At 71.9% G+C, this 56,704-nt stretch carries 50 protein-coding genes, 6 pseudogenes and 1 other annotated feature (1 of these 57 cut by a window edge); of the genes and pseudogenes, 30 read left to right on the top strand and 26 right to left on the bottom strand.

Annotated features, from left to right (window positions below):
* Positions 1–613, bottom strand: the 5' portion of a protein-coding gene (locus tag ABQ292_RS08500) for a GntR family transcriptional regulator (protein WP_369205216.1). The gene continues 257 nt to the left of window position 1, outside the view; the window shows 613 of its 870 coding nt (coding positions 1–613); the start codon lies at positions 611–613; its stop codon lies off the left edge, out of view.
* Positions 614–704: 91 nt separating this feature from the next.
* Between ABQ292_RS08500 and ABQ292_RS08495 the strand changes: the two genes are divergently transcribed.
* Genes ABQ292_RS08495 through ABQ292_RS08480 form a run of 4 tightly spaced genes read left to right on the top strand, consistent with a single transcriptional unit; the run spans position 705 to position 5,474 of the window.
* Positions 705–1,799, top strand: a complete 1,095-nt coding sequence (locus ABQ292_RS08495; RefSeq protein WP_369205214.1) for a 2-keto-3-deoxygluconate permease — start codon at positions 705–707, stop codon at positions 1,797–1,799.
* Between the two features lie 38 nt (positions 1,800–1,837).
* Positions 1,838–3,100 (top strand): RuBisCO large subunit C-terminal-like domain-containing protein, encoded by a 1,263-nt coding sequence (locus ABQ292_RS08490; RefSeq protein ID WP_369205212.1) that lies wholly within the window; start codon positions 1,838–1,840, stop codon positions 3,098–3,100.
* Positions 3,100–4,386 (top strand): four-carbon acid sugar kinase family protein, encoded by a 1,287-nt coding sequence (locus ABQ292_RS08485; RefSeq protein WP_369205210.1) that lies wholly within the window; start codon positions 3,100–3,102, stop codon positions 4,384–4,386. Before ABQ292_RS08490 ends, ABQ292_RS08485 begins: the two co-directional genes overlap by 1 nt.
* A gap of 38 nt (positions 4,387–4,424) precedes the next feature.
* Positions 4,425–5,474 (top strand): alcohol dehydrogenase catalytic domain-containing protein, encoded by a 1,050-nt coding sequence (locus ABQ292_RS08480; protein ID WP_369205208.1) that lies wholly within the window; start codon positions 4,425–4,427, stop codon positions 5,472–5,474.
* 867 nt (positions 5,475–6,341) lie between these two features.
* Here the strand turns inward: ABQ292_RS08480 and ABQ292_RS08475 are convergent.
* Both ABQ292_RS08475 and ABQ292_RS08470 read right to left on the bottom strand, forming a co-directional pair.
* On the bottom strand, positions 6,342–7,847 hold the full coding sequence (locus tag ABQ292_RS08475; protein WP_369205206.1) for a PP2C family protein-serine/threonine phosphatase: 1,506 nt from the start codon (positions 7,845–7,847) through the stop codon (positions 6,342–6,344).
* A 494-nt stretch (positions 7,848–8,341) separates the two neighbouring features.
* Positions 8,342–8,506: a hypothetical protein gene (locus ABQ292_RS08470; RefSeq protein WP_369205204.1), complete on the bottom strand. Its 165-nt coding sequence runs from the start codon at positions 8,504–8,506 to the stop codon at positions 8,342–8,344.
* Positions 8,507–8,747: 241 nt separating this feature from the next.
* On the opposite strand from ABQ292_RS08470, the gene ABQ292_RS08465 reads away from it, so the two are divergent.
* The 3 genes and pseudogenes from ABQ292_RS08465 to ABQ292_RS08455 all read left to right on the top strand — a co-directional run.
* On the top strand, positions 8,748–8,891 hold the full coding sequence (locus tag ABQ292_RS08465) for a hypothetical protein (protein WP_369205202.1): 144 nt from the start codon (positions 8,748–8,750) through the stop codon (positions 8,889–8,891).
* Between the two features lie 17 nt (positions 8,892–8,908).
* Positions 8,909–8,953: pseudogene (locus tag ABQ292_RS08460) on the top strand (hypothetical protein); the annotation flags it as partial.
* 79 nt (positions 8,954–9,032) lie between these two features.
* A pseudogene (locus tag ABQ292_RS08455) lies at positions 9,033–9,347 on the top strand (potassium-transporting ATPase subunit C); the annotation flags it as partial.
* 1,034 nt (positions 9,348–10,381) lie between these two features.
* Here ABQ292_RS08455 and ABQ292_RS08450 read toward each other — a convergent pair.
* Complete coding sequence (locus ABQ292_RS08450) at positions 10,382–10,558, bottom strand: hypothetical protein (protein WP_369205200.1); 177 nt, start codon at positions 10,556–10,558, stop codon at positions 10,382–10,384.
* Between the two features lie 634 nt (positions 10,559–11,192).
* Between ABQ292_RS08450 and ABQ292_RS08445 the strand changes: the two genes are divergently transcribed.
* Complete coding sequence (locus tag ABQ292_RS08445) at positions 11,193–11,804, top strand: hypothetical protein (protein ID WP_369205197.1); 612 nt, start codon at positions 11,193–11,195, stop codon at positions 11,802–11,804.
* A gap of 62 nt (positions 11,805–11,866) precedes the next feature.
* A pseudogene (locus ABQ292_RS08440) lies at positions 11,867–12,118 on the top strand (transposase); the annotation flags it as partial.
* A 48-nt stretch (positions 12,119–12,166) separates the two neighbouring features.
* On the opposite strand, the gene ABQ292_RS08435 reads toward ABQ292_RS08440, so the two are convergent.
* Both ABQ292_RS08435 and ABQ292_RS08430 read right to left on the bottom strand, forming a co-directional pair.
* Positions 12,167–13,924, bottom strand: a complete 1,758-nt coding sequence (locus ABQ292_RS08435) for an alpha-keto acid decarboxylase family protein (RefSeq protein ID WP_369205195.1) — start codon at positions 13,922–13,924, stop codon at positions 12,167–12,169.
* Positions 13,921–15,123 (bottom strand): alpha/beta hydrolase family protein, encoded by a 1,203-nt coding sequence (locus ABQ292_RS08430; RefSeq protein ID WP_369205193.1) that lies wholly within the window; start codon positions 15,121–15,123, stop codon positions 13,921–13,923. The genes ABQ292_RS08435 and ABQ292_RS08430 overlap by 4 nt, the downstream gene beginning before the upstream one ends.
* Positions 15,124–15,302: 179 nt before the next feature.
* Between ABQ292_RS08430 and ABQ292_RS08425 the strand changes: the two genes are divergently transcribed.
* The gene (locus ABQ292_RS08425) at positions 15,303–16,787 is read left to right on the top strand and encodes a class I adenylate-forming enzyme family protein (RefSeq protein WP_369205191.1); all 1,485 of its coding nucleotides are present in this window, start codon (positions 15,303–15,305) and stop codon (positions 16,785–16,787) included.
* An 8-nt stretch (positions 16,788–16,795) separates the two neighbouring features.
* On the opposite strand, the gene ABQ292_RS08420 is transcribed toward ABQ292_RS08425, so the two are convergent.
* Positions 16,796–19,717 carry an AfsR/SARP family transcriptional regulator gene (locus ABQ292_RS08420; RefSeq protein WP_369205189.1) on the bottom strand — a complete coding sequence of 974 codons (2,922 nt, stop codon included), beginning with the start codon at positions 19,715–19,717 and terminating at the stop codon, positions 16,796–16,798.
* Between the two features lie 357 nt (positions 19,718–20,074).
* Between ABQ292_RS08420 and ABQ292_RS08415 the strand changes: the two genes are divergently transcribed.
* The 3 genes from ABQ292_RS08415 to ABQ292_RS08405 are packed head-to-tail and all read left to right on the top strand — an operon-like array spanning position 20,075 to position 21,042.
* Complete coding sequence (locus tag ABQ292_RS08415; RefSeq protein WP_369205187.1) at positions 20,075–20,647, top strand: hypothetical protein; 573 nt, start codon at positions 20,075–20,077, stop codon at positions 20,645–20,647.
* Positions 20,596–20,832 carry a hypothetical protein gene (locus ABQ292_RS08410; protein WP_369205185.1) on the top strand — a complete coding sequence of 79 codons (237 nt, stop codon included), beginning with the start codon at positions 20,596–20,598 and terminating at the stop codon, positions 20,830–20,832. Before ABQ292_RS08415 ends, ABQ292_RS08410 begins: the two co-directional genes overlap by 52 nt.
* Before the next feature lie 9 nt (positions 20,833–20,841).
* The gene (locus ABQ292_RS08405; protein ID WP_369205183.1) at positions 20,842–21,042 is read left to right on the top strand and encodes a BBE domain-containing protein; all 201 of its coding nucleotides are present in this window, start codon (positions 20,842–20,844) and stop codon (positions 21,040–21,042) included.
* Between the two features lie 12 nt (positions 21,043–21,054).
* Here ABQ292_RS08405 and ABQ292_RS08400 read toward each other — a convergent pair whose 3' ends face one another.
* Positions 21,055–21,789 (bottom strand): hypothetical protein, encoded by a 735-nt coding sequence (locus ABQ292_RS08400; protein ID WP_369205181.1) that lies wholly within the window; start codon positions 21,787–21,789, stop codon positions 21,055–21,057.
* A 138-nt stretch (positions 21,790–21,927) separates the two neighbouring features.
* Between ABQ292_RS08400 and ABQ292_RS08395 the strand changes: the two genes are divergently transcribed.
* Entirely contained in the window at positions 21,928–23,130 is a 1,203-nt protein-coding gene (locus ABQ292_RS08395) for a cation:proton antiporter (RefSeq protein ID WP_369205179.1), read from the top strand.
* Positions 23,131–23,148: 18 nt separating this feature from the next.
* The gene (locus ABQ292_RS08390; protein ID WP_369205177.1) at positions 23,149–24,027 is read left to right on the top strand and encodes a DMT family transporter; all 879 of its coding nucleotides are present in this window, start codon (positions 23,149–23,151) and stop codon (positions 24,025–24,027) included.
* Between the two features lie 6 nt (positions 24,028–24,033).
* On the opposite strand, the gene ABQ292_RS08385 is transcribed toward ABQ292_RS08390, so the two are convergent.
* From ABQ292_RS08385 to lysS, 4 genes are read right to left on the bottom strand one after another with little or no spacing between them, the layout of a single operon-like run.
* Positions 24,034–25,449, bottom strand: a complete 1,416-nt coding sequence (locus tag ABQ292_RS08385) for an APC family permease (RefSeq protein ID WP_369205175.1) — start codon at positions 25,447–25,449, stop codon at positions 24,034–24,036.
* Positions 25,446–25,916, bottom strand: a complete 471-nt coding sequence (locus tag ABQ292_RS08380; RefSeq protein ID WP_369205173.1) for a hypothetical protein — start codon at positions 25,914–25,916, stop codon at positions 25,446–25,448. The genes ABQ292_RS08385 and ABQ292_RS08380 overlap by 4 nt, the downstream gene beginning before the upstream one ends.
* Positions 25,913–26,968 carry an LLM class flavin-dependent oxidoreductase gene (locus ABQ292_RS08375; RefSeq protein ID WP_369205171.1) on the bottom strand — a complete coding sequence of 352 codons (1,056 nt, stop codon included), beginning with the start codon at positions 26,966–26,968 and terminating at the stop codon, positions 25,913–25,915. The genes ABQ292_RS08380 and ABQ292_RS08375 overlap by 4 nt, the downstream gene beginning before the upstream one ends.
* Positions 26,965–30,342 (bottom strand): lysine--tRNA ligase, encoded by a 3,378-nt coding sequence (lysS, locus tag ABQ292_RS08370; RefSeq protein ID WP_369205169.1) that lies wholly within the window; start codon positions 30,340–30,342, stop codon positions 26,965–26,967. The genes ABQ292_RS08375 and lysS overlap by 4 nt, the downstream gene beginning before the upstream one ends.
* 936 nt (positions 30,343–31,278) lie before the next feature.
* On the opposite strand from lysS, the pseudogene ABQ292_RS08365 reads away from it, so the two are divergent.
* From ABQ292_RS08365 to ABQ292_RS08340, 6 genes and pseudogenes are all read left to right on the top strand, one after another.
* Positions 31,279–32,172: pseudogene (locus ABQ292_RS08365) on the top strand (IS256 family transposase); the annotation flags it as partial.
* Positions 32,173–32,485: 313 nt separating this feature from the next.
* On the top strand, positions 32,486–32,731 hold the full coding sequence (locus ABQ292_RS08360) for a hypothetical protein (RefSeq protein WP_369205167.1): 246 nt from the start codon (positions 32,486–32,488) through the stop codon (positions 32,729–32,731).
* Between the two features lie 741 nt (positions 32,732–33,472).
* Positions 33,473–34,705 carry a glycosyltransferase 87 family protein gene (locus ABQ292_RS08355; protein WP_369205165.1) on the top strand — a complete coding sequence of 411 codons (1,233 nt, stop codon included), beginning with the start codon at positions 33,473–33,475 and terminating at the stop codon, positions 34,703–34,705.
* An 89-nt stretch (positions 34,706–34,794) separates the two neighbouring features.
* Positions 34,795–35,070, top strand: coding sequence for a helix-turn-helix domain-containing protein (locus ABQ292_RS08350; protein ID WP_369205163.1), 276 nt, complete (start codon positions 34,795–34,797; stop codon positions 35,068–35,070).
* 452 nt (positions 35,071–35,522) lie between these two features.
* A complete protein-coding gene (locus tag ABQ292_RS08345; RefSeq protein ID WP_369205161.1) occupies positions 35,523–36,797 on the top strand; it encodes a CapA family protein in 1,275 nt (424 codons plus the stop codon).
* Positions 36,798–37,116: 319 nt separating this feature from the next.
* Positions 37,117–38,372: pseudogene (locus tag ABQ292_RS08340) on the top strand (IS3 family transposase).
* Positions 37,401–37,529, top strand: a sequence feature (AL1L pseudoknot). (Overlaps the previous pseudogene by 129 nt.)
* A 36-nt stretch (positions 38,373–38,408) precedes the next feature.
* Here ABQ292_RS08340 and ABQ292_RS08335 read toward each other — a convergent pair.
* A pseudogene (locus ABQ292_RS08335) lies at positions 38,409–38,726 on the bottom strand (transposase); the annotation flags it as partial.
* Between the two features lie 383 nt (positions 38,727–39,109).
* Complete coding sequence (locus ABQ292_RS08330; RefSeq protein WP_369205159.1) at positions 39,110–39,430, bottom strand: GYD domain-containing protein; 321 nt, start codon at positions 39,428–39,430, stop codon at positions 39,110–39,112.
* 950 nt (positions 39,431–40,380) lie between these two features.
* On the opposite strand from ABQ292_RS08330, the gene ABQ292_RS08325 reads away from it, so the two are divergent.
* Positions 40,381–40,644, top strand: a complete 264-nt coding sequence (locus ABQ292_RS08325; RefSeq protein WP_369205226.1) for a histone-like nucleoid-structuring protein Lsr2 — start codon at positions 40,381–40,383, stop codon at positions 40,642–40,644.
* An 802-nt stretch (positions 40,645–41,446) separates the two neighbouring features.
* Positions 41,447–42,343, top strand: a complete 897-nt coding sequence (locus tag ABQ292_RS08320) for a polysaccharide deacetylase family protein (protein ID WP_369205157.1) — start codon at positions 41,447–41,449, stop codon at positions 42,341–42,343.
* Between the two features lie 7 nt (positions 42,344–42,350).
* Here ABQ292_RS08320 and ABQ292_RS08315 read toward each other — a convergent pair whose 3' ends face one another.
* From ABQ292_RS08315 to ABQ292_RS08300, 4 genes are all read right to left on the bottom strand, one after another.
* Positions 42,351–43,409 (bottom strand): heparan-alpha-glucosaminide N-acetyltransferase domain-containing protein, encoded by a 1,059-nt coding sequence (locus ABQ292_RS08315; protein ID WP_369205155.1) that lies wholly within the window; start codon positions 43,407–43,409, stop codon positions 42,351–42,353.
* A 484-nt stretch (positions 43,410–43,893) separates the two neighbouring features.
* Positions 43,894–44,115 carry a hypothetical protein gene (locus ABQ292_RS08310; protein WP_369205153.1) on the bottom strand — a complete coding sequence of 74 codons (222 nt, stop codon included), beginning with the start codon at positions 44,113–44,115 and terminating at the stop codon, positions 43,894–43,896.
* A 136-nt stretch (positions 44,116–44,251) separates the two neighbouring features.
* The gene (locus tag ABQ292_RS08305) at positions 44,252–44,434 is read right to left on the bottom strand and encodes a hypothetical protein (RefSeq protein ID WP_369205151.1); all 183 of its coding nucleotides are present in this window, start codon (positions 44,432–44,434) and stop codon (positions 44,252–44,254) included.
* A gap of 150 nt (positions 44,435–44,584) precedes the next feature.
* Positions 44,585–44,746, bottom strand: a complete 162-nt coding sequence (locus ABQ292_RS08300; protein WP_369205149.1) for a hypothetical protein — start codon at positions 44,744–44,746, stop codon at positions 44,585–44,587.
* A gap of 668 nt (positions 44,747–45,414) precedes the next feature.
* On the opposite strand from ABQ292_RS08300, the gene ABQ292_RS08295 reads away from it, so the two are divergent.
* Complete coding sequence (locus ABQ292_RS08295) at positions 45,415–45,744, top strand: hypothetical protein (protein ID WP_369205147.1); 330 nt, start codon at positions 45,415–45,417, stop codon at positions 45,742–45,744.
* Between the two features lie 89 nt (positions 45,745–45,833).
* A complete protein-coding gene (locus ABQ292_RS08290) occupies positions 45,834–46,007 on the top strand; it encodes a hypothetical protein (RefSeq protein WP_369205145.1) in 174 nt (57 codons plus the stop codon).
* Positions 46,008–46,104: 97 nt separating this feature from the next.
* On the opposite strand, the gene ABQ292_RS08285 is transcribed toward ABQ292_RS08290, so the two are convergent.
* The 3 genes from ABQ292_RS08285 to ABQ292_RS08275 form a co-directional block, all read right to left on the bottom strand.
* Positions 46,105–46,536, bottom strand: a complete 432-nt coding sequence (locus ABQ292_RS08285; protein WP_369205224.1) for an IS3 family transposase — start codon at positions 46,534–46,536, stop codon at positions 46,105–46,107.
* Positions 46,536–46,802: a transposase gene (locus ABQ292_RS08280; RefSeq protein ID WP_369205143.1), complete on the bottom strand. Its 267-nt coding sequence runs from the start codon at positions 46,800–46,802 to the stop codon at positions 46,536–46,538. The genes ABQ292_RS08285 and ABQ292_RS08280 overlap by 1 nt, the downstream gene beginning before the upstream one ends.
* Positions 46,803–47,167: 365 nt before the next feature.
* On the bottom strand, positions 47,168–47,554 hold the full coding sequence (locus ABQ292_RS08275; RefSeq protein WP_369205141.1) for a hypothetical protein: 387 nt from the start codon (positions 47,552–47,554) through the stop codon (positions 47,168–47,170).
* A gap of 301 nt (positions 47,555–47,855) precedes the next feature.
* On the opposite strand from ABQ292_RS08275, the gene ABQ292_RS08270 reads away from it, so the two are divergent.
* Positions 47,856–48,137 carry a hypothetical protein gene (locus tag ABQ292_RS08270; RefSeq protein ID WP_369205139.1) on the top strand — a complete coding sequence of 94 codons (282 nt, stop codon included), beginning with the start codon at positions 47,856–47,858 and terminating at the stop codon, positions 48,135–48,137.
* A gap of 634 nt (positions 48,138–48,771) precedes the next feature.
* The gene (locus ABQ292_RS08265; protein ID WP_369205137.1) at positions 48,772–48,930 is read left to right on the top strand and encodes a hypothetical protein; all 159 of its coding nucleotides are present in this window, start codon (positions 48,772–48,774) and stop codon (positions 48,928–48,930) included.
* Positions 48,931–49,075: 145 nt separating this feature from the next.
* Here the strand turns inward: ABQ292_RS08265 and ABQ292_RS08260 are convergent, their stop codons facing one another.
* Positions 49,076–50,497, bottom strand: coding sequence for a DUF2252 domain-containing protein (locus tag ABQ292_RS08260; RefSeq protein WP_369205135.1), 1,422 nt, complete (start codon positions 50,495–50,497; stop codon positions 49,076–49,078).
* 411 nt (positions 50,498–50,908) lie between these two features.
* On the opposite strand from ABQ292_RS08260, the gene ABQ292_RS08255 reads away from it, so the two are divergent.
* On the top strand, positions 50,909–51,106 hold the full coding sequence (locus tag ABQ292_RS08255; protein WP_369205133.1) for a hypothetical protein: 198 nt from the start codon (positions 50,909–50,911) through the stop codon (positions 51,104–51,106).
* 120 nt (positions 51,107–51,226) lie between these two features.
* Here the strand turns inward: ABQ292_RS08255 and ABQ292_RS08250 are convergent, their stop codons facing one another.
* Positions 51,227–52,315, bottom strand: coding sequence for a serine hydrolase domain-containing protein (locus tag ABQ292_RS08250; RefSeq protein WP_369205131.1), 1,089 nt, complete (start codon positions 52,313–52,315; stop codon positions 51,227–51,229).
* A 794-nt stretch (positions 52,316–53,109) separates the two neighbouring features.
* Here ABQ292_RS08250 and ABQ292_RS08245 point away from each other — a divergent pair.
* Positions 53,110–53,919 (top strand): transposase family protein, encoded by an 810-nt coding sequence (locus ABQ292_RS08245; protein WP_369205129.1) that lies wholly within the window; start codon positions 53,110–53,112, stop codon positions 53,917–53,919.
* A gap of 7 nt (positions 53,920–53,926) precedes the next feature.
* On the opposite strand, the gene ABQ292_RS08240 is transcribed toward ABQ292_RS08245, so the two are convergent.
* The 3 genes from ABQ292_RS08240 to ABQ292_RS08230 are packed head-to-tail and all read right to left on the bottom strand — an operon-like array spanning position 53,927 to position 55,001.
* On the bottom strand, positions 53,927–54,067 hold the full coding sequence (locus tag ABQ292_RS08240; protein ID WP_369205127.1) for a hypothetical protein: 141 nt from the start codon (positions 54,065–54,067) through the stop codon (positions 53,927–53,929).
* Complete coding sequence (locus ABQ292_RS08235; protein ID WP_369205125.1) at positions 54,064–54,696, bottom strand: nitroreductase family protein; 633 nt, start codon at positions 54,694–54,696, stop codon at positions 54,064–54,066. The genes ABQ292_RS08240 and ABQ292_RS08235 overlap by 4 nt, the downstream gene beginning before the upstream one ends.
* Entirely contained in the window at positions 54,666–55,001 is a 336-nt protein-coding gene (locus ABQ292_RS08230) for a DUF6092 family protein (protein ID WP_369205123.1), read from the bottom strand. The genes ABQ292_RS08235 and ABQ292_RS08230 overlap by 31 nt, the downstream gene beginning before the upstream one ends.
* A 660-nt stretch (positions 55,002–55,661) precedes the next feature.
* On the opposite strand from ABQ292_RS08230, the gene ABQ292_RS08225 reads away from it, so the two are divergent.
* Complete coding sequence (locus tag ABQ292_RS08225) at positions 55,662–56,549, top strand: diguanylate cyclase domain-containing protein (RefSeq protein WP_369205121.1); 888 nt, start codon at positions 55,662–55,664, stop codon at positions 56,547–56,549.
* Positions 56,550–56,704: the final 155 nt, after the last annotated feature.

The raw sequence follows: 56,704 nt of genomic DNA, 5'->3' as shown, positions 1-56,704 counted from the left end.
CGGGCACCGCCTGCAACTGCCGCGGGCCGCCCTGCGGCTCGACGCCCCGCGCCCGCATCCAGTCGTGCAGTGAGCCGCCGTCGAGGTCCTCGGCCGACAGGTGCGGGAAGAGCTCCCTCGGCAACCACGTGCGCATGAAGACCAGCGGCTCCTCCTCCACCCGCCGGAGCCGCTCGAGGCGCCAGGTGTCGGTCACTCCGAGCGCGGTGGCGGCAGCGGACGGCGCCTCGTCGACCGCCAGCTCGACGATGTCGGTGCGGAGGTGGCGGCCACTGGCCTCGACCTGCTGGCGGAGGCCGCCGGCCTGGTCCGCGCGCCGCCGGTGCTCGGCGCGTGGTGCCACGACGCTGCCGCGGCCGCGTTGACGGACGATCAGTCCGAGGTCGGCGAGGTCCCCCAGTGCCTGCCGGACCACGCCCCGCGAGACGCCGTAGCGCGCCTGCAGCGCCTCCTCGGTCGGCAGCGGCGCTCCGGGCGGCAGGGAGTGGCTGTCGATCTGCTGCCGGAGCGCATCGCGGATCTGCGCGTACAGCGGCACACCGGCGACGCGGCCGAGCTCCAGCGGCGGAACGTCGTCCGTGGCCTCGGACGCCATGGACCTCTCGACGGACATCCCGCACTCCTCTCCCGTTGAGCGCCGCGGCGACGCAGCGGCCGCCACCTGTCCCAGCATCGTGCCCTGTCTGACGCAGGGGCTTGACGACGTGGCGCATGTCACCTTAGTTTTGTATAGACGAATTGTACGGACAACATTGTCCGTCCTGATGGAGGTCACCGTGAGCGATGTCCTGCGGACGAGCCCGTCCAAGTTCCCCATGTTCGAGGCGATGCGCCGGGTCCCGGGCGGCCTGATGCTCATCCCGCTGACGCTCGGCGTTCTCATGAACACCTTCGCGCCGGACGCACTCGGGATCGGAGGCTTCACCACCGCCCTGTTCAAGGACGGCGCCCTCGCCCTCATCGCCTTGCTGGTCCTGGCCACCGGGGCGTCCATCACCGGCACGCACAACGGCAAGGGCGCCGCCGGGACGACGCTGGTCGTCCTCCTCGCCAAGACCCTGATCCCCATCACGCTGTGCGTGGTCCTCGGACTCACGGTCGGCGTCGACGGGATCGTCGGCGTCTCGATCCTCGGGCTGATCGCCATCTTCGGGAACAGCAACGGCGCCATGTGGCTCGCCTTCGCCGGCGAGTACGGGGACGAACGGGACCGCGGCGCCTACGTCGCCAGCGCCTTCGACGACGGCCCCTTCCTCGCGCTGGTGTTCCTGGGCGCCTCGGGCCTGGCCGACATCCCCCTCCTGGCGCTGGTCGCCGCGCTGGTGCCCTTCCTCATCGGCCTGTTCATCGGCGCGGTGGACCGCGAGTGGACCAAGGTCCTGGACGCCGTGCCGAACGTCGTCATCCCGTTCATGTCCTTCGCGGTGGGCACCGGCATCGACCTGCGGACCGTCGTCACCGGGGGTGCCGCCGGTGCCGTCCTGGGTGTCGGCGTCGTCGTCCTCACCGGCGGGCTCACCTACCTCGGCTACCGGTTCCTGCTCCGCCGGGGCCGCGAGAGCGGCATTGGCTTCGCGGCCGGCACCACGGCCGGCAACGCGGTGGCTGTTCCTGCCGCCGTCGCCGCCGCGGACCCCAACTTCGCGCCCTTCGTCGCCTCCGCGTCCGCCCAGGCCGCCACAGCTGTCCTCGTCACGGCCCTGCTGGCCCCCACCGTCGCGGCCTGGGTCATGAAGCGGGCGGGAGCTCTCGAACCCGTCCCCCTGCCCGTGGTCCCGCCGAAACCCCATCACGCGTGACCGCGCCATCCCGCCCACACCGACCGGAGGACCCCGACATGCGTGACCCCCGCCGCATCCGCTGCACCTACTACATCGAGGCCGTCGACGTCGCACGGGCCGCGGCCGCTCTCGCCGGCGAGCAGTCGAGCGGGACCTTCATCGCCGTCCCCGGAGAGTCCGACCGGATCCGCGAGCGCCATGCGGCCGAGGTCGTGGAGATCCGCGAGCTCGGCGCGTGCGCGCCCTCCCTGCCGTCGAGGCGCCGGCCGGAGCGGGTGACCGCGGCCGAGGTCGTCGTCGAGTTCCCGATGGTGAACATCGGTACCGACATCGCAACCCTGCTCACCGCGGTCGCCGGCAACCTCTTCGAGCTCGTCGAGCTGTACGCCTGCCGGCTGCAGTCGCTCGAGCTGCCCGACGAGTTCGTCGCGGCCCACCCCGGCCCCGCCTTCGGCGTGGCGGGCACCCGCAAGCTCATGGGCGTGCCGGACGGCGTGCTGATCGGCACGATCGTCAAGCCGAACGTCGGCCTGGTGGAGGACGAGTTCCGCGGCGTGGTGCGCGAGCTGGCCCGCGCCTCGATCAACCTGATCAAGGACGACGAGCTGATGACCGATCCGGCGTACCTCCCCCTGGAGACCCGCGTCCGTGTCGCGCTCGAGGAGATCGCCGACGCCGAGCAGGTCACCGGGCACCGGACGATGTACGCCTTCAACATCACCGGGGACCTCGCCGGCCTCCAGCGCCGTCATGACCTGGTGGTCGAGGCGGGCGGGAACTGCGTGATGCTCAACGTCCCGGTCATGGGCCTGCCGGCGCTCGCGTGGCTACGGGGCTTCGCCCAGGTCCCCGTCCACGGCCACCGGGCCGGACTGGCCGCCTCGATGCGCTGCCCCGCCCTGGGGGTGGACTTCACGGTCTGGCAGCAGCTGGCCCGGCTGGCCGGCGCCGACCACGTCCACGCCAGCGGGCTGGGTAGCAAGTTCTACGAGCGGGACGAGCAGGTCGCGGCCAACATCCGCAGCCTGCAGGCGCCGCTGGGGACCACGATCGCCCCGCTCCCGACGCTGTCGTCCGGGCAGAACGTGCACACGCCGGGTCCGACGTTCGCGGCGGTGGAGTCCACTGACCTGCTCATGCTGGCCGGCGGTGGGATCGCCGGCCATCCGGACGGGCCGGCCGCCGGTGTCCGCAGCCTGCGCCAGGCGTGGACTGCGGCGGTGAGTGGGAACCCGTTGGCGGACGCGGCCGCGGCGCACGCGGCTCGTGGCGACTCCGCCCTCGCCCACGCGCTGCAGATGTTCCCGGCGGGTGCCTGATGGCCGACATCGGGTTCCTCGCCGACGACCTGACCGGCGCCAGCGACGTCCTCGCGCAGGCGCACGCCCAGGGGCTCGACGCCATGCTGGTCCTCGACCCCGGACGGTCGATGCCGGACGACGCCGACGTCGTGGGCATCGCCGGACCGGCCCGCTCGCTGGCCGGTGACGCGCTCGACGAGGCGGTGCGGTCCGGCCTCGCCCCGCTGGCGTCCCTGGACCTGTCCGTGCTGCTCTACAAGGTCTGCTCCACGTTCGACTCCTCGCCCACCGTGGGCAGCATCGGGCGGGGGATCGAGCTCCTGCACGAGCGGTTCCCCGGACACGGACCGGTGCCCGTCGTCCCCGCGCAGCCCGGCTTCGGTCGCTACACCGCCTTCAGCCAGCACTTCGGCGCCTACGCAGGCGAGGTGTACCGGCTCGACCGGCACCCCGTGATGTCCCGCCACCTGTCCACGCCGATGCACGAGGCCGACCTGCGGCTGGTCCTGGCCGAACAGCTCGCGAGCCGGCGCCCCGTCCCGGGCCTGCAGCTGCCGGCCCACGCCGACGGCACCTTCGACGACCGGTGGGCGCAACTGCGCGAGGCGGCCGACACCCAGGCCTTCATCGTCGACGCTGTCGACGACGCGCAGATGGACACCGTCGCCAAGGCCCTGCTCCGGGACCCGCGCCCCGCCGGACCGGCGCTCGTCGTCGGCTCCGGGGGCATCATGGCCGCGCTGGCCCGCCTCCGTGGTGGCGCACCCCAGAGGCCGCCGGCTCCCACCTCCTCCCGTGGCCCGACGCTCGTCGTGTCGGCGTCCGCGTCCACCACGACCGCCGGCCAGATCGCCGACGCCGTCCGGCACGGCTGGGTCGACGTCCCGATCCCGGCCGGGGACTTCGCCGCCGACGTAATCCGGAGGCCGTGGTCGGCCGCCGTCGAGGCGGCACTTCGGGCCGGACGGAACGTCGTTGTCCACACCACGCAGGGACCGGACGACCCCCGGCTCAGCGCCGGCTCCGCCACAGCCGCCGAGGTGGGCGGCACTATCGGCCGGCTCGCCGGCGACCTGGCCCGCCGGGGACTGACCCGGGACGTCATTGTCTGCGGCGGCGACACCTCCAGCCACGCCCTGCTGGCCATGGACGTAAGTGAGCTACGGGTCAGCGAGCAGTTCGTCACCGCCGGACCCATCTGCACCACCGATGACGCGGCCGCCGTCGCCGGCTGCCGCGTCCTGCTCAAAGGCGGCCAGGTCGGCCCCCCCGACCTCTTGCGCCGCTTCGCCGGCCTCATCTGAGCCGCACGTAACCCCCACCGATCGATCAGGAGAACACCATGAAGGCCGTCGTCAAGCACGCAGCCGAGCGCGGCATCCAGATCCGCGAGGACTGGGCCGATCCCGTCGCCGGCCCGGGGCAGGTGCTCCTTGAGGTGGCCGCCGCCTCGCTGTGCGGCACCGACCGGGAGCTCTACGAATGGACGCCCTCGGCGCAGGCGTTCAACCTCACTCCGCCGGTGGTCCTCGGCCACGAGGGCTCCGGCACGGTGCTCGCCGTGGGCGCGGGCGTAGAGAACCTCACCGCCGGCGACCGGGTCGCGTTGGAGAGCCACCTCATCTGTGGCCGGTGCTATCCGTGCCGGACCGGCAGCGCGCACACGTGTGAGCGGACCGGCATCCTCGGTATGCACATCGACGGCGTGTTCGCAGAACGCGTCGCCGTCCCCGCGGACATCTGCGTGCCGCTGCCCGCGTCGGTGTCGCTCGAGACCGGCGCCCTGCTGGAGTCGGCCGGGGTGGCCATGCACGCCGTCCAGCGGTCCGGATACGCCGTGGCCGGGCAGTACGTCCTGGTCAACGGCTGCGGGCCCGTGGGTCTGGTCATCGCACAGATAGCCCTCGCCCTGGGAGCCGCGGCCGTCGTCGCCGTGGAACCCAACCAGTTCCGCCGGAAGCAGGCGGAGTCGATCGGCGCGCGGGTGCTCGACCCGTCGGACGACGTCGTCGGCGTGTGCCGCGACCTGGCCGGCCGGCGCGGCGGCTTCGATGTCGCACTCGAGGTCTCCGGCGTGCGCGGGGTGCTGCCGCCGCTGCTGGAGGCGCTGCGGCGGGAGGCCACGCTCGTGACGGTCGGGCACCCGAGCGAGCCGGCCGCGATCGACATCGCGGCGTTCGTGAACAAGAAGGGCATCACCCTCCGCGGCATCTTCGGCCGCCGGCTCTGGGACACCTGGGAGCAGTTGCTGCTCCTGCTGCAGTCGGGTCGCATCGACCTCGACTGGCTGATCACCCACCGCCTGCCGCTCGACGAGGCAGAGGCCGCGGTCGAGCTCCTCACCGGCGATGCCGGGAAGGTGCTGCTCGTCCCGGGCGCGAACCGACGGTGATCCGGCGGGGTCGGGCCGGTACCCCGCCGGCCCCACCCCGTTCGCGCTGACGGACCAACTCGTGGTGGCTGCAGTTCTGGCTGCACTCGCAGGGGATTCTCGGTTGTTCAGTTCCGTCCGCTGCCGTCTCGGACCCCTGTGAACCTGCTTCGGGCGTCGTTGCGACCGTCGGCGGATGTCTGCGAACGCGCACCCGGACAGCGCAACGACGCCGGGCAGCGCGGCCTGGCCTGGCCTGACCTGACCTGACCAGCCCACGCCTGCACCCGCGGGCACCGCACAGCGGGTGCCGTGCGTGAGCGGCCGCTCGGGGAGGTGAGGGAACCGGCGCGAGCCGTCGGGCCCAAACGCGGGGGCCACCTGCAGCGGGCGACGAACCGCGCGGACCCACGGGCGCACAGGTTGTTCCGCGCCCAGGCATGACCCTCAAGGACGCGGTCACGCTCTGCGACAGCCACACCCGACGATGCCGTCCTTGTTCGGCCAGCTCAGGACGGCTTCCCTTGACCACCAATTTGACCACCATTGAGCCGCGTTCGGGGCCGTTCGCCGCAGTTCACCGTCGTTCCGTAAGTCGGTTGACCTGCGCGAATGAACTTGGGCGGACGTGCAGGTAGCCGCGGCCGACGGCTGGGGGTCAAGGGCTCGCGGGGTGGGGTTCTGTCAGCTCGACGAGAACCGCTGACCTGGGGCGCCGGACTTCGGCGGACCGCGGCGGATTATTCACCGCCCGCCCAGCGCTAGGAGCGGCCGCGGGGACTGGCGCCGCGCTGGAGCACCCAATCTCTTCTGTCTGGGGTGCGGACCTGGCCGATGTCGTGGCTCATGACCGCCTGCAGCCGGGCCACCGCGGTGGCCCGGCCGTCGTCAGGCGCGGACGGCGGCGAGGACGCAGACGTCGTCGTCCCGTTCGACTGCGGTGTGGCTGCCTTCGATGACGTCGCGCACGAGCCGGGCCGCGCCGCCGGCGCGTCCGTGGGCGACGACGGCGACGAGGCGGTCGACGCCCTGGTCGAGGTCCTCGCCGCGGCGCTCCACCAGCCCGTCGGTGTACAGGAGCAGGGTCCCGCCGACCTCGAGGGTGGTCCTGCCCACGGGGTAGGTCGAGTCCGCGGTGGCCCCGAGAGCGCGTCCCTGCGCGCCGTTGAGGAGCGTCACCGGACCCTCCGGGGTCTGCAGCAGCCCGTACGGATGGCCGGCAGCGGCGTACTCCACGACGCCGGTGGTCAGGTCCAGATGCAGCACGGACGCCGTCGCCATCGCCGGGGCCAGGGAGCCGATGAGGAGCTGGTTGAGGCACGCGAGCACCTGGCCGGGGCTGCGGCCGTCGGCGACGTGGGCGCGCATGGCACCGCTGAGACGGGCCATAAGCCCGACGGCAGTGGGGCCGTGGCCGACGACGTCACCGATCGCCAGGACGAGTCGGCCGTCGGGCGCGTGGAAGACGTCGAACCAGTCGCCCCCGAGGCGGATCTCTTGTGAGGCGCCGAGGTAGCGGGCGGCCAGGTCGAGCCCGGGGATCGTGGGCAGCGGCGGTAGCAGACTGTTCTGCAGGTCCTGCAGCACCTGCCGTTGACGGCCCAGCGTGGCCCGAAGCTCCTGCTCCAGGCGGCGGACCTCGGTGACGTCGCGGGCCACCGCCGCCACGCCGATGGTCGGGCCACCGGCCGTGCGGACCGGGAAGAAGGATTCGATCCAGGTGCGGGCGGTGCCTGGATCCGCCGGTGTGGCACCCACGATCTCCACGTCACGCAGCGGCTCGCCGGTGTCCAGAACGCGCCGGAGCAGGGGTTCGGCGTCGGCCCGCAGGTCGGGCACGACGTCGAACACCGGCCTGCCTTCGTGCTCGGCGACCGACAGGCCGTTCATGGCGGCCAGTTCCTGGTTGATCCGGACGAACCGCATCTCGAGGTCGATCAGCGCGAAGCCGATCGGGGCGTCGCGCAGCAGGGTGGAGACGATGGCGGCCTCGGACTGTGCGAGGTGCCGCAGCCGCTCCTGCCGGCTGAGGTCGATGACGACGGCGACCCACTCGTAGGGGTCCCAGCGCAGGGCGGCCACGGCTGCGAGCACGGGCACGCGGCTGCCGTCCGGGCGCAAGAAATCCTTCTGGAACAGGATCGAGCCGCTGCGCCGGACGGCGTCGACCGCCCCGGCGTCGCGCTCGGTCTGGTCGGGCGGTGTGATGGCCGGCCAGCGGATGCCACCGTCGAGGTCGGCGCGGCCGAGGCCCAGGATGCGCAGCAACTCGTCATTGGCCTGCTCGATGACCTCCCCGGTACCGGCGGCCATGCCGACGGCATCCCCGTCGAAGAGCGCCTGCAGGCCACGGGCCTGGCGGACGAGGTCGGCCGAGGCGCCTGCGTCCCTCACGGCGGGGAGTCTGCCAGAGCTCGGCTCGCCGCCAGGTCCGCGCTGGACGCGGGATGGCGCACGGCAGGCGCGACGGGGACAGTGACGGAGCGGGGTGCGCCGCCCCGTGACCTGCTCATCGTCGGTCGCCTCCCGTACCGGCGAAGAGGGTCACGATCCGGCGGAGCGCGTCGACGTCCGCCAGACCTCACGCGTCCTCGGCGGTGGGCGGCCCGGTCAGCCGGGTGGTGCGGACAGGTTGCGCCGTGTGGTCTGCAGTGGGGGAGGAGGCACTGCCGCCAGCGTCTCCGGTGGCGCCTCGCTCCGGGTGTAGTCGATGCGAACCCAGGCGACCTTCCGGGACGTCTCGACCGTCCAGCCGTGCGCGCTGCAGATGCGCGCGACCAGGTAGAGGCCAAGTCCACCGTCGGCGGCGTCCCGGTCGGCGGCGGGAGTCGGCGGCGTCTCGACCGCAGCGTCGCCGACGGCCAGCAGCCAGCCGTGGTCGAAGGCGGTCAGATCGACGTGTACCGGGACCCGTCCGTGCCGGAGGCGTTGGAGACGAGTTCCTCGACGCACAGCAGCAGGCGTTCCTCGGCGCCCTCCGACACCGGACCGGTGGCCCAACGGCGGTCCCCGCCGTGCAGCGCGGCGGCCGCCTGCCGTCGGATGACGGTCACGTCCATCGGTGTGGCCGGCTCCCAGTGCCCCACGGGTACCGCGTCTAGACCCGGTTCCGGCACCGGACGGCGACGCCAGAGCGCCTCGCTCATCCGCTCCCCTGCCCCTCGACCGCGCCGGCCCCGATCTCGGAGCCGAGTCCCTCCAGGCATGGCCGGACCGACGAGGACGCGGGTGCCGGCGGCCGGCAGCCGGCAGCCGGCAGCCGGACTGACCAGAGACCGTACTCGACGGATCACGATGAGTTCTTCTCCTCGTATCCCCCGCTCCGGGCGCCCGCTGTGGGCGGCGACTCGCGCCGTGCCCGGGTTCACGGTGCTGCTCGGCATCGCCTACCCGCGGGTGATCACCGGCATCGCCCAGGTCATGCGGACGGCTCCCTGATCGAGGTCGACGGCACCGTGGTCGGCTCGTCGCTGATCGGTCAGGCCTTCACCGACGCCGGCGACGACCCGCTGCCGCAGTACTTCCCGTTCCGCCCGTCGGCCTCGGACCACGACGGGAGGTGCGTCGGGCGGGTCCAACCTCGGCCCGAACTCCCAGGAGCTGGCCGTCCTGGTCGAGGAGCGCCGCGCCGCGGTCGCTGCGCTCGAGGGCGTCGACCCCGCCGACGTCCCGCCGGACGCGGTGACCGCCTCGGCCTCGGGCCTGGACCCGGGCATCGCACCGGAGTACGCGGCGATCCAGCTCGAGCGCGTGGCACGGGAGCGCGGCGTCCCGGTCACCGACGTCGAGGCACTGCTGACCGCGGCCACCGCGGGCCGCGACCTGGGCGTCATCGGCGCGCCCTACGCCGATGTCCTGGCGCTGAACCTGTCCCTGGATCGCGAGTTCCGCTGAGGCGCACCCATCGTGCGCATGAAGCGGTCGAGGCGTCCATCGCGACGTGCGGGCACCACGCCCAGCACGGGCCGGTGCCCATCGGCCCTCGCTCGGTCGACGCCGATCTCGGTCGAGGAAGTCGAAGGAGGCAGGCGTACGCCGGTGCCCAGCGGGCACGCTGCGGATCCGGAGCCGCTGGCATCCCGCAGACCGACGACGACGGAGGCTCGATGACCACACCAGGAGCGGCCGACCCCGGCTCACGGGCGCCGGGGCTGCCCGCCGAGCCCACCGTCCGGATGGGCCGCCCGCCGGTACCCGGTCGCCCGAGACCCCCGTCGACCGAGACCGCCGCGGCAGATCCCGAACCGACACCCCTCGACGAACCCACGGTGACACTGCCCGACGGGGCGCCGCAGCCCGCGCATCGGACGATCCGGTTCGGCACACCCGTCCCGGTCAAGGTCACCGTCGGTCCTCGTGTCCGTCCCCGGCGCCGATACCGGACTCGGCCGTAGATCACCGCGGTCGTCGTCCTCCTCCTCGTGCTCGGAGCGGTCCTCCTGGCGATGCTGTGGCGAGGCGCGACCATCGACGGGGACGTCGACCTCATCGGGCGGACGGGCGGCTCGAGTGGCGCGCCGGCACGGTCATGGGCTGGTAGGCCTGACGCGGATGCTGCCGGCCGCGCCGGACGACGACGTCGCCATGGTCGCCCTCCGCCTGCATCCGCAAGATCTGCCCCGACCCGCGAAGGCCGGGCCCAAGCGCGTGCCACCCGGCGTGCCCAGCACACCGGCGGACCGACATCCACCTCCGCGCGAGGCATGACCCAAGGCCGCGCAGCGCCGCTCGTTGACCCCCATTTGACCACCATTGCGCCTCGTTCACCGACGTTCGAGGCTGCTCGCAGTCATTCCGTATCGGGCCTGACCTGCGTGTTAGCCCTCCGGTGAACCCCCGCGAACCCCCTCTCCGCTCGGCGGGCCAAGCGGTCGGTGAACTCAAAGCCCCGGGCCTGGCGGATGTTGGGCCTGTCCGCAGCCCGATGGTCATGCTGCGCCGAGGGATGGGCGCCGGCGGGAGAGGGTTCTCTTGGCCGTGCTGCGTAGGGCAGTGATGTCGCGGATGAACGTGCCGCGGGCGCTGAGGCGGCGGACGATCTCTTGTTGTTCGACTGGGGTGAGGTCGTCGTAGGTGTTGTTGTCGCCGGCGAGGGCGCGGTCCACGGCGATCTCGTCGATGTCGTTTCACGGGGGTGAGCGGCATGAGCACCATGCCGATCAGGTCCGCCCGGCCGAGGAGGTCGGCTGCCTCGGGCAGCGCGAACGTCTGGCGCAGTCCCCATGGAGCAACCTCCTGGACGGCTGGGCGCTGCTCGCGCGTCATGGTGAGCACTAGGTCGGTGTCTTCGGCAGTTCGGCCGTGAAGGCACGTGAGCGGAAGCCGGCCGGGTCGCCGTCCCGCGTGGCCAGCACCGTCGCCGCACCCGGGTTTCATCGGTCGCCCGGTGACCGCGTCCAGGCCCGCGGTGGGGAGAGGGACGTTGGCGAGCTCGGGGCTGTGCCGCAGTGCTTCCTCGGCTCACGCCACGGCGAGCCGTTCGGTCAGCGGGGACCGGCAGAGGTTGCCCGTGCAGACGAAGAGGAGACGCACGGCCGGACGGTAAGGGCGATGGAAGGCGCAGCCACCCGTTGACCGGAGTGCCTCATTGAGCGGGGGAACGCCGGTGATGTGCCGCACGGTCGAGTATGAGCCTGGGGTCGGTGCGTGCGGACGTGATGCGGTGATGACGCGGCGGTGATGGCGGAATCCGCAGGATGCTGCAGCCGTCATGCCGTCGCAGAGCCGAGGGAGGCCGACGTGGTCGCACCACAGCGGAACAAGGTGGAGCAGATCGAGGACTTGTTCGCCCAGCTCACACCCGAGGAGCTCGACCAGCTCGTTCCGCGCAACACCGTCGTGTCCCGACTGGTCCTGGTGCCCGCCTACCGGCACACGGCCGTCTTCGGCATCCGGCAGAGCTGCCTCTATCCCTACAACGTCCTCGCCAGTGGAGCGGGCCGCACGGACGGGAAGGGCCGGGCTGTGATCCCGGTGGGCCGCATCCTGGGTTGTCTGCGGGCGGGGGAACCCATGCACCCGGGTCTGCAGACCGGCGGAGCGGGCCCCGGCGCGCTGCCGGGGGACCTGTTGCTGGTCGGCGGCCCGGTGACGGTCGTGACCGCGGCGAGCGAGGAGCCGGTCATCATGACGGCGACCACCGAGGAGGTGCCGCCGTTTGGACCTCTCGCGACGCCGGGGAGCATCCCGCTGTCCTGGCGGACGCCTGCGCTGAACACCGGCGCCGCCGTCTTCGACGACATGCGCGTGGTCGTGCGCAGCCACACGCCGACCGGCGATGTCGCGGCGGCGGTGCCGTTCGCCTGGCACTCGACGATCGAGTGCGTTTTCGACTTCCTCCTGCAGGGCTGATGGGTTCCAGCGGCCCATGCGGTGCTCGAGGCCGAGGGGCCGGGTGTGCTGCCGGAGTGGTCGACGAGGGCCTTGACGACCCGCGGGTCCGCCGCTGTTTGCGCCGCCGCGGGATCACCGCCCGGATCGCCCGCATCGGCCGCGACTCCAGTGCCCGCCTGGGCCGGCACCGCTGGGTGGTCGAGCGCACGCTGGGCTGGCTGCTGTCCTACGAACGCCTGGCCCTGCGCTACGACCGCACCGCCACGACGATCACCTCGCTGGCCCGCCTCGCGGTCACCCTCATCTGCGCCCGCCGCCTACCGAGCAACTAATGCAACGTCTACTTACACCACCAGGCGGGACGGCACCGACTCCGGTGCTCATCGCGGCAGTTCAGTTGCTCGCGCGCTGTTGGCGTGCGCCAGTGCCTGCGCGAGGGTCGTCAGCAGCTCCGGAACCTCGGTAGGCGGTAGGACGGCTTGGACCAGCGTTAATCGTCTGGGCTGGTCCTCTGCGGCGGCCAAGGCCGACTGGAGCTCGCTGTGCGTCGTCACCCGCACGGCGTGCGGCGGGGTCGCTGCGGCCGAACCGCCGAACAGCTGCGGCGCCACGGTCCAGTCCCAGCGGGAGATGTCGTTGTAGGGCTGCGTCGGGCCGTGAATGGCGCGTTCGACGGCGTAGCCGTTGTTGTCCACCACGATCACAACCGCGGGCAGCTCGGCTCGGATCACGGAGGCGAGCTCCTGGATGGTCATCTGCGCTGCGCCGTCACCGATGAGGAGCACCCCCCGCCGGCCGGGCCGGGCGGTGCAGGCGCCGAACATCGCCGGCAGGGTGTATCCGATCGACGCCCACAGGGGTTGGCCGATGAAGGTGACGTCGGCCGGGAGCCGGTGCGTGGCCACGCCGTAGAATGCGGTGCCCTGGTCGGCGAGCACGATGTCGCCGGGGCGGAGGAACGCGGTGACGGCCGCCCAGAGCTGCGAGTGGGACAGCGCCGTCCCCTCGTCGGGCACGGATGGAGCGGATGGCGCCTCCGACAGCGTCGGTTGTGGTGTCGGCATGCTGCGTGCGGCACCGGTCTCCCGGCCGGCCAGTTCGCTGATCAGGGCGGTCAGGGCCGCGAGTGCGGTGGGCAATTCGAGGGGGCTGAAGGTCGCCGCCCCGACGTGTGCGGAGCGGCCACCCAGATCGATTGTCCGGTCCCGGTCGATGTGCTGAGTGAACATGCCGCTGTTCAGGTCGGTGAACTGGACACCGGCGAGGATCAACGCGCCGGCGTCCTCGACGGCGCTGCGGGTCTGCTCGGCGCTGCCCGCACCGGCGTAGGTGCCGGCGAAGCGGGGCGAACTCTCGTCCACCAGGCTCTTGGCCCACAGCGTCGTGGCATGGGGGAGTGGCCCGGCGTCCACGAGGGTCATCAGCTGCCTGGTGGCCCCTAGTCGGTGGACGAGGAGCCCGGCCAGGACGGTGACGTCGAGGACGGAGCGGACCCGGCCGAGCAGGCGGGCGGCGGCGTCGACGAACGCGGCGACCACCGCGGGATCACTCGTGTCGTCGGTTACGGGAAGGGGCCTCGAGGGCCGCCCGACGGGGGCGTCCGCGACATCGGCCGGGACCAGCAGGTAACCAGGCAGGCCCTGGTCGCGGACGGCGGTCAGCACCCGGTCGATCTCCGGTGCAGCGTTGTCGGCGGTGAGTGCTGCCCGGGCGCACGTCACCCCGGCGTGCATGCCGGCGAAGTGTGTGAAGTCACCATCTCCCAGCGTGTGGTGCACGAGTCGGCGTGCGGCCTGCGAGGCGCGCGAGGGCGCGCCGACGACGTGCACGACCGGCACGTGCTCGGCGAAGCTGCCGGCGATGGCGTTCAGCGCGCTGAGCTCACCGACGCCATAGGTGGTGAACAGCGCCGCGATCCCCCGCATCCGGCCGTAACCATCAGCGGCGTAGCCGGCATTGAGCTCATTGGTGCAGCCGGTCCACTCCACGCCGGGGTGGGCCACGACGTGGTCGAGCAGCGCCAGGCTGTAATCGCCGGGAACCCCGAAGACCCGGTCGATGCCCAGCTCGGCCAGCCGGTCGACGAGGTGGTCGCCAACGGTGTACGGCGCGGACGTCGCGTTCTCGATGGCGCTCACGCCGGCACGTGCTCGTCGAGCCAGTCGAAGACGCGCTCACCACGCAGGCCGGCCGCCGTGGGCTCGCAGTGGGAGTCGGCGCCCTCCTCGGCGGTGAAGCGCAGCAGCGTCACCGGGCAGGTCAGCTTCGCGACCAGCTGCGCGGACTGCCCGGGCCAGAACTGCTCGTGCTCGGGGTCGGTGACCAGCACCGGGCAGCGGATCGCCGCCGCCTGGTCGTCGGTCAGGGCGTAGGCGCGGGCGGCGGTGAAGAAGTCGAAGGGCGAGGTGACGCCGTAGGGCCGCATCCGCCACTGCAGCACCGTCCGGGTGGCCGGCGACAGCTTCAGGGCCCAGCGCATCTCGGTGTCGAAGCGGTCGCGGTCGCCGGAGTCCAGCATACGGACGAGGTGGTGCGGCAGCTGGGCGAGCATGGTGGTGGAGACGTCGACGACGCCGGGGTCGGCGACCGCCGCGGCCACCCGGTGCTCAGCGGCCAGCGCCCGCGGCACCCAGTACCCGCCCTGGCTCACGCCCATGACGGCGATGCGGGCGGGGTCGACGTCGGCTCGGGCGACCAGCGCGTCGACCACCGGGGTGAGCACGTGCTCCCAGTCGGGCCGAAACGGGATGCCCTGCCGCACGAGCGCGGCGTTCTGGCCGGGGCCGTCGTAGGTCATCGCGTTCCAGCCGCGGGCCAGCGCGTCGGCGATGCCGCGGGTCCAGGCGCCGACCACGGACCCGTCGCTGCCATTGGTGTAGACGAGGGTGCGGCGCGGTTCGTCGACCGGACCGGAGCGGAAGAGGTAGCCGGGCAGGGTGGTGTCCTCGTAGGGGACGAACAGGCGCTCGACGGCCACCTCACCGACGGCGTCGGTGAGGTCGACGAAGCGGTCCCACGCGTCGCGGTGCCGCTCCCACAGCGTGGCGAACTCCCCGGTGGCGTCGGCCTGGTCGGTCGCCTCGGACCAGTAGCCGGCCGCCCGCAACCAGCGCGCCGCCGCGGTGCGCCGGTGCCCCTCGGCCTCGGCGGCCCCCGCCTGCGCGGCCAGCCGCTCGGCCGTGGCACTCCACTGCTGCACCCAGGCGCGCCGGTCGCCGTTCGGGATCCGGTCCACGGTGGTCAGGACCTCGCCGACGTCGGCGGCGCGCGACCAGGTGGCGCCGAGGACGCCCTCGACGGCGAACTGGAGGTCGGGGTCCTTGAAGAACGCGTGCACGTCGGTCTCCGATCGGGAGGGGAGGACCGCACTGTCGCGGCGGCGGCTCCAAGGCGGCTCCAATCCCGGCCCGGCGGGGAGGAGGACCGCGTCCGCGGGCTGGCGCGCCGTTGGAGTCGGCGGGTCGACGATGGCCGCACCGACCGCCCGTCGGGGGCGGACCTCCCGAGGGGACGACCGTGGACGCCTACGTGCAGGACCTCGTGACCGTGCTGCAGCGGAACGGGCACCGCTCCGTCTTGCGGCACGCGGGCATCGACACCACGGCTGCCGCCCTCGTGGCCGCCGTCTCTCGGTACGCCCGCGCGCTGGAGTCCCTGGGCGTCGGCCCGGGCGACCTGGTCGCGGTGTTCGCCCCGAACCGGCCCGAGGCCCTCGCCGTCCGCTACGGGGCGCACCTGGCCGGCGCCGGGGTCATGTTCCTTCCGGCGCCGACCGACGCCGACCGGAGGGCGCGGCTGGTCGCCCAGGTCGACCCGCGCCTGCTGGTCGTCTTCCCGGAGACGGCTGGCCTGCTCCCGGACGGCGTCGCGGCACCGGTGGCGGCGGTGGGCGCGGTCCCCGGGATCGCGCTGCGGCTGGACGCCCTCGCCGCCGGCCTCGACGACCGCCCGCCGCCCTGTCGCGCCCGCTCGGGCGACCTCGCGGTGGTCGTCCCCTCCGGCGGCACCACCGGCGTGCCCAAGGGCAGCCGGCGCGACTTCGCCGGCTACACCGCGATGGTCGCGGGTCCGGCCCGCACCGACCGCCGGCAGCTGGCCAACGGCTCGCTGGCCCACCTCACCCAGGTGCTGGTCGACCAGACCCTGCTCGGCGGCGGCACCGTCGTGCTGCAGGACCACTACGACGCGGTGGCGACGCTGTCGGCCATCGAGAGCGAGCGCGTCACCGACCTGTTCCTCGTCGAGCCGCAGCTGTTCGACCTGATGGACCGGCCCGAGGTGGCGCGGTACGACCTGGGCTCGCTGCAGACGCTCACCCACGTCGGCGCGCTGGCCCCGCCGGTGCTGCGGGCCCGTGCCCGCGCGCGGCTCGGCCCGGTGGTCGCCCACACCTACGGCTGCAGCGAGGTCGGCATCGTCAGCGCGCTCTCTCCCGCCGAGCACGACCGGCCGTCCCGGTTCTCCTGCTCCGGCCACGTCCTGCCGGGGGTGCGGGTCCGGTTCCGCCGATCAGACGGGAGCATCGACCCGCGTGCCGGGGCCGTGGAGGTGAGGGCGCCGGGGATGGCGGAGGGCTACCGCAACAGGCCGGCCGAGGAGGCCGCGGTCTTCGTCGACGGCTGGTACCGCACCGGCGACCTGGGCTGCCTCGACGACGAGGGGATGCTGCGCGTGCTGGGCCGCGTCGCGGACATGGTGGGGCCGGGGACGGTGCTGCCGGTCGACCTGCAGGAGACGGTGTGCCACCTGCCGTCGGTGCGCTATGCCGTCGTCGTCCCCGACGCCGCCCGGGGCGTGCGCGTCGTCGCGGCGGAGGCCTGGCCGGGCGGCGAGGTGGACCTCGGGTCGTGCCGGGCGGCGGTCACCGCCGTGCACGGCCGGGAGGTCGCGTCATCTGTCCAGGTCCTGCGGGTCGACCGGGTGCCGCTCACCGAGCAGGGCAAGCCCGACCGGGCGGCCCTCCGCGCGTCTGCGGCCGCCGTCGCCGAGGTCTGTGCCTGAGCGGCCGGTCAGGCGGGCGTGGGAACGGCGCGGGGCGGGTCGACGACGTCAGCCAGGGTGAGCCGGGCGCCGTCGGCGCGCGCCCGCTCCGCGGCGCCCGGGTCGAGCGCGGCGGTGACGTCCCGGAGGACCTCCGGCGTCGCCTCGAAGGCCGGCCAGCGCAGCCCGTTGCGCAGCGCCTGCGTGCGGGCCGCGGCGAACAGCCGCACCGCCTCCTGCGGCCGGCCGGCCATCGCCGTGGCGACCCCCCGCAGCTCGAAGGCGACCGGCCCGTCGGAGGTGCCCAGCACCAGGCGGTGGCCGATCATCCGGTCGGACCAGGACAGGGCCGTCGCCGCATCACCGGAGCGGATCGCGGCGACGACGGCCATCCCGGCCACCAGCAGGGCCACGTGCACGTTGCCCAGCGCCAGCGCCCGCCCGTGCAGGGTCGTCAGCCGGGCGCCGGGGAGGACGCCGGAACCGCTGTCCACCAGGGCGGCGCAGGTCTCGGCGAGCAGGGCGAGGTCCGCGTCCCCGCCGGCCGCCCGCGCCGCTGCCGCCACGGAGCCGGCGACCGCACGGGCCGGCTCCAGCGCCCCGGCCACCACCAGGGAGTGGGCGAGCAGCGTCTGCACCTCGGCCACGGTGCGCGACAGCGCGTCCCCGGTGCCGTCGAGCATGTCCGAGGCGGCGGCGAGGTGCACGGCGGCGAGGTCGTCCTGGCCGCCGGAGGACAGGTGGTGGGCTAGGGTGAGCCGCACCAGCGCTGCCGACAGCGGGTCGGCCAGGTGCTCGGCCTCCAGCGCCCGCTCGGCCCAGGTGCGGCCCTCGATGGTCTTGCTGCGGAAGTACCAGTACGTGCCCAGCCGGCCGGCGAGCCGCACGCCCTCGGCCGAGGGTGTCTCCACCAGCAGGTACTGCAGCGTCGCGCGCAGCGTGGGCAGGTCGTCGTCGAGGGCGTCGAACCACGCGCTCTCGGCCACGCGGCCCAGCGGCGGTTTGGCGAGGGTGAGCGCGGTCGTCCACTCGTCGCGCCGGCGGCGCAGGGCAGGGACCTCGGTGCCGGCCGCGTGCGACGCGTGACCGCGAACTGTGGCCAGCTGGGCGAACCGCGAGGGGCCGCCGAGCCGCGCCGGCCCGAGCGGGACCAGCAGCGAGTGGTGCACCAGGCGGGCGACCAGGTCCGCGGTGTCGGTGCCGGACCGGGCTCCCGCCCCGAGTCCGCCGAGGACGGCGCCGGCGGTGGCCACGGTGAACGGGCCGGGCAGGACCGAGGCGGCGCGGTGCAGCTCCGCCTCGTCGGCCGGCAGCAGCGCGTAGCTCTGCTCGATGGCGGCGCGCACCGTGTGGTGGTGGTCGCTGCCGCGCCCGGTCCGCGCCAGCGAGCTCGGGTCGGCGGTGACCTGGTGGGCGATCTCGTCCAGGCTGAACGCCCGCGCGCGTGCCGCCGCGAGCTCCAGGGCCAGCGGCACGCCGTCGACGGCGGTGGCGATCCGCACCACCGCGCTGAGCAGGCCCAGGTCCTCCCGGTCGGCGCCGGCGGCGGCCAGCCGGTCCAGCAGCAGGGCGACCGCGGGGGAGGCGGTGACGTCGTCGTCGCCCTCGGGGAGGGGCAGCGGGCCGAGCCGGTGCAGCCGCTCGCCGTCGACCTCGAGCGGCGTGCGGCTGGTGGCCAGCACGGTGAGCGGGGTGGCGCCGGAGAACCAGTCGTCGACCAGGTCGGCCACCGGGTCGAGGACCTGCTCGCAGTTGTCGAACACGAGCAGCGCGCGCCGGTCGCGCAGGTGGGCGCGCAGCGCCTCCGCGGGCCGGTCGGTGTCGGCCGGGGCGAACCCCAGCGCGGACACCACGGCGGACAGGACGGTGACGGCGTCTCTGGCCGCGGTGAGGTCGACGAACCAGACGCCGTCGGGGAACCGGTCGGCGACCGTGCGCGCGACCTCGATGGCCAGGCGAGTCTTCCCGCACCCGGCCGCGCCGACCAGGCTGACCAGCCGGGACCGCATCACCAGGCCGGTCAGCTCGGCCAGCTCCTGCCCGCGCCCCACCAGGGACGAGGTGCGGTGGGGGAGGTGCGCCGGTCGCCGGGCGGCCTCCTCGGGGGCGGCGCGCCGCAGGGGAGGGGCCGGCGGGGCCGGCCGGGCGGGCGCCGGCGGGCCGGCCAGCGTCGGGTCCTCGGCGAGCATCCGGCCGTGCAGCTCACGCAGCTGGGGCCCCGGCTCCAGTCCTAGCTCCTCGCGCAGCACGGCGCGGACCTGCTGGTAACTGCGCAGCGCCTCCTCGGGCCGGCCCAGGCGGTGCTGGGCCAGCATCCGCAGGCTCCACAGCCGCTCGCGCAGCGGCGTCTCGGCCACGGCCGCGCCCACCTCGAGCAGCGCCCGCTCCGGGGCCCCGTCGGCCAGCAGCGCCTCGGCCAGCAGCTCGCGCAGCTGGTCGCGCAGCTCCTCCAGCCGGGCGACGGCGGCGGTCGCCCACGGCTCGTCGGCCACCGTGGGGTAGGGCCGCCCGCGCCACAGCCCCAGCGCCTGCTCCGCGGCCCGGCCAGCCTCGTGCGGGCGGTCAGCGGCGAGCAGCGCCCTCGCCTCGCCGGTGAGCGCGGCGAAGCGCCGCGAATCGATGGTCGCGGGGTCGGCGACCAGCCGGTAGCCGCCCGGCTCGCGCACCAGCACCGCCGACGGGGCACCGGGTCGCCGGCCGGGCTCGAGCGCCTTGCGCAGCCGCCAGATGTGCGAGTCAAGCGTCGACGGCGAGCGGGCCGGGGACTCCTCACCCCACATGGCCTCGGTGAGCGCGTCGACGCTGACATGCCGGCCCGCGTTGACCAGCAGCAGCGACAGCGCCGCGACGAGGCGGGTGCCGCCCAGGGCGACCGGCGTCCCGGCGCGGCGGACCTCGAGCGGGCCGAGATCCCGGAAGGACAGCACGTCGGCAGTGGCGTAGCCCTGCACGATGGACCCCCTCGCGTGCCACCCCCGTGCCCGCGACGACGAGGTCCGGCCCCGCCCGGGGAGCCGCTGGGCGAGTGCGCGCGACCACCGTCGATGACGCTGCAGCGTCGGACCACTGCGTACCGCATCTGACGCCGCCCCGGTAGGGGGTTCCGAACGCGGCCGGCCACCGGGGCAGGATCAGTGCCTGCCGGCGGTCCGCGCCGCGGTCGTCGCGGGCCGGCGAGTCACCGTGCGCGCCGGCGACCACTGCTACACGGGCTTCGTGACCGACAACCCCGGCGGGGTGGTCCTCGACGTCTCGGGGAAGCGGGCGGTCACCCGGACACCCGACGGCGGCATCCGGCTGGAGAGCGGGTGCACGAACTGGGACGGCTACGAGCTGCTGTACGAGAGCCACGGCGTGACGCTGCCCGCGGGCTCCTGCTGCTCGGTGGGTCGGGCGGCCACGTCGTCGGCGGGGGCGGCACCTTCGGCGTCGTCACGGCATACACGTTCCGCGACCTGCCGGCACCTCCGCCGAGCATCCAGCGGGCGACCACCACGTGGCAGTGGGACGCCCTCGACGCGGCGTCGTTCGCCACCCTGCTGCGCAACCACGGCGGCTGGCTGGCCGTCAACAGCGCGCCCGACAGTCCCGGCCGCCGGCCGTTCGGGCTGCTCAAGCTCTTCCACGTCTCCGCCGGCACGGTCACGCTGCTCACCCAGGCCTCCGGCGAGGACCCCGCCCTGCTCGACGAGTTCCTCGGCGCGCTCGACGACGGCGTGCCCGCGGCCGCGCTGCCGACCACCACGCGGCGCACGATGCCGTGGCTGCAGGCGACCAGACGCTCAACGGCTCGGGCCCCAACCAGCGGGGCAAGTACGAGTAGGCGTACATGCGCCGGCCGTTCCCCGACCGGCACGTCGCGGCCCTCCACGCCGCGCTGACCGACCCGTCGTACAGCAACCCGCAGGCGCTGGTGCAGGTGGACACCTACGGCGGACGGGTCAACGCCGTCGCGACCGCTGACACGACGGTGTCGCAGCGCTCATCGATCATGAAGCTGCAGTACCAGACCTTCTGGACCGACCCCGCCGAGGACGAGCTGCACCCCGGCTGGATCCGCCGCTGATACGCCTCGGTGTACGCCGCCACCGGCGGGGAGCCCGCGCGCGACGACGTCACCGACGGCTGCTACGTCAACCACCCCGACGTCGGCCTGCGGGACTGGCCGACCCTCTACCTCGCACCGAACTACCGCCGGCTGCAGGAGGTCAAGGGCCGAGGGGACCCCACCGACCAGTTCCACCACGCCCAGTCGGTCCGCCCGCCGGGCCGCTGACCAGGCACAACGTCACCGGGCGGCGGTGGGCGCGGAACGCGGGACGGCGGTGAACAGGTCGACCAGCGGGTCCCAGCGGTTGCGGCGTCCCGGCGGGAACCGGCGCAGGGAACGGGCGCGGCGCGCGCTGCTCTCGGGATAGCGCCGCCGCGCCCACGGCGACCCTGGCCGGGCCAGCCGCACCGCGGCGACGAGGGCCACGAACGGGACGAACACGCCCACGACGCCGAGGACCACCCGGCCCTTGAGGACGGCGACGAGGGCGGCGGCGACGTGGACCAGCAGCGTCAGCGCGAGGAGGCCCTCGCCGCGTGCCCCGTCGGCGTCGAACGGGTTGGCGCCGATCAGCAGCATGACCCCGACCACCAGCGCGATCAGCACCGCGTCCACCGAGCTGCGGCCCTCGCGCGACCAGTACACGTCCTCCAGGTGCAGCCACAGCGCGAACTCGTCGAGGGTCAGGGCCGCACCGGTCCCGAACAGCACGGCGAGCAGGGCGCCGCCCGCCCCGGACGGGCGGTAGGCGAACTCGGCCGTCCCGGTGCCCAGCAGCAGGAAGATGCCGTACACCTCGTGGTGCACGTGCACCCCGCCGACGCTCGCGTCCCGGAACGGCCCCCGGCCGGTGCGGATCGCGTGCGTGACGAACCGGGTCACGAGGAAGGCCACGAGGAAGCCGAGGACCAGCCAGGCGACCAGCTCGCGGCGCCCGCTGAGCACCGGCATCAGTCCCGGGTCCAGGTCCACTCCGTCTCCCGCCGTGTCAGGGACTCCCCGCGATCGTGCCGCCGGGACCGCCGCCGTGGGGGCCGCGCAGGCGTGCCTTCCGCTGCGCTCCGGGACCCGCGAGGATCGGTACGCGCTCCGGCGGAGGGGAGGGTCCGGGTGGACGACGTCGTGTCGATCGACACCCTGGCCGCCGTCGCTGCCGTCTCGCTGCTCGCCGCCGTCGTGGTCGGGCTCGTCCCGCGCCTGCCGGTGCCGCAGGTGGTGTTGCTGCTCGCCGGCGGCATGGTCCTCGGCCCGCACGTCCTCGACGTCGGGGCCGCCCAGGACGTGCAGGTCCTCGCCGACGTCGGGCTCGGCTTCGTCTTCCTGCTGGCCGGCTACGAGCTCGACCTCCGCCTGTTCCGTGAGGACGCCGGCCGGCGGGCGCTGCTCGCCTGGTTCGTGTCCCTCGGACTGGCGCTGGGGGTGGTGGGGGTCCTGGCCGCCACGGGCCTGGTGCGGGCCTTCCTGCCGGTGGCGCTGGGACTGACCACCACCGCCCTGGGGACGTTGCTGCCGGTCCTGCGCGAGAAGGGTCTCCTCGGCGGCCGGCTCGGGCGCCACCTGCTGGCCACCGGCGGTGTCGGCGAGTTGTTCCCCGTCCTCGCCATCGCGGTGTTCCTGGGCACGCAAGGCAGGGTCGCCGCCCTGGCCTCGCTGGCCGGGGTCGCCGTGCTCGCCGTGGTGCTCGGTGTGCTGCGCCGCGGGGTCCGGGACGGCAGCCGGCTCGCCGTCGTCGTCGCGGCGGGGCAGGATGAGACCGCGCAGATCACCCTCCGCGGCACGGTGCTGCTGCTGGTCGCGCTCATCGCGGTCACCGACCAGTTCCACCTCGACGCGGTGCTCGGTGCCTTCCTGGCCGGTGTCGTCCTGCGGCGGTGGGTCGGCGCGGCCGCGCCGCAGCTGGAGGCGAAGCTGGACGCGGTGGGGTACGGCTTCTTCATCCCGGTGTTCTTCGTCTCCTCCGGCATGGCGCTGGACCTGGCCTCGATCGCGGAGTCGCCGCTGCGGCTGGTGCTGTTCTTCGCGCTGATGCTCGCCGTCCGGGGCGGCCCGCCCCTGCTGCTCTACCGCCGTGTGCTCCCGGCGCGGCAGCTGGTCCAGACCGCGCTCGTGAGCGCGACGGCGCTGCCCGTGCTGGTCGCGCTCACTCAGATCGGCCTGCGCAGCGGCACGATGCTGCCGGAGAACGCCGCGGCGCTGGTCGGAGCGGGCGTGCTCACCGTGCTGGTGTTCCCCGCGCTGGTCGTCGCCCTCGACCGGCGGCCGGCGGAGCCGGCGCCCGTCCCGGCCTCGGGAGGCCCGGCGGGGACCGGGTGACCGCGCGGTGACCCGGCCGTGACGGCGGCCGCCGGGGCCGCTGCCGGGCTGGCGCTCCTGGCCGCGGCCCTGTTCGCGCTGGCGTCCGCGGTGCAGCAGCAGACGGCAGCGGCGGTGCCGGACGGGCGGGGCGGGAGCCTGGGCCTGGTCGCGTCCCTGGCCCGGTCGCCGCGGTGGTGGGCCGGCACTCTCGCCGACACCGGCGGCTACGTGGCACAGGCGGCCGCGCTCGGCCTCGGGTCGCTGCTGCTGGTCCAGCCGCTGCTGGTCACGACCGTGCTCTTCGCCCTGCCGCTGGGCGCCCGATGGGCCGGACGGCGGCTGCGCCGGGCCGACTGGGCGTGGGCCGGGGTCTTGGTGGTGGCTCTCGCGGCGTTCGTCGTCACGGGTGAGCCGACCGCCGGCAGCGACGCGGCCGGCTGGCGGCACTGGCTCCCGGCGTGGGGCGTCCTCGCCGCTGCGGGCGGCGGGTGCCTGCTCGGCGCCGCTCTGCGGCGGGGCACCCCGCGCGCGGTGCTGCTGGCCCTGACCACCGGCATGGCCTACGGCTTGGCCGCCGCCCTCACCAAGGGCGTGGTGGACCTGCTCGACGACGGCGTGATCGCGGTGCTCACCTCCTGGAGCACCTGGCTGCTGGCCGCGGCCCTCCTCGGCGGGACGCTGGTGCAGCAGGCCGCCTTCCAGGCCGGTCCGCTCGGCGCGTCCCTCCCGGCGGCGACCGTCGGGGAGCCGGTGGTCGGCGCGGCGCTCGGCATCACCGTGCTCGGCGAGCGGCTGCAGGCCGGAGGCGCCGAGTGGGTCCTCGTCGCGGTGCTGGTCGCGGCCATGGTCGTGGCCACGACCGCCCTGGCCCGCTCCTCGGCGGCTCCCGCTGCCGCTGCAGCGTCCGCTTCCTGACGCCGGTCAGCTCGTGGGAGCGGGGACCGGCGCCGGCCCACGGCGTCGGGCCAGGAGGGCGAACACGAACGGCGGCAGGGACAGCACGACGGTCGCCAACGCCAGCAGGGCCACGTAGACGACGGTGTCACCGGTGGCCAGCTGGGTCGGCGGCACGAAGCCGAGGAGGAAGGAGACGAGGCAGCCCAGCAGCCCGACGCCGCCGACGAGCCACACGCCGGGCAGCCCGCCGGGGATCCGGTACGGCCGGAGGACGTCGGGCCGGGTGTGCCGCAGCCGGATCACACTGGCGAACACCAGCGCGTACATCACCACGATCACCTGGGCGGTGACCGCCGACAGCATCCAGTACGAGGTGCTGACGCTCGGCACGACGACGAACAGCAGCGCGAACACGGTGCCCGCGAGACCCTGCACGACCAGTAGGGCCACCGGGACGTCGTTGCGGTTGGTTCGCCCGAACCGTCCGGGGGCCAGCCCCTCCAGGGCGACGACCGCGACCCCCTTCGCCGGGCCCAGTACCCACGGCGTGAGGTGGGCGACGCCGCCGAGGACCACGAGGACCGCCAGCGGCGGGAGCAGCCAGCTCACCGAGAGCGTGTCGAGCACACTGGCGAACAGCTCCATCGTCCCAGAGACCAGGCTGATCTCGTGCCGCGGCAGCACGAAGGCCATGAACAGCGAGCCGAGCACCGAGAAAGTCACCGTGACCGCGACCGCGAGGGTGATCGCCCGGGGGACGGTGCGGCCGGGCTCGCGGGTCTCCCGCGCGTGGAAGCCGGCCATCTCCATGCCGGTGAACAGCAGGATGATTCCGCCGAGGAACGCCAGGTTGCCCAACGACACCTCCGGCACCAGCGCAGAGGCCGAGAAGGGGATCTGCGAGGCGTCGCCCCGCAGGAGGAAGGCCGCCCCGAGGATGACGACGAGCAGCGCCGGCAGGATCGAGCCCGCGATCGTGCCCACGGCGCCGATCACCGCGGAGGTGCGGACGCCCCGCAGCGCCGCGGCCGTGGTGCCCCAGAAGACGACGAGCATGACGACGACGAGGTACGCCTTGTCGTCGGCCAGCGACGGGTCGATGGCGTAGGCCGACGAGGCGGCGATGAAGGACAGGACCGTGGGGAACCAGGCGACGTTCTCGGCGTAGTCGCACCACACCGCGAGGAAGCCGGTGCGCCCGCCGAAGGCCTCCTTCACCCAGGCGTAGACCCCGCCGTCGCGCGGGAAGGCGGTCCCGAGCTCGGCGGCGGCCATCGAGACCGGCACGAGGAAGACCAGGATCGACAGCGCGAACAGCAGCAGCATGGACCAGCCGTACTCCGCCATGACCGGCAGGTTGCGCGCGCTGACGATCGACGCAACGTTGACCATCGCCAGCGCGAGCACGCCCAGGCGGGCAGTGCGTGCGGGCCGGGTCACCGGGCGCCCTCGACGACCAGCGCCTCGCGCAGCCGCCGCCGCGGCTCCTCGTCCCCCGGGCCCTGCAGCAGCACGGTCGCGTCGTCCAGGGTGAGGACGGCGCCGCTGCCGCGCGGGCGGGTCAGCGACTCGAACCGCCGCGCGGCGGCGTCCCGGTCGCCGGCGGAGGCGAACCGGTCGACGACGATGGTGGTCGCGTCATCGGGGCAGGACGCGGCAACCTCGTAGGCGCGCCCACCGAGGCTGGCGCCGGGCAGGTCGTGGTCGACGTCGGCGGCTTCGCAGATCCGCAGCCCCGCCGCCGTCACCGCGCGCTCGACCGCGTCGAGGGAGCCCGGGCCGAACGGCGCCCGGTCCCGGCCGGCCCACTGGACAACCGCGAGCGCGGCCAGCAGCGCCGTCAGCACGACCGCCGTCCCGAGGACCGCGTGCCGGCGCGCGGCGGACGCCCCGGGCTCCGCCGTCATGGTGTCCCGCTGGCCGGTGCGCCGGTCCGGAGGCGCGGCAGGACCTCGGTGGCGAAGAGCTCGTCGGACATCGCGAGGAGGTCCGGGTCGGCGTCCCGGGAGCCGGGGACCACGACGATGCGGTCCAACCCGAGGTTGATCAGCTCCTGCAGGCGGGCGACGCAGTGCTCCGGCGTGCCGGCCACGGCGAAGCGGTCGAGGAAGGCGTCGGGGAGGGAGGTGGCGTGGCCGGCCGTGGTCAGCCCGTGGGCGGCCTCGTCGTAGGCCGCGCGGACCCCGGCCACCACGGGGCGGTCGTCCTCCGGGACGACGTCCATCGGCCCCTCGGCGACGACGTGGACGAAGATCGCGGCACTGCCGCGGACCAGGTGCCGCGCGACCGCGGCGTCCGGGTGCACGGCGACGTTGACGAAGGCACCGAGCGAGGGCCGTGCTCCCGTGCCCCGGACGGCGTCCCGCGCGTGGGCGACCGCCCAGGACACCCGCTGTGGATCGGCCCCGACGGTGAGGTCGACCCGCCCGCACCGCCGGGCCGCGAGGGCGATGGTCGCCGGGCCCGTCGCGGCCACGGACACCGGGACCTCCCCCGGGTGGAAGGCGTCGATCCAGGCCATGCGCGCTGTGCCCCCTCCGGCGACGGGCACGGCCTCGCCGCGGAGGAGCGCCTGGAGCGAGACGAGTCCCTGCTCGAGCTCCGCGGTCGTGGCCGGGAGCAGGCCCACCTGTCGTACTGCGGAGTCACCCCGGCCGAGGACGACCGCGGCCCGGCCGCCCGACTCGATCTGCAGCGTCGCCACGGCGGCCGCCGTCACGGCCGGGTGGCGGGTCACCGGGTTGGTGACGGCGGGGCCCAGGCGCAACCGCCGGGTCTCCCGGGCGGCCAGCGCCAGTTCGACGTAGGGGTCGCCGACGAGTTGCTCGCTGTCGGCCAGGAAGAGGCCGTCGAACCCCCAGGCCTCCGCCTGCACCGCGCGGCCCACGGCCCGGCGTGGGACCGGGAACCCGTGGAGCCAGAACTCGCACCCGGTCCGATCCCGATCCGCCCCGTTCACGCCGCCCGCCCCTGAGGGTCCGACGGCGACGGCACCCCGCCGACGGCCCGGGGCACCAGCAGTGACCCCAGCCCCGGAACGGCGAGGAAGCCCTCTGCGCCGGCGTAGCGCAGCCCCACCCGCGGGAGGTCCGCGCGGCGGCGGACGGCGAGGACGCGGGGGAGCCACTCCGGGTCGAAGCGCGCGTTGAAGTCCCGCAGCGACCGGATCTGGAAGTACGGGTTGAGCACCCCGACCGCCCAGCGCGCTGCCCGTTGACCGGTCGTGAACGGCACGTCGTCGGCGAACAGCCGGCCCCACATCGCGAAGTTCATCGACAGCCGTGCCACGCCCCGGGAGCCGAGGGCGGTGGCCGTCTCCGCGATGAGGAACTCGGTCATGCCGTTGGGCGCGTCCGGGTCGTGGCGCATGAGGTCGAGCGTGTAGCCGAAGGAGGGACCGTACGCGGGCACCAGCCGCAGGAAGCCGCCCGGCACGCCACGATCGTCGAGCGCGACGCAGAGGAGGAACTGCGGGTCCGCGCCCGCGCCGCGCACGTCCTGGGACAGCGTCATCGTGAACCCTCGCTCCGGGTTCTTGCCCCGCCAGCGGGCGCTGATCGCGTTGAGCTGGTCGACCAGCGCCGGCGGTGCATCGGCCTCGGCGAGCAGCCGGAACCGGTGGGTGCGGCCCACCCTCCGCACGGCGGCCCGCAGGCCCTTGTGCGCCGGACCCTCGAGCATCGGCCGCTGGCAGTCGATGACCGCCTCGTCACCGAGGTAGACGGAGGTGAACCCGCGCGAGGAGTACAGCGGCATGCTCGCCTCGCGCACGGCCAGCAGTGCCGGGGTCCAGGCCCGTTCCTCGCACATCGTGAGGAACTCGTCGAGGACCCGCACCACCGACTCCTGGGCCCCCACGGGGTCGCCGGACACCAGCGCGTAGCCGCCGAGATAGGTGTAGGCGAGGAAGGCCTCACCGTCGCTGGAGAAGAAGAAGCTCTTGTCATCGCGCAACGAGAAATAGGCCAGCGTGTCCCAACCGTAGGTGTGCACCAGGCGTGAGGCGTGCTGCCAGTCGTCCTCGGTGTGCGGGCGGCGGGCGGCCAGTGGCCGCAGCAGCAGCACGCCGAGGACGGCCAGCCCGGCCACGCCCAGGGCGAGGAGGGCGGCCGGGAGGAAGGAGGAGAGGAACGCCGACCGGTAGGTGTAGGGCCCGTCGACGCCTACCAGCCCGCCGAGCACCGTCTCCAGCGCACCCCCCACGGTGAGGCCGGGCTCGACGCGGGACCGCTCGACCCACAGCGTGGTCAGGCCGAAGAGCAGGACGCCGCCCAGGTACAGCGGCAGGACGTGCAGCAGCCGCAGCAGCGACGGCGGGTCGCCGGGTGCGCGGAACGCCGACCGCGTCGCCACCAGCGCGACCAGCATCGCCACGCACACGGCGACGGCGACCGGGTGCGGGCCCTTGACCGCGTGCGCGACCGTCCCGACCGCGAACGACGCGACGACCACCTGCCAGGCGCGGTGCTTGCGCCGGGCGAGCTGGTGCGCCAGCAGGAGGAGCAGCAGCCCGACCACGACGGAGGCCACCGAGCCGGCGACGGGGACCCACAGCGGGTCGACGTCGACCGCCCCGCCCCCGAGCCGGTCGTGCACCACCGGGAGGCGGACGGCGAGCTGCAGGACGCCGCACAGCGCGGTCAGTCCTGCGAGCAGCCGGACGGCCAGCGGCTGCGCCCCCGCAGGGGCCGGCGGAGCGGGGACGGCGTGCGCCGAGGGAGCGAGGTCGGGGAGGGCGACCACCGAGGCGCCGGTGCCGGTGGCGCTCCCCGACGGGAGCGCGGTGGGCGGCACGAGGGGCCGCGGCGCACCGCGGGGGCCGCCGCCGGGCGGCGGGCCGGACTCGGGGCGCAGCGTGGGGAAGAGGATGACCTCGCGGATGGAGTCGACGCTGGCCAGCAGCATTACCAGGCGGTCGATGCCGATGCCCAGGCCGCCGGTACAGGGCATCCCGCGCTCGAGGGCCCGCACGTAGTCCAGGTCCACGTCGCCGGCCTCGGGGTCCCCGTGTTCCTTGGCGCGCGCCTCGGCCTCGAAGGCGGCCAGCTGCTCGACGGCGTCGTTCTGCTCGGAGTAGGCGTTGCACAGCTCGAATCCGGCGACGATCAGCTCGAAGCGCTCGACATAGGCGGGGTCGTCGCGGTGCGTGCGGGCCAGGGGTGAGACCTCGCGCGGATAGTCGACGCAGAAGACCGGCCCGACGATCGAGTGCTGCACGCGCTCGTCGTAGACCTCCTTCATCAGGCGTCCGGGACCCCAACCGGCCTCGTACGGGATGCCCAGCCGGTCGAGCACGGCTCGGGCCTCCTCGACCGGCATGGCCGGGTGCATGGTGGCGCCGGTGACCTCGGTGATCATGTCGGCGAAGCGCCGGCGGGGCCACGGCGTGGCACCGAGGTCGATGTCGTGCCCGCCGTAGTGGACGGTGAGGTCGTCGCCGAGCGCGGCATGGGCGGCGTCGGTGACCATGCCCTCGACCAGGTCCATCATGTCCGTGTAGTCGGCGAAGGCCTGGTAGGCCTCCAGCATCGTGAACTCCGGGTTGTGCCGGGTGTCGATGCCCTCGTTGCGAAACACCCGGCCGATCTCGAAGACCCGCTCCATGCCGCCGACGATCAGCCGCTTGAGGTGCAGCTCGAGCGCGATCCGCAGGTAGAGGTCGAGGTCGAGCGCGTTGTGGTGGGTGACGAACGGCCGGGCGCTGGCGCCGCCCTGGATGCTCTGCAGCACCGGCCCCTCGACCTCGGTGAAGCCGCGGTCCTCGAGGTGCCGCCGGATGGCCCGGACGGCGGTGTGCCGGATCCGGAAGACCTCTCGGGTCCGCTCGTTGACCTCCAGGTCGGCGTACCGCTGCCGGTAGCGGGTCTCGACGTCGGTCAGCCCCCCGTGCTTGGCCAGCGGCTCGACCAGCGCCTTGCCCAGGACGGCGAAGTCCTCGACGCACACCGACAGCTCCCCGCGGCGGGTCCGCATCACCGTCCCCTCCACGCCGACCCAGTCGCCCCGGTCGACGTCGTCGAACTCCGTGTGCCGGGCGGCGCCGAGCACGGAGGAGTCGACGAACAACTGGACGGCGCCGGTGCGGTCGCGCAGCGCGGCGAAGGTGAGGTGCCCCTGCCGGCGGACCAGCTCGAGGCGGCCTGCGACCCGCACGCGGTCGGTCGTCCGCTCGTCGGGGTCGAGGCCGGTGTACCCGTCATGGATGCCCGCGGCGGTGGCGTCGGTGGGGTAGCGGTAGGGGAGCGCGCCCCGGGTGTGCAGGGCCCGCAGCTTCTCGAGGCGGTGTGCGCGCCGGTCGCCGTGTCCTCCGGCGGAGTCGGTCCCGCTGACCATCGCGCCACCGTAGGGACCGGCGAGGGCACGTTCGCCGGGCTCGGCGGCGTCCTCCGGATGCCGGGGGACGGGCACCGGTGCGTCGCTGCGGAGCCGAGGTGTGGGCTCGCTGCCCGTGCCGGACGACGGCCGGTCAGTGGTCATCGAGGGCCTCCGGCTGGGTCCGGTCCGGGTAGGTGAGCTCCCCGCACCCCAGGATGCGCCCGTCGCGGAACCGGGCCAGGAGGACGACCTCGACGTGCGACACGGGCCCCTCCGGGCCGGGTGATCGTGCTCCACAACCGCTCGTTGAGGTGGTCCCTCTCCTCGGCCACGGCCATCGACAGGGTCCTGGCCGGCTGGCCGTCGTGGTCTTCGGCGGGTGAGTGCAGTCGTGCGGGCCGGGCCATCGGTCGTCCTCCCTCGGGCGGTGCGGGCCGGGACGCGGCGGGTGCCGCGGACGACCGGACTGTGCTGCCCCGGGCTCCAAGGCCGCTCCAACGGCGGCGCTCCGGATCTGCCACCTGTTGCCGGCGCGGACGTCGACTGCGCCGTCCTGCAGTGCGTCGCGCTCACCGTCGACGACGGACCGGCCGGCACGCCGGACAACTGCTCGACGACCTGCGGGCGGGCGGCGTTCGCGCGGCCTCCTCCGTCGGGCGGAACGTGGAGCGCGGTTGAAGCGCCCGCGGACATCGTGGCCTCACCCGGAGCCCACACCCCGACCAGGAGCACGACATGACCGACCAGTCCGCAGCCCACCCGGCCGACGACGCCGACGCCCTCCAGCCTGCTCCCAGCGACGGCGCCACGGCGTGCGCGGCTGTGCTGGGCGCTCCCGGTGCAGACCGCTCCGGCGTGGTCGAAGAGCTGAGGGGCGTCGTCGCCGGACCGGTGCTCACTCTGGCTGACGAACGCACCGGGCCGGCCGTCCCCGCCAGCGCCGTCGCGGTCGGGGTGGAGAAGCTCGTCGAGAGCCTGGGCATCACCTGGCTGAGCAAGTCGCAGGTCAGTGAGATGGCCAAGGAGCTCGATGGCCAGATGGCGGACTTCCGGCACCGCCGCTGGATTCCGGCCCCTACACCTTCGTCGCCGCCGAGGCGCTGGTGCTCAAGGTCCGCGAGGGCGGCCGGGTGGTCAACGTGCACGCCCTGGTCGCCACCGGCGTCAACGCCGACGGGCACCGGGAAATCCTCGGCCTGCAGGTCACCAGCGCCGAGGACGGCGCCGGCTGGCTGGCCTTCTTCCGCGACCTGACCGCCCGCGGCCTCACCGGAGTCCAGTTGGTCACCTCCGATGCCCACCGCGGACTGGTCGAGGCCATCGGCGCCACCCTGCCCGGAGCCGGCTGGCAGCGCTGCAGGACGCATTACGCGGCGAACCTGATGGCGGTCTGCCCGAAGGTGTCCTGGCCGTGGGTGCGGGCGCTGCTGCACTCGGTCTATGACCAGTCCGACGCCGCATCGGTGCACGCCCAGTTCGACCGCGTCCTTGATGCCCTGGCCGACAAGCTGCCTCGTGTGGCTGAGCACCTCGAGGCCGTCCGCGCCGACGTGCTGGCCTTCACCGCCTTTCCCAAGGCGGTCTGGCGGCAGATCTGGTCGAATAACCCCTCCGAGCGGCTCGACCGCGAGATCCGCCGCCGCACCGACGTGGTCGGCATCTTTCCCGACCGCGACGCCCCTGATCCGCCTGGTCGGTGCCGTGCTGGCCGAGCAGCACGACGAATGGATCGAAGGCCGTCGCTACCTCGGCCTCGACGTGCTCACCCGCTGCCGCATTCGACCCATCACCGGCCACGACACCGACTCCGCTACCGAGGAGGTGACCATTCCGGCGCTCAGCGCCTGACCGACAAGGAAGATCACGCGGAAGCCGTCACACACCACGCCACCAGACTTGACCCGACTACGATCGGGGCAGCCCGGCCCAGCGTTCCCAGCGTTCACAGGACGTTTCAGGGGAGTCTCTTCGGCGGCATGAGCTCATCGACAAGCCTGGCCGCGCATCGAGGACCTGCTTCCCGAGCATGATCGACGCAACGGCAGGCGGCGGGGTCACTGGCAGGTGATCAACAAGATTCGCTGGGCGCTGGCCACTGGTTTGCACGGATGAACCTCCACTGATACACCAACCAAGACTCTCGACGTGGGGGATGCAACTGATGATCGGTTTCTTGTTCGCCGTGCTCACGGCTCTTGTTCTGCTGGCGGCTGGCTTTCTGCTCGGGGTGTTCTGGCTGCATGAAGAGCACGCTCGGCTGACCGTGTTGCGTAAGGAGGTCGAGCAGAAGTCCTCGACCATGCAGCAGCTGGTTCATCCCCTGAATGCCGACTTCACGTCGCGCGGCGGGGTGTCGTCGACCGGCCGCCACCAACAGTCGACAGGTGATGAGATCCCGATGTCCTGAGCGCGGTTGCACGTCCCCGGGCACGGGGAGAACGGGGATCACCGCGAGGGAGCAACGCGGGGACGGACCGACACCGGGACGGACGACAGCCGCGACACCGGGACCGCTGACCTGGCCGTTGGGGGGAGTCAACTCAGCGTAGGTGTCACGCGTGGGTGTCTGTACTGGTCGGCCCGGTCACGGCATCGTGGCCGCACGGCCGCCCGCTTCCTCGGCGGCACGGCGGAAGGGGAGCAGCATGACCCAGCGGCGCATTCGGACGGTGCTGGCGGCTGTTCTCATGACCGGGGCGCTCGGCACCGGCTGGGCGTCCAGCGCACCGTCAGCGGATGGCGGTTCGCCGGTGGCTGGGTGCCGATGGTACGGCGGCTGCCACGCCCGCTGAGTCGCCCGACCGCCCCGGCAACGGCGTCATAGCCGCCTGAGCATGCCCACGCCCATGGAGTTCGAGAACCGACAACTGATCATCGGCGCCTAACCAATCCAGCCCGCCGACTCCACGGAACCCGGGGCGCAACAAAGCGTCCATTGAAGCTGGGGCGATTTACCTGTTGATGGCGTGTTCCTTCGTAAACAATTGTTCGGTCCAGTCGAGGTGGTGGGTCAATGCCCTGCCAATTACGCCAGGTCCGCCTACGCTCCTCGTACCGCATCGTGGGCCAGTCAAGCGCTCCAAAAGGGCGATCCAAGGGTCGAGGACCGGAAGCGCTCGTCGTTGACATGGTCCCGGGAAGGAAGCATGTGAGGATCGGCGCTCCCAACTCTGGGCTTCTTGGGCAGGCACTTGTAGGCGGCATCAGTTTTCTCGGCCTAGCCATTGTCGTACGCGCATTTTCGGCCGAGGCGATCGATTTTGTTGTGTATCGGGCTGGCGGTGCGGCGGTGCTGTTCAGCACTCCACTGTACGATGGACCAGTTTTTCAGGACGTGAGCTTCGTGTACACGCCATTCGCGGCGTTGTTGTTCACTCCCTTCGCATTGCTACCCGCTGTTGTCGCCCAGGCCACTTGGGTTGTGGCCAACTACGCGCTGCTGGTTTTCGTCGCGTGGCGTTCGTGGCAGTCGATCGCCGAGCTGCGCGGACGTGTGCTCATCGCAGCGGTGGTGCTGACCGCCTCAGTAATCATGCTGACGGAGGCGGTACGCACGAACTTTTACGTCGGTCAGATCAATCTTGTGCTGCTTGCACTGGTGGTGGCGGATCTGATGGGGTCGGACGGTCGTCGGACGCGCGGCATCGGAGTTGGCATTGCGGCGGGTATCAAGCTGACACCTCTATTCTTTGTGCTCTACCTGCTCGCCCTGCGGCAATTTCGGGCAGCCGCGGTGGCTGCCGGAACTTTTGCGGGGACGATCCTGATAGGGTTCGCACTGCTGCCCGGCGATTCCATGAAATACTGGTTGAAGGGCGCCTTCGCCGATTCCGGCCGAATCTACGCGGACCTCAGGTCGACACACAACCAGTCGATACGCGGATTGGTGTTGCGCTCCGGTCTCTCGGAGACGGGGGTGCTGTGGGTGTGGGGCACTCTCGCGACCGTGGTCGGAGCCATTGCCCTGATCATCGCGGCGCGGGCGACACGGCGCGGTCAGCGTCTACTGGGTATCACGATGTGCGGGGCGTGCGCCGCGGCGATATCACCATGGTCGTGGGGCCATCACTGGGTGTGGATACTCCCGCTGGCTGTGATAGCCATCCACCGGGTGGTCGTCTCGGCCGGTCGCACTCCGTGGGTGGTGATTTGCTTGCTGCTACCGCTGACGTTTCCCTGGGTGCTTGCACTGGCTGATCCGCCGGACGCCGCGGGCCCTGCGGTGCTGCACTCAGGTCCCGCAGCGCTGTTCATAGGGAACCTGTACGTGTTGATTTTTCTGGCCACCTTGATCATCAGTTCCTGGAATACCCAAGCTGACGCTCCGTTGTCAACCGGAGAGGCCTTTGATGTCAGGCCAACTGAACCGCCCGGGGATTAACGACCATTAACGGCGGGAGTTCCGTAGCCTGCTGACAGCCAGCGCGGCGCGCCCTATCCCAGAACCATGAGGTACGCCCAAGGTGGCGGGTGACCGCTGAGGAGTGCACCCGGCGGGAACGGGTGCGACTGGAAGCCGCGGAGTGGATCGAGGAGGGCGCCACCGACCGAGAGGTGGCGACCCGGTTCCGGGTGACCCGGATGTCGGCCAACCGCTGGCGGCGCGCGCTGGCCGCCGGCGGTCGCCCAGTGCTGGCCTCGAAGGGGCCGGGCGAGTCGCGCTGCGGGCTGAGACCCGCCCAGCTCGACGAGCTGCGGGTGCTCGACGCCGGCTCGGCCGCCTGGGGCTGGGCCGATCAGTGCTGAACCGCCCCGGCATTGATGGAGCCTTTGGGGTGCCCCCGGGCCGGTTCAGGTCGCGGGCCAGCCTGGACAGCGTCAGTGCCCGGGCGAAAGGGGTGCGCTGACCGCGGCTACTCGCGCGTGAGCCGGCGCGGCGGCGCGGACGAAGGCGAGCGGCGGCGCGGTACTGGCCATGGCCAGCCGAAAGTTCGGTGCCCCGCTGCCCAGCAGCGCCAGAACTGCTCAAACCTGCCATCAGGCAGACCCGGCGGAGCTGGCGAGCGGGTCGCTCCGCTGCTGCTGCCGAAGCCCCGCCCTCACGGCCATCCGCACTCCTAACTGCTCGATGTGCGCGTGATGGCCGCGGTGTGGACGTTGGTGCGGTCAGACGAGGCGACCGGCAGCCCTCCTCGGGTGAGGATCCGGCAACAGGCCGTGCTTGCCACGCAGACAGGACGTCCTCGCAGGGGCTGATCATGCAGACCCGGCTCGTCCGGGCGCCGACCTGCTCGACCATTCCGAGCATGCGCGGGGCAGGATGTTCACCGAGACACGCAGACTCGGCGACAAACGCGGCCCGCCGCCTATCGCCGCACGAGGCGCGGTCGGCCTCGAAGAAGCTGCTCCGGCCGCTGCTGACCGTGGTCATCACCTTGCTGACCACCGCATGCTCACCCGGCGGTCCTGCCGTCCCGTCCGCGGGTCAGGGTTCGACGGCTAACACCTCGACCGGTGCGTCCGCCGACCAGGCGACGCCCAGCGCCGGGGCCCGGAAGCCTGAGGATCAGCCCGCGATCGTGGAGGTCAGTGCCGTCGGCGACGTCATCATGGGGGCGACGCCAGAGCTGCCTCCCGACAATGGACGTCACTTGTTCGATGCCGTCGCCGACCGGCTCACCGGAGACGTCGTGCTGGCCAACCTGGACCAGGCCCTCACCGACATCGCGACGTCGACCAAGTGCGGCGCGAACAGCAGTGACTGCTTCGCCTTCCGAACTCCACCGTCGTATGCAGGATGGCTCCGCGAGGCCGGGTTCACCGTCCTCAACCTGGCGAACAACCACTCGCACGACTTCGGTGACGCCGGCCTGCGCGACTCGCAGGCGGCGCTGACGGCGGAGGGTCTGCAGTACACCGGCATGCCCGAACAGGTGACCCTTCAGGACATCGGGTCCCTGCGAGTGGCGATCCTCGGCTTCGCCCCCTACGGCTGGGCCCAGAGCCTGCTCGACATCCCCGCCGCACAGCAGCTCGTCGGGCAGGCCGCCGAGCAGGCCGATGTGGTCTTGGTCACCATCCACGCCGGCGCGGAAGGTGCAGACCAGACCCACGTCCGCCCAGGCCCCGAGATCTTCCTCGGCGAGAACCGAGGGGACGCCATGGCCTTCGCCCGTGCGGTGATCGACGCCGGCGCGGACGCGGTCCTGGGTGCCGGTCCACACGTGCTGCGGGGTATGGAGTGGTACCGCGGACGGCTGATCGCCTACAGCATGGGCAACTTCACCGGCTACCGCACCCTCTCCAACGACGGCCCGGCGGGCATCGGCGGCATCGTCACGCTACGGCTGGCAGCGGATGGGACCTGGCACTCCGGCCAGCTGGTCAGCACCGTGATGGTCGACCCAGGACTCGCCCAGCTCGACCCCGCCCAGCAAGCACTGGGCTTGGTGCGAGACCTGTCCCGCGCCGACTTCGGCGCCTGCGGCGTGGACCTCACCACCACCGGCGAGCTGAGCGCGCCCACCTGCTGACACCCGGGCCCGCCCTCCAGGCGTCGCGGGCTTGTCGACGAGGCGGTGCACGACCCAGCCACGTCTCGGGTGCTCCCAAAGTCCCCTCCTGAATGCTGCAACGCCCTGCCGTCGCGTGCAGGGGACCGCCCCTCGACCTCTACCAGACCCGGGACAACTTGTCCGGATCGTCACCCCGCGATTTGTCACGAATCGATAACGCACCTACCGTGTCTGCGTCCGGCCGGTCGTGTCGTCCTCCACCGGACCCACCCGCCGAGCCAGGCTCTGAACCGCCCCGGGATTGATGGAGGCTTCCAACCACCGAAGGATGGAAGTCATGGCGGCACCGAGGGAGTACCCCGACGAGCTGCGTGAGCGGGCGATCCGCTTCGCGCTCGATCTGGTGCAGGGGCCGGAGAAGCTGAGCGTCAACGCCGCGTGCAAGCGGGTCGGTGAGCAGCTGGGGATCGTGCCGGACTCGCTACGCAACTGGGTGCAGCAGGCGCGCATCGACGCCGGCGGCGCGCCGGGCCTGATGAGTGATGAGCGGGCACGGCTGGCCGAGCTGGAGCGGGAGAACCGGGAGCTGCGCCGGGCGAACGCGATCCTCAAGAGCGCGTCGGCTTTCTTCGCGGCCGAGCTCGACCGGCCCTCTCAGCGCTGATCGGCTTCATCGACCAGCATCGTCAGGAGTTCGGGGTCGAGCCGATCTGCCGCGCCCTCACCGAGGCCGGCGCGAAGATCGCCCCGAGCACCTACTACGCCGCCCGGACCCGACCCCGGTCGGACCGGACGGTCCGCGACGCGCAGCTCAAGGCCGAGATCGTGCGGGTGCACGAGGCCAACCTGGGCGTCTATGGCGCCCGTAAGGTCTGGCGGGCGCTGCACCGGGAGGGCATTCCGGTCGCCCGCTGCCGCGTCGAGCGGCTGATGCGCGAGCTGGGACTGGCCGGCGCGGTCCGCGGCAAGGTCAAGCGCACCACCGTGCCCGCCGCGGTGGCCGCCCGCCCCGGTGACCTGGTCGACCGGACCTTCAGCGCCCCGGCGCCGAACCGGTTGTGGGTGGCCGACCTGACCTACGTGGTGACCTGGTCGGGATTCGTCTACGTCGCCTTCGTCATGGACGTGTTCTCCCGCCGCATCGTCGGCTGGCGCGCCTCCACCTCGCTGCGCACCGACCTGGCCCTCGACGCCCTCGAGCAGGGCTTGTGGACCCGGGCTCGAGAAGAGCGGGACGTGACCGGCCTCGTGCACCACTCCGACCGTGGCGTGCAGTACCTCGCGATTCGCTACACCGAGCGCCTCGACGCAGCCGGCGCCCTCCGCTCGGTGGGCAGCAAGGGCGACAGCTAAGACAACGCCGCCGCCGTGTCCCTCATCGGGCTCTACAAGATCGAGCTGATCCGCCGCCGCGGCCCCTGGCGCGGCCTCGACGACGTCGAGCTGGCCACCCTGGAGTACGTCGACTGGTTCAACCACCGACGTCTTCACAGCGCCTGCGGCGACATCCCACCGGTCGAGTTTGAGGACGCCTACTACCGTTCGATCGCTGGCCTCACTGAGGATCTCCCGGCAGAACCGAGCCTCCACTGAACCTGGGGCGGTTCAGTCGAGGCTGGCCCGGGATCAGTCCAGCTGCCCGCGCTCGCCGAGCTGGTCGAGGACCGCGGTGTGCAGCCGGTCGAAAACGCCCGCCTCGGCCCACTCATGCATCCGGCGCCAGCAGGTCCAGCCCGACCCGTAGCCGAGCTCGCTTAGCAGCTTGGCCCAGCCGATGTCGGTGGAGAGCACAAAGGCGATGCCCTCGAGCACGTCGCGGTCTGAGGTTCGTGGACGTCCCGTCCGGCCGTGGATGGCCGGGCGGCGCGGTGGGATCAGCGGCTCGACCAGCGCCCACAGCTCCCCACTGATCAGCCGCTGCGGCGGGGAAGACGCTGGCGACGACATGCCCGCACTTTCGCCGAGGCATCACCGACCGAGAGAGCCCGATGACCTACTTCCGCAACGTCTCGTAACGCGGGCCGTGTGCGCCGCCGAACCTGGGGGGCAGGGCAGATGGCCCTCACGACGTCGACCTCCTGCACCGAATGTCGCTGGTAGTCCGACCTGTGCCGTTCCGTGCGTCTGGGCGTTGCCGTCTGGATGCGGCCCGGGAGCTACTGCTCACCCGCCACCGGCTCACCGAGCGGCGCGGCTTCGCCGACCTGCTCCCCGACGATCACGGGGTCTGGACGCCAAGTCGTCACCCCTGTCAGGCGTCACGGAGTCGCTCTCCCGTTCCTCCGCCCATGACGGTCACGAGGAACGGGAGTTCCACCACGGGAGAGCGTTCACGAGGTCGGCGGCTGGTAGTTCGGCTGCACCTGGCCCGCCGCGTCGACCTCCTCGGGGGTCATGAGGACGACGGTGCGCACGCTGACAGCGCCACTGCCGTTCACCGCGAGCGCGATGGCGGTCGCCGTCCGGGCATCGGGCAGCTCGACGATCGTGTAGACGTCGTCGGACCCGAACGCGAAGTCGAAGCTCTCCACCCGACCGCCCAGGTCCGAGACCATCGTCTCGATGGCAGCCCGCCGAGCGGTGCCGCCTGCCGCGAGGACCGCCTTCGAGCCTTGCGGTGAGTAGTTGCCGATGAACAGGTAGCGAGGCACGGCGCCTCCTCACTCGGCCCCCGTGCAGGCGCGATGATCCCGCCGGTGACCGCCGGCGCCAACGAGAGCTGCAGCGGCGGAGCGGTCTCCGGCGTGCCGGCAACGGACGGTCAGACCGTTGGCCAGGCGGGGCCGCGCACCCCGAGCTGCCGTCCGTGCCCGACCTCCTCTTGGCGTAGATGTCCCTAGTGTGCGTCCGGACGGTTCCCGGCTCCGCCGCCGCCATTCCCCCTAGGCGCCTTCCGCTTGTGGAGACGTTGCGGGAGTGGGTTGTCGGGCTCCGTCCGTCCCGGGGGGTCCACGTCCCGGCGAGGGCGGGACGACCGGGGGGCCGGGAACGGAAAGCGGCTCCTGTCAAGCCTTCTCTATCTGGTCGTGGACAATTCGACCTAGCTCGTCGTCGGACGGCTCGATGTGAACGATGACCTGCGATGCAATCGGCGCCTTCGCTGCGGGGGCGCATGCAATCCCCACGTGATCAACGCTGGTGACCGCCAATCAGCAGTTGCTCGCTCACGCTAACAGCGTGGGGTTGTTCCCGCGCCGGCGCCTTTAAATGCGGGAACAACTTGAGACTAGCGATCGTCTCCTCGGTTGATTTTGTTGCCATGACCGCTTTCCGCGAAGAAGCAATCAGGCGGACGCCTGCTCTACGGTAGGACGTTCGTCCACTACCAGCCGGGCGGCATCCTGCAAGAACCCGGCGGCAGTGTCGTCGCTCATCGCGAGGGCGTCGAAATCCAGTAGGTCACACTCTGCCTGTTGTGCATCGCTGGCCATCGGCACCCATGCGACACGTGGTCCTCCACCATGAGGCAAGAGGCGATTCAGGCGGCGACTTCATGACCGCGCTTGACACACACGCACTACACGCGGACTGTGAGTCTCATGGCCACAAAGACCGTCGTCACGATGCATGACGACCTGACGGATGAACCTGCCGACACAACCTGAGCTTCGGCCTCGATGGTCGGGACTATGAGATCGACCTGACGGACACCAACGCCGAGGAACTGCATAAGGCGCTGGAAAAGTACATTGAGGCCGGTCGCAAGGTGGGCGGCGTGCGCGGGCGTCGCCGCGGTTCTGGCTCTGTCGGAGACGAGGACCCCAAGGCCGTGCGCGCTTGGGCTACTGCGAAGGGGTACGGGGTCTGCAATCGTGGGCGTGTCCCTGCTGCAGTAGTTGAGGCATACCGAGCGGCCGGCAACTAACCCGTACTGGAAGGGCATCTACGCACGGTGCGGAGCGCTGTCCGCGCCGCCCACCACCGTCACGGTCTCCCTGCACTGGAAGCATCCGAACTTGGCGTCATCAGTTCGGATCTCAGCGTGGTGCTTGGTGCAGACACGTATCCTGTCCTCACCACATCCACAGCTAGTGGTCGCGGTATAGCGGCCGAGGTTACGACAAGTGTGGATCTGGCATCGCGGTCTGGTGTCCGCCTGTTGAACTCGTGCCTTCATCCAGTCTGGGACAGAGACGATCTCGGTAACCACACTGCGGATGCCTCCGCAGGATGGGCAGTCCTTCATGTGCTGGGACTGGGGGCCAGCTCCGCGGCGGCCGCCGCCGTGTTCGGCACAGCGTAGGTGTTGCTCATCGCCGCAGCCGCAGGACACGTGGACGTTCCAGATGGCCGACCTTTCGCACCGGCTGCACCTGAGGGTCTCGGTGGCCATGGGGCAGTGTGCGGGGGTAGTCGTCCGGCGGTCCAGCAGTGTTGCCCGTTGCAGGTCTGCCTCCGGCTCACAAGAGGACCGACGAAGACGAGCGGACGCTGCGTTGGCAACGCGGCCAGCTGATCATTGTGCGCGACCATGGGCAGTGGCAGGAGTGGGTGCCCAGCGTGAATCGCGGGCCGGGCCCGACGTTGGTGCGCGCCTCCGCCGAGGTCGATGCGACCCCCAGCCCCGAGGGGACGACGGTCGTCATCCGGGCCTGCCGCCCCTTCTCACTCTCGCGGCGACCACCGAGGACTTCCCAGTTCCCGGCACGGGGCGCTATCACCTCCCCATGACGACGAGACGAGGATTCCTGCTGGGAGCCGGCGCGGGTGCGGCCGGGGTGGCGGTGGGCGCCGCCGGCGGCGTGCTCGTAGCGGGCGAGGACGACGCGGTGCGGCGCCGGGCGACCGCGCGTGCCGAGCAGCGCTTCCTCGAGGCTGGAGGCGCGGCGGACGAGGGCGAGGGGGTAGCTCGGCTCGGCACCCGCCGGGTGGTCTGGAACGCTACAGTCACCGAGCCGATCGCGGCGATCACCTTCGACGACGGGCCGACGCCGGAGTACACCCCGCGCATCCTCGACGCGCTGGACCGGGCGGGGGTCACCGCGACGTTCAACGTCATGGGCTGGAACGGCACCCACCACCCCGAGGTGCTGCGCGAGGTGGTGGCGGCCGGGCACGAGATCGGCAACCACACCTGGGACCACCGCGACCTGACCACGCTCACCCAGCAGGAGACGCGGGAGGAGCTGGTGCGTTGCAAGGACGAGATCGAGTCACTCCTCGGTCAGCCGTTCACCAGCTTCCGGCCACCGCGCGGCGAGCTGACCGGCTACGCGCTGCGCATCGCCGCCGAGCTCGGTTACGACACCTTCATCTGGTCGGTCACCCGGGGACCGGGAGACAAGAAGGAGGTTCCCGAGATCGGCGACTACATGGGACAGACGGTCGCGGCCGGTGACGTTCTGGGCCTGCACGACGGCATCGGCCGGGGCACGTTCGACCCGCAGGCCGCCTTCGCCGTGGCTCTGGCCCAGCGGCGCGAGCTGGAGGTGGAGGCGTTGCCGTCCGCGCTGCAGCAGATCACCGACCGCGGGATCACCCTGATCAGCGCCAACCGGCTACTCGAGCGCAGCGTGCCCGAGCCGGTCGGGGGCAGCGTCCCGCCGGTGCCGGACGGGAACTGAGCGGGCGTCAGACCCGGACGATCACCCCGCGGCGCAGTAGTGCGGCGCAGACCGCCCAGGTCACCACGACCGACAGCACCGGGTAGAGCCAGGCGGAGACGACCGCGCCGGCCACCGAGGTCACCCAGCCGTCGACCGCCGGCTGGACCGTGTGCGACAGGAGGGCGCGGAAAACGACCTCGGAGAACACGAACGCGACGATCGCATTGAGTCCCAGTACCTCCAACGGCCGGAACGGCCGCACCGCGCCGCGCTCGTCGACCAGCCAGTGCAGCAGGGCCAGCGCCAGCAGCGCGATCCCGCCGGTGACCAGCACGAACGACGGCGACCACAGCCGCTTGTTCAGCGGCACCACTGAGGCGAGCGCCAGCCCGGTGACCAGCAGGACGACACCACCGGCCGTCAGCCGGGTCAGCGCGGCCCGCCCGGCGCCGGACCGCAGCACCCGCCCGGCGAGCACGCCGAGGAAGACGGTGATCGCGCTGCCCAGGAAGCCGTGCGGCGCCTCGACGGAGAACGGGAGGCCGAGCGCGGCGTCGACGGCATGCCCCCACGACCGCTCGGGCTCGGCGCCCATGGTGACAGTGAGGACGCTCAGCGCGGCCAGTACCCCGGCGGCGCCGGGCACCTGCGCCGGGCGGGGCAACCGGAGCAGCAGCCAGCACAGCAGGTAGGCGCCGGCGATGTGGCCGAGCACGCCCACCCCGGCGGTGAGGGACCCGTACTTGGCCGCGACGATCAGCCAACCCAGGACGGCGAGCTTCACCACCCGGGTCAGCGCCGCGCCCGGCCGGTCGGCCCGCCGGGAGAACGGCACTGACACGCCCACAACCAGCAGGAAGACCGGAAAGACGACGTCGGCGAGTTGCAGCCCGTCCCACGCCGCGTGCTCCAGCTGGTCGGGGATCGCGCCGTTGCCGCGGTTGTCGACGAACAACATCCCGACGACGGCGAGGCCACGCAGCACGTCGACCCCACGCACCCGGGGGCGCGCCCGCTCCGGCGGCGCCGGCCGCGCGGACGGCGCGGCGGCCTCCGGGCGGGGTGCCACCGGATGGATCGTCATGCATCCACGCTAGTGCTCCGTAACTGATGTCTGCTGTCTCTCGCCGCGGCGTGGGTCGGTAGCCCTGGCGATGACGGTGCCGGGGTCCTTGGTCCAGGTCAACAGCCGGCAGCGGTCGTTCCAGGCGTCGACGAACCACTCAGTGGCGGCGATGAGGTCGGCGACGGTCGGGAGCTGCCGCGGCGCAGCGTCTAGCGGACGAGGTTCGGGACGAAGACCTCGACCAGGTTGAGTCAGCAGCCTGAGGTCGGCGTGACAGGGCGCGGTGGTCCGCGGAGAGGGCCAGCCTTGTGAGGGAGGCGGTCGACATATGACGTCCGTAAACCTTTCCTCGGCGCCGCTCAGATTATGTTCATGGCGCTGCGCCGGGTCGGCCCCCCTTTTGTCGCATCGGCGCGATCATCGGCGCTGCCTCGTCCTATCCCACTATCAGAACGGCCGAACCACATGAGCAACGCGGAGCGCAAGCCGTTACTGGGAATGGCTACTGAAGTTTCTTCGGGGGCAGGAGGATCCGCACGGTGTCGTCGTGGTCGGTGGTGAGCGCGGGGATCGCCGGAGTAGCGTCGATGGCCCCGGGTGCCTGGTCCGCGGCCAACAGGTGCATCAGCTCACGCGCCAGCTCGTCGGGGTTCCGGTCATGTGCTGCGGCCGTGGCGCGGATGGCGTCGGCTTGGATCGCCGTCAGCTCGTTCAGCACGGGCACGAAAGTCTCTCGGATTGGAGGAGCGTGCGCCAGCACTGCCGGCGCGCTCAGTGGTGGTGCTGAGCGGTCACGCCGCAACCCACTCCGCCGGTGTCGGTGCAGTCGGGAGGGAACGCCGTCGAGGTGTCCTCGTCGGCTATCCGCGGAGGAGGGCATCGCGGGCCTGCTGCCACTCGTCGATGATGGCCGCGAGGCGGGCGGTGGCGTGCTGGTGGATCTGCTCGGGAAGCGCCGGCGGGGAGGCATCGGCGGTGCCCTCGGGGTCGGCGGTCGCGTCGGGCGGCACCGCCCCGTCCTGGGCGCCGGGATCGGTGCTCATGCCGCACATGCTGGCGCCCGCCTGCGTGCGCGGCAATGCGCTCGCTGAGCAGCCCGGTGCCCGTACTCACCGGCCGGGCGTGAGGCGCCACCGTCATCCCGTGCCACCGGTCACGAGCCCCGGCCCGGCCGCGCTCGGCGTGGAGCGTCGCTACTCGCGCTCCTCGACCAGCGGCTGGGACCGCAACACCAAGCGGATGAGCTCATCGAGACCGACGGGCACCAGCCACACCTGGACGGCGGTGCCGCGCTCATCGACTCCGCGGTGAACCCGGCGGGCGCTGTCCCACTCCAGCGGTCCGGCCGTTGCCACGCGCAGCGGTCTTCTCGCCCTGCCGCTCGGCCAGCTCCCCGGCTCCGGTGGCCGACGAGCCATCCCGAGCACCTGCGGCTCGGCTCTCGAGCCGAAGGACGCAGCGACCACGACCACGCTCGCCGCCACGGCGGCGCGCGCTGAGACCGACGAGCGCGGCGCTGGCACGGGTACGGCTTCCTCCGCCCACCGCCCAGCCGCTCAGCCGCTCAGTCGCTCCTGCCTGGATCCTGACCGCGAGCATGCTGGGTGCGGCAAGCCAGCCCGGGCCCGGTCGACGTGCGGGCGAGCAGACCCCCGCCGGCTGCGTCGACCTGGCCGGAGCAGGCGGCGGCCACAGAAGCGAGCCCGAGACGACGGCTGGGCCGACTACGGATGCGGCCGCGATCAGGGCCAGGTCACACTGGTAGCCGATGTCACACGCTGCGTGGTCGACGACCGGTCCGCTCCCACCCTCACCGCTTGCGGCCTTCCCGCGCCGCGAACCTGCAGCGGCCACCCGGCGGCTCCTGCAGTTCCTACCGCCGCCCCGGCCGACCGCCCCGGCCGACCGCCCCGGCCGACCGGCTAGGCCGACCGACCAGGCCGACCAACCCAGCGCCGGCTGCCGGTGCAGCGCCGGCATCGGCTGGTGACCTGTGCACCGGCCAAGAGCTGAGGAGTTCGTCGTGGACCATCCGTCCATCCCGGCCGCGGTCGTCGCCGAAGCGGAGGTGTCCGGCGCGCCGCCGGGGCGCACGGCCCGCCTCATCCTCGATCTGGGCCCCGCCACTGACGAGGCCGCCGCGCTGGCTCGCGGCCTGGCCGGGAGCGTGCTGATCCAGGTCCAGGCGATGCTCACCGATCCGGCCATCGACCTGTCCGCCGACTCGCGCGGTGCGCTGGCCGCACTGGCCGGCGCGCTGGCCGAGCAGACCGACGATCGGGCCACCGTCACCTGGCTGAACACGCCGCTGGCGCGCGCCTGGCGCGCCCATCCGGCCGGGTGGGGGCGGTGAGGGATCCCGGCAGGAGCTGCCACGACGATCCATGGACCGTCGGCGCCGACCACCTGGCGCCGCGGCGCTGGTCCGGCGAGGTCGTGGAGATGCCAGCCGGTCGGCTGCATGCCGTCAGCGACGCCGGCTTGATCCTCGGCCGCGCCCTGTGTCTGGCCCCGGTGACCCTGCTGGACCCGCGCGACTGGCGCTGGCCCGATGACGGCGATGAGGACTGGCCGCTGTGCTGGATCTGCCTCACGCTGACCCACCCGCGGTCCTGACCCGGGATGGCCGGCCGCGCGATCAGCACAGTGAACCGCCCCGGCTGCAGTGGAGGTGGTGTGCCCCGCGTTTCATGGGGTCAGCGGGCTGAATTCGTCAGGCCCCGATGATCCGTTGACGTACACCTTGCCCTTTCGGGTCGGGTGTTCGGTGATGTCGGTGACCCACAGCTGATCGGGCCCTGGAGCGAGCAAAGCGCCGGTCGACCAGGTCGCCGGCGATGGTGTCCGGTCGCACCCGCACCCACCTCGGTCGGCCGGTGACGCCCCTGAGCCCGGCCCGGCGCATGAGCAGCTCCACGGTGCCGTGGGCGACGATCAGCCCACGGCCAAGGGTCAGCTCCGCGTGCACCCGGCGAAAACCATAGGTGCCCTTCGAGGCGGCGTGGATCTCGCGGATGGCGTCGATGAGCAATGCCTGGCGGATGCTGCGGGCCGACGGCGCCCGGGTCCGCCAGTCGTAGAAGCCTGACTCCGACACGTCCAGGACTCGGGCGGTCAGCTGCACCGAGTGGCCCTTGGCGGCCATCACCGCGATGGCCTCGAACCGCCGTTTGGGGGCACCACCTTCCCCAGTAGCTCGCTGGCTCGCCGGTGCACCGCTAGCTTGGCCTCCAGCTGGGCGATCCGCTGCTTGGCCGCCTGCAGCTCCGACGTCTCCGCCGAGGTCAGTCCCGGCTCGAGGCCCTTGTCGATGCGGTCCTGCCGGCGCCAGGTGTAGATCGTCTGATCCGAGATGCCCAGCGCTTTGACCACATCAGCGATTGGGCGCCCGGACTCCACCAGGTCGAGCACCCTGCGAGCTCCCGCCTGTGGTAACCAGTACATGCCCAACACTTCCTTTGTCGCGAACTATCAGCTGAAGCTGCGTCCCTGGCGAGCCATGACCTCGCACATCGGTCATGACTGCCCATCAGGGAGGCAGCTGTCCCGAGTGGGCAGCGCTGGCAGTGGCCACCCGGAAGTGCTGCCGACGCTGCCCGCTTGGTAAGCGCACCGCCCAGGAAAAGGAGGGCATCCGAACGGGGTCATTATGTGGCGGATTTGCGGTGATCGCAGTGGGTCGCTAGAACCACTGTGACGGCAACTCGACGCAATTGCTACTGCAAGTTCGAGACTGTTCATCACTGTCCGCCTGGCGGCTGCAACATTCAGTACGATTAATGCCCACCGCCTGTGGACAAGTCTGTGCCATCGTCCTCACCCAGACACAGCACCCTCAGGAGCCAAAAGGCAATCAGCCGGCCGCTGTTGTCTTCAACGGCTGCGCTGTAGTCGACCCCCTCGCGCGGCGGGTCGTCCTGCAGGACCGCGTCGGCGTGCATCCGCATCCGCGGGTAGCCACCATCAAGCAACAGCTCTCGGGGAGCGGGGGAGTCGCCGATCACCACGTAGGCGGCCTCATCGTCCGCGTCGGCGTACTCCTGCATGAGCACGTGCAGGTAGTTGGCAGCCAACCACCACTCATCGAAGCAGGCAGGCCGGCTGTCGGCCAGGTACCCAGGCGGGTTGTGGCCGACGTGGTAGCGGTCCCGGAGCTGGTCCATAGCACTCAGGCGGCAGCCTCCCGGACGGGTACGACAGTCTCGTCGCGGACAGCACACACGGGAGGCGCGCAAGAGCTAGGTTATTTGATAGTAGAGGGGTGTGTTCCATGCATATGCATGTTGATGAGGTTGGTGCGGGCTGGGGGTCCTGATCAGGCGATATGGAGTGCCAAAGCTTACGGCCGGCTTTCGCCCGTATGGCTGGCCGACCCTCTTATCATGGCATGACACATCGGGTGCACAAACACTCGTTCCTCGAGATATCCACTCAATCCCGGGCGTCTGCTGTATTCTCGCGCAGGTGGAGGAGCATCCCGGCGAAGCGTGCACCGATCCGGTCTTCTGCTTCCATCCGACGCGCGTGGAGATCGACATCCCGCACCTCTGGCTCCAAGCACTGGAACGGTGGATGGAGAAGCACGGCGTCGATGACCGGGATGCAGTCTTCGAGGCGCTGATCCGTTCGCTGACCTACCGGCCCCGCTCGATAGGTCTCCATGACGACCAGCTACGGGGTTGCCACGAGCTCCTGAGTCACCGCGTGAAGCAGCATGAGAAGCGAGGCCAGAACCGCAAGCCGTGAGCGGTACGCAACAAGGCGGGGAGTTGTGCGACGTGGCCGCTTGTCCTGGTCAGTCTGTGGCTCACCACCGGGGAAGCACAGGAGATGTCTGATCTCGCTGGCTGAGGCGCCTTGGGTCTTCGAGCACCACCTCTTCCCCGTGGAGAAGATCAACGAGGCTCTCAACGAAGGCCTTCCCGCGCGCCACGGCGGCTTCACCGACTTCATCGCTGCCCCCGAGCACGCTCCGGTCGCCTCAAGCTGATGGACCCGGCGGGGATGCGTCGTAGACGATGCATCCTCGCCGTACAGCGCAGCGCGGTCGCCCGGGTGATGTGGTCACTGGGCCGGCGCGGGCCCGCATGGTCCCGAATCGCCCATCGGCTGCCTGCCGTGACGGCTGGATCGAGTGGTCGCTCCCCCGAGTGCCCTGTCCGTGCAGCTCCGGACGGCGCTTGTTGGGACGCCTCCGGCACATCCGCTTCGGCGACATCGGGCGCCTGCTCCGCGGGAGGATCACTCAGCACCTGCACGCCCGTGGCGTGGAGAGCACCGTGTGCTACTCCGACCCGAGCTACGCGATCCGCAACGTGCCGGCCCACCCGTACGACAGCGCTACTGCCTCCGCCTGGCCCCAGGCGCGGTGCACGCGGCGATGGCGGGGCGCACGGAGGTCATCGTCGCCCGCCGGTGGTGCTGGTTCGTGCACGTGCCCATGCCGTTGGCGGTCAGCCGCCGCAACCATGTCGACCCGCTGGGCGATCTGTGGATGTCGGTGCTGGAGGCCACCGGGCGACCGGTGCGCTTCGAGTGAGCTGAGTTCCTGATCTGCACCGCACCTGGGACACGACCGGTCCGGGTACGGTGCCGCCGTCCTCGTCCGGGTGGCTGCCGAGATCGATGATCGGCCCCGTGACAAGGCAGGCCCTTACCGGCTGGGTCATGGGTGTCAGTCCGCCTCACACGCCCGGCTCACAGGGGACGGCGCCTCGCGCCACCGCATCGATGAGCCGCTGGTGGTCTTGCTCGGTCTGGTCGGCGTATGCGCGGGCGAACGCGCACAGGGCGCGGTCGACCTTGTCGGACCTGCCCAGGTAGCCGGCGATCATCGAAGCGCCGCTGGTGCGCGCGTGGCCCTTGGCCAGAAGTTGGCCACAGATCCCCGCGTAGTCGGCGAGGGCGCGGGGGTCGATGGCGTCCAGCGCGACGCTGCCCTTCATGTTGCGGAACTGGCGCACGTAGTACTGCCGCCCTCCGACGCTGGCCCAGCCGAGGAGGGGGTCGCTCACGGTCTGCAGTGCCTGCTGGTACTCCACCACCCGCTCGCCCTGGTGGGCGTGCCATGCGGAGTCGCCGTGCACGAACGGCGCGACGACGGAGCGCCGGGCCTGCTTGAGCTGCAGGAACAGCACGTCGTCCGGGTCGGACCCCTCGCACAGCACGACGTATGCCCGCAGCCCCACGCTGCCCACGCCGACCACCTTGTGGGCGATGTCGACGATCGTGTAGCCGCTGAGGATCCGGCGCCAGTGCGGGGCGAGCGTCGTCAGGTAGCCGTCGAGGGCCTCGGCGAGCTCGTCCGCCTCGGCGGCGCCCACCCTGGTGATCAGCGGTGGCTCCTCGACGATGCGCCGGCGTCCCTCGTGCTGCTCGGTGAAGCGGGGCAGTGCCCGGTCACTAGTCCGGGACCGTGCCTTCTTGGCGGCCCGATCCAGCTCTTGGCGCAGCGCCTTGTCGGCGGCGGCGTTCTGGAGCCGGTCGAGGTCCAGGCGCTGGAACGACCGCCACAGCAGCGGCTGGTCCGACAGCTCCCAGAGCTGGCTGCGGTACGAGGCCACGCAGGAGGTCGCGGCGTCGGCGCAGGAGTCCTCGCTCATGCCGTTCTGCCGTCCGGCGACCCAGACGCTCGCGACGAGGCGGCGCAGGTCCCACTCCCAGCTGCCCGGGTGAGCCTCGTCGAAGTCGTTGAGGTCGAGCACGAGTTCCCGCTCGGGGGAGCCGTAGAAGCCGATGTTGCCTACGTGCGCGTCGCCGCAGATGACCGGGGTGATGCCGGTGGCCGGCAGCCGGGCGAAGTCCTCGGCCATCACCACGGCGGCGCCGCGCAGGAAGCCGTACGGCGAGGCGACCATCCGCCCGATCCGTACCGGCACAAGCCAGCTGATCCGGCCAGCATGGGACTCCTCGAGCAGGTCGAGGACGTCGCGCCGGTCGGCAGAGGTGCTCCACTGCGACAGCGACGACCGCGGCACCTGCTGCCGCAGGCTGCGGCCCAGGGCGTACCGCTCTGCGCGGGGGGTGCTCCGGGTGCGCAAGGAGGCGTAGGCCTGCCCATCGGCGCTGGCCAGCGCAGCGGGGGCGTGCGGGCGGACGTCGGTCATTCGACCTCCCCGGCGGGCCCCGTGAGAAACCAGGCGAGCCGTCCGATCCTGGCACGGCCAGCGGTGCCGTGTGTCGCCCCGCGAGTTCGGCGCGTCGGTGACCGCGCGGATCTTCTCGCCGCCGCGCCGGCCTTGGAGTCGGCAGTCCTCCAGCGAGCGGAAGGTCCAGCGCGGTGGGTCAGGCGCTGCGGCGGTACAAGACAGATGTGGTCTGCCTGTTGAGGATCGCGTCAACGTAGCCCCCGTGGTGGCGGCTGGTCGGCGTCCGCGGCCTAGGTGAGGACGTCGGCGCCCGACCGGGCGGCTGGCCGGCGACGGCTTGCTGCCGGTGGCCTGGCTGCTGGCTGGGTGGCCTCCGCAGGCTGTTGAGCCCACCGACTACTGGCTCGCCGATCTGCCCGAGACCGCCCGTTGCCCGAGCTGGTCGGGCAGGCCGAGAGCCGTTGGCAGATCGAACAGGACTACCGCGAGCTCAGGACCGGCCTGGGCCTGGACTACTTCAAAGGCCGCGCCTTCGCCGGCTGGCACCGCCACGTCATCCTGGTCAGCGCCGCTCAGCTGTTCATCACCCTGCTGCGGACCGGCCCAGAAGCGCCCGTCTCGGTCTGAGTTCCCACGCCGTCCTGCGTGAGCTGCAGGCCCTGCTGGCCGCCTGGACCGGCATCTGCACCGTCTGCGGCAGCGAGCGCATCGACACCCGACCACGAGCGCCGACCTAAGGAAGCACTACTAGCGGGTCGGGGGCGGATCGTTCGGTGCCATCAGGGCTCCTATCGAGCGGAAGATGGTGTCGGAGGCGTTCGAGTAGTTGCCCTGGGCATCGAATGCGCCGGGAAGATAGGTCACAACCACCGCGATGGCGATCTCCTCGGACGGAAGGTATGCCTCTGTCGCGCCGTAGCCGCTCAGCAGCGGGTTCTGCACGAGCCACGATCCGGAGCGCACGACGCCGAGTCCGTAGTTGTACCCATTGACCTGCTGGCCGCAGCTGGGGGCGCAGGCGGGGTCGGGGTGTCCGAAGCCCAGCAGATTCGGATCGGTCATGGCGTGGTAGCTGGACTCCGACAGCAGCGAGCCGGTGCCCACCGCCACTGCGGTGGCGGCCATGTCGTCGATGGTCGTCGTCTGGTTGGCTCCGATGGGAGTTCCCCATTGGGTGTTCCAGAACGTCGCCTCTTCATAGAAGGCGGTCGTCGGCGGAATCCCGAGCGCTGCACGGCGCTCGGAGCTGTAGGAGTGCAGAACCGGGCTGGGAATGTCAGAGGTCTGCGTCTGCACGGTGTGGGTCAGCCCCATCGGGCCGAGCACCCTCTCGCTCAGGAGCACATCCAGCGGCTTACCGCCGATCTGGGCGAGGATCTCACCGAGGATCAGGAAGTTGGTGTGCGCGTAGCTCCAGTTCGTTCCGGGAGGAAAGTGCATGGGGCGGGAGAACGCGTAGTCCAGCCGCTCCTGGACCGTCCAGATGTGGAACGGGTCTGCGTTCCAGGCGGCCTCCCACGCCGGATCGGCCTCGTAGTCGGGGTAACCCGAGGTCTGGTTGGCCAGCATCTTCAGCGTGACCTGGTCCGCCGCGGGCAACTCCGGCATCCAGCGGTCGATCGTGTCGTCGAGCGTGACCTCGTGCTCATCGACGAACTGCAGGAGCAGCGTGCCCAGGTAGGAGAAGGCGACGGCGCCGTTGCGAAAGTGCATGTCGGTGGTCGCCGGCACCCCCTCCATCGACGTGCCGAACGCCTGTCTCGTCACGACCTGATCGCCCTGAGTGACCTTGACGATGACCGCGCGCAGGTGCCCGTCGGCCATCGCGCTCTGCACGATGTCCGCGATGGCTGCCGCCGACGACGGGGGCGGGGGGACGGTCGGGGTTGCCGGTCCAGCTGATGCCACCGTCGACAAGCCGAGCGACAGCGCCGCCAGGACGCATCCCACCACGGGAACGCGCTGACCCCAACCGACCCCGCGCCTGTTCCTGCGCATCCTCACGAGACCCTCTTTCCCGGCTCGATACCACCCGGCGTGGTAGCCGACCCTGAGCGAGATGGGCGGCCAGTGTTCCACTCGACGCCGCCGTGCAGCAGAGGTCTGAGCCGGATGATCGTCGAAGCTGTCGGACGTGGCCGAAAGTAGGGGGCGATCGGCTCCCACAGCCCGTCGGGCACGGATTCTTCGATCACTCACCAGGGCCTCGACGGGGCTGGCCACCGCGCACGGAGGGCGCACCGAGCTCATGGTGACACGGTCGCGATTTGCAACGGCACGTCGTTTCTGGTGCTGGTGACTTCGCACCTTCTATTGTGTCATGACGCTCTCAGCGCCGTGTCGCCCCGCGGATTGTGCGATCAGGCCGAACCGGAGGACAAGTGCCGTTGCAATACTGAAGCTGCAGCCAGGTCTGCTGCGCAAACCTGGCGAATGATGCCCTCGCGGAAGCGCTCGGCCACTCGTCCCAGACACTGAGGTGTTCTCAACGGATTGGCGGCTGACGCCGCCCTACGGCACTGAAGCAGCAGCTCGCCGGCGCGGGAGGTGTGTCGCAGCATGAGACGCGGGGCCCTGCGACTCAGGATCGGTTCTGCCTAAGGAATCGACCACAAGCGCGAGGACCCCGCGTGATCACCTACTCTGCCACGCTCGACGTTCCCGCCGACACCACCACGCTGCTGACCGACCTGCTCATCGCCGAACGTCGCCGCCGCGGCACCGGCATCGGTGCCCGCGCCACCACAGCCCGCACCCAGGCCATCCTGGTGCTGCGCTGGTTTCGGGAGGACACCGGCATGCCCACCCTGGCCCGCGACACCGGCATCTCGCCGGCCACCGGCTACCGCTACCTGCACGAAGGCATCGACGTACTCGCCGATCGAGCCCCCGACCTGCACTCCGCGCTCGAGCAGGGCAAAGCCGCCGGCTGGAGCCACGTCGTCCTCGACGGCACGCTCATCCGTACCGACCGCTGCCGGGTGAACAACCCCGAGTCCGGCCACGACCTGTGGTACTCGGGCAAGCACCGCGCCCACGGCGGCATCGTGCAGGTCATCTGCGACCCGGACGGCTTCCCGGTCGCGGTCTCCGATGTCCAGCCCGGCTCGATGCACGACCTCGCCGCCGCCCGGGCCACCGGCTTCCTCGGCGCGCTGCACGCCGCGGCCGCCCTCCTCGGGCTGCCCGCGCTGGCCGACAAGGGCTACGACGGAGCCGGGATCGGCGTGCACACGCCGGCCAAGGGCGCCCACCTGGCTCCCAGCACGGCCTGCCGCAACCGGCTGCTGACCCGGCTGCGCGCCGAAGGCGAGCGCGGCATCGCGCTGCTGAAGACCCGATGGAGGGCGCTACACCGTATTCGGCTGTGTCCTCAGCGAATCGGCGCCATCGTCGCGGCCGCACTTGTTCTGACCAGCGCCGAGCGGCCAATCCGTTGAGAAAACCTCACTCCCTGGCCCTGAAAGTGAGCACCTCCCGCAGGTTCGGAGCACTTCGTCTGTGGTCGACCGGCGCCCCGAACACGTTGTCGCCGCTGAGCTCCGCGAGTCGGTCGGCCAGGTGGTCGGCGACGGTGAACGCCGTCATGGGTCGCTCCCCGGGGGCTCGGGTGCGTCCGCGCCGGGGCGGCGGTCGGGCGGAACCCATGTGGTGAGGTCGCGCCAGGTCAGGTGGGGCCGGCCGCGGATCGGTGCCGGGCCGCCGGGCCGCGGGTGGCCGAGGCACACGACGAGTTCGGGGACCCAGCTCTCAGGCAGGCGGAGGGCGACGGCAACCGCGGCGCGACTGAACGAGGTCACCGGCCCGGCCCCGATGCCGATCGCGTGCGCGGCCAGCATGAGAGTCGCCGCCGCCGTGCCGACGTCGATGCGGGGGCCGGGCGCGTCTGGCGGGAAGCCGTAGCTGGCCGCGAGAGCGTGGTCGGTGCAGATGGTGATGGCGGCGGTCGGGTGCTGGAGCATTCCCGGCGACACCGCGCGCAACACCCGCAACGTCGCGGGGTCGTCGGTGGCGACGAAACGCTGTAGATGCCGGTTGCCGGCGGTGGGTGCCCAGCGGGCGGCGTCGAGGATGGTCTCCAGCGTTTGGCGCTCCACCGGCTCCGCCGTCATCGCACGCACCACCCGGCGGCTGCGGATCGCCGCGAGCACGGCCGCGCCGCGCTCCGCGTCCGCGCCGACGCCGGTCACGCCGGCCCCGCCCGGTCCGGTGCCCACCGGGCGCTCAGGTGGGCGGCGAGTGACCGACACAGCTCGTCGAGGCGCGTGACGTATTCCTCTCGTCCGGTGCGGGGCACGGCCAGCTCGGGGACCTGGTCGAGCTCGTCGTGGACGAAGGCGGCGGTCGCTCTCGAGGAGCGCGGCGCGATCTGTTCGGCGAGCCGGTGAGCGGCGGTGAGCAGCCGCATCGGGCCGTACTCCGCCGCCTCGTCCACTTGCGTGCGGGCGGCGGTGATCAGATAGGCCAGCAGTTCAACCGCCTCGTCCTCGTCGAGGACCCAGACGGGGGCAGTGGTCGGCATGGCGGCTCCTCACTGCCGGGGATCTTGCCAGCGGATTCGGCCGAGGTGTCCCGTCCCGGACGCGGCTCGGACACCTCGACCGGACCGAGCCACCAGTGCCCTGTCAGATGCCACGAGGATGAAGCTCGAGCCTGCGCACCAGGCCAAGTGATGGCCAACTCGTGCAGAGAGTCCTGAAGGTATGGGGCTGAGGTCAACTCCCGCCACCTGTCCAGGGCGGACTCGATCACCTGGTCGTGCCGGCTGGTAGAGCCTTCGGTGGGCGGTCCAGCTAGGCAGGTCGTGGGCCCGTTCCTGGCTGGAGACCAGTCCGGCGACCGCGCGCAGGATGGTGTCCAGGTGATCCCGTCGGCCGAGGTGACGCGACAGGGCCCGCCAGTGCTTGAGCTGGCTGATGCCGTGCTCCGTGCGGATCCGTTTGGCCGGGTGAGCCTTGCGTTCGGCCGCGTGTGCCGCGGCGAGGGCGGGTAGGGCCGGCAGCTGGTCCTTCCGTCGGACTGGGCGCGCGGTGATGACTGAAGTGACCCCGTCAGGCGGGCGTCCGTCCCCATGGGGTTGCTACACCTTCTCGCTCGCAGGGCCGGTTCGGAACAGTTCGTGCAGTCCCGGGCGCCAATCCCGGCGTCCATCCCGCAAGATGTGCCTCATTCCTGGAGGTGGGTGCTGGACGAGGCGACGCGCGGGCTCCCCCCGGCGGACCGGCGCAGCGCGTTCACCAACGCGCCGATGGGGATCGCCCTCACTACGCCCGCCGGGGTCCTGGTCGATGCCAACCCCGCGCTGTGCCGGATGCTCAGCATGACCGCCGAGGTGTTGCACGGCCAATCAGTGCTGGACCTGGTGCACCCCGCCGGCCGAGCGGGAGCCAGTCAGGCGCACGCGACGCTACTGGCCGATCACAGCCAGCCGATGCGCCACGAGACCAGGCTGGTACACGCCGACGGGGAGATCGCCGTGCAGGTGACCGCCTCCTGGGTGGACGGCACCTCGGCGGGCGAGCCGCCTCACCTGGTCATGATCGTCGAGGACATCACCGACCGAAAAGCCCTCGAGGCGCGCCTGCTGCACCGCTCGCTGCACGACCCACTGACCGGACTTCCCAACCGGTTGCTGTTTCACGACCGGCTGCAGCACGCCCTGGAGCGCGGATCGCGTGAACACACCCCGACATCCGTGCTGATCATCGACCTCGATGACTTCAAGACCATCAACGACACACTCGGTCACCCCACCGGCGACCTCGTGCTCGTCGCCTTCGCCGAGCGCCTGCAGACGGTGCTGCGCGCCAGCGACACCGCAGCACGACTGGGTGGCGACGAGTTCGGCGTGGTGTGCGAGCACACCGACCGAGCTCACGCCGAACTCCTGGTCGGGCGGCTGCGCGACGCTCTGCAGGACCCGTTGGTCATCGAGGAGACCACGATCTGTCTGACCATGAGCATCGGAATCGGCCTTGCCGAAGGCGGCGCCGATCCCGCCCATGCCCACCCGCAGGTAGTTCGGGAAGCCGACGCCGCCATGTACGCCACCAAGCGACTCCAGCGCTGACCCGCACGGCGGTTTGGCGGTCACGTCGGATGGGACCGACTTACCTACCCGCCCTTGTGGAGGGCGACGGTCGGGCGGTGGGCACTCGGCGGACGACGCCGCGGTAAGCGCATCGCATGCCGCAGGGTTCGAGGATTTAAGGCATGCATCTTTAC

This window comes from Geodermatophilus maliterrae (assembly GCF_041018925.1).
Lineage (GTDB): Bacteria > Actinomycetota > Actinomycetes > Mycobacteriales > Geodermatophilaceae > Geodermatophilus > Geodermatophilus maliterrae.
This window is presented reverse-complemented; position numbering and strand designations above follow the sequence as displayed.

What these genes read in the sequence shown, in the direction of transcription:
- ABQ292_RS08490 (WP_369205212.1), top strand. Translation starts at nt 1,838, where the DNA reads ATGCGTGACCCCCGCCGCATCCGCTGCACCTACTACATCGAGGCCGTC.
- ABQ292_RS08485 (WP_369205210.1), top strand. Translation starts at nt 3,100, where the DNA reads ATGGCCGACATCGGGTTCCTCGCCGACGACCTGACCGGCGCCAGCGAC.
- ABQ292_RS08480 (WP_369205208.1), top strand. Translation starts at nt 4,425, where the DNA reads ATGAAGGCCGTCGTCAAGCACGCAGCCGAGCGCGGCATCCAGATCCGC.
- ABQ292_RS08465 (WP_369205202.1), top strand. Translation starts at nt 8,748, where the DNA reads ATGAGTTCTTCTCCTCGTATCCCCCGCTCCGGGCGCCCGCTGTGGGCG.
- ABQ292_RS08410 (WP_369205185.1), top strand. Translation starts at nt 20,596, where the DNA reads ATGCGCCGGCCGTTCCCCGACCGGCACGTCGCGGCCCTCCACGCCGCG.
- ABQ292_RS08380 (WP_369205173.1), bottom strand. Translation starts at nt 25,916, where the DNA reads ATGACGGCGGAGCCCGGGGCGTCCGCCGCGCGCCGGCACGCGGTCCTC.
- lysS (WP_369205169.1), bottom strand. Translation starts at nt 30,342, where the DNA reads ATGGTCAGCGGGACCGACTCCGCCGGAGGACACGGCGACCGGCGCGCA.
- ABQ292_RS08360 (WP_369205167.1), top strand. Translation starts at nt 32,486, where the DNA reads ATGATCGGTTTCTTGTTCGCCGTGCTCACGGCTCTTGTTCTGCTGGCG.
- ABQ292_RS08345 (WP_369205161.1), top strand. Translation starts at nt 35,523, where the DNA reads ATGCAGACCCGGCTCGTCCGGGCGCCGACCTGCTCGACCATTCCGAGC.
- ABQ292_RS08320 (WP_369205157.1), top strand. Translation starts at nt 41,447, where the DNA reads ATGACGACGAGACGAGGATTCCTGCTGGGAGCCGGCGCGGGTGCGGCC.
- ABQ292_RS08315 (WP_369205155.1), bottom strand. Translation starts at nt 43,409, where the DNA reads ATGACGATCCATCCGGTGGCACCCCGCCCGGAGGCCGCCGCGCCGTCC.
- ABQ292_RS08305 (WP_369205151.1), bottom strand. Translation starts at nt 44,434, where the DNA reads ATGAGCACCGATCCCGGCGCCCAGGACGGGGCGGTGCCGCCCGACGCG.
- ABQ292_RS08290 (WP_369205145.1), top strand. Translation starts at nt 45,834, where the DNA reads ATGCCAGCCGGTCGGCTGCATGCCGTCAGCGACGCCGGCTTGATCCTC.
- ABQ292_RS08285 (WP_369205224.1), bottom strand. Translation starts at nt 46,536, where the DNA reads ATGGCCGCCAAGGGCCACTCGGTGCAGCTGACCGCCCGAGTCCTGGAC.
- ABQ292_RS08275 (WP_369205141.1), bottom strand. Translation starts at nt 47,554, where the DNA reads ATGGACCAGCTCCGGGACCGCTACCACGTCGGCCACAACCCGCCTGGG.
- ABQ292_RS08265 (WP_369205137.1), top strand. Translation starts at nt 48,772, where the DNA reads ATGGCGGGGCGCACGGAGGTCATCGTCGCCCGCCGGTGGTGCTGGTTC.
- ABQ292_RS08260 (WP_369205135.1), bottom strand. Translation starts at nt 50,497, where the DNA reads ATGACCGACGTCCGCCCGCACGCCCCCGCTGCGCTGGCCAGCGCCGAT.
- ABQ292_RS08240 (WP_369205127.1), bottom strand. Translation starts at nt 54,067, where the DNA reads ATGACGGCGTTCACCGTCGCCGACCACCTGGCCGACCGACTCGCGGAG.
- ABQ292_RS08230 (WP_369205123.1), bottom strand. Translation starts at nt 55,001, where the DNA reads ATGCCGACCACTGCCCCCGTCTGGGTCCTCGACGAGGACGAGGCGGTT.